The organism is Ligilactobacillus pobuzihii E100301 = KCTC 13174 (genome assembly GCF_000349725.1).
Classification (GTDB): Bacteria; Bacillota; Bacilli; order Lactobacillales; family Lactobacillaceae; genus Ligilactobacillus; species Ligilactobacillus pobuzihii.
Genome location: NZ_KB714701.1, coordinates 1 through 51051, shown reverse-complemented (window position 1 = coordinate 51051; position 51051 = coordinate 1). Strand labels below are relative to the sequence as shown.

Annotated in this window: 52 protein-coding genes, 1 tRNA gene and 1 other RNA gene; 45 read left to right on the top strand and 9 right to left on the bottom strand. The window is 37.5% G+C overall.

Translation table 11 applies throughout. From position 1 onward, the window contains the following. From LACPOB_RS12025 to whiA, 4 genes are all read left to right on the top strand, one after another. A partial coding sequence (locus LACPOB_RS12025) for an L-serine ammonia-lyase, iron-sulfur-dependent, subunit alpha (protein WP_040533091.1) occupies positions 1-377 on the top strand: 377 nt, incomplete at its 5' end. An 82-nt stretch (positions 378-459) separates the two neighbouring features. Continuing rightward, positions 460-1344: an RNase adapter RapZ gene (gene rapZ, locus LACPOB_RS0109435; RefSeq protein WP_017868600.1), complete on the top strand. Its 885-nt coding sequence runs from the start codon at positions 460-462 to the stop codon at positions 1342-1344. Next, complete coding sequence (mgfK, locus tag LACPOB_RS0109430; protein WP_017868599.1) at positions 1341-2360, top strand: gluconeogenesis morphogenetic factor MgfK; 1020 nt, start codon at positions 1341-1343, stop codon at positions 2358-2360. The genes rapZ and mgfK overlap by 4 nt, the downstream gene beginning before the upstream one ends. A 100-nt stretch (positions 2361-2460) precedes the next feature. Continuing rightward, positions 2461-3414, top strand: a complete 954-nt coding sequence (whiA, locus tag LACPOB_RS0109425; RefSeq protein ID WP_017868598.1) for a DNA-binding protein WhiA — start codon at positions 2461-2463, stop codon at positions 3412-3414. 55 nt (positions 3415-3469) lie between these two features. On the opposite strand, the gene clpP is transcribed toward whiA, so the two are convergent. Further along, positions 3470-4063: an ATP-dependent Clp endopeptidase proteolytic subunit ClpP gene (gene clpP / locus LACPOB_RS0109420; protein ID WP_017868597.1), complete on the bottom strand. Its 594-nt coding sequence runs from the start codon at positions 4061-4063 to the stop codon at positions 3470-3472. Between the two features lie 357 nt (positions 4064-4420). Then, positions 4421-4492 (bottom strand) — tRNA-Arg (locus LACPOB_RS0109415). 84 nt (positions 4493-4576) lie between these two features. On the opposite strand from LACPOB_RS0109415, the gene rpoN reads away from it, so the two are divergent. From rpoN to smpB, 8 genes are all read left to right on the top strand, one after another. Beyond that, positions 4577-5908, top strand: coding sequence for an RNA polymerase factor sigma-54 (rpoN, locus tag LACPOB_RS0109410; protein WP_017868596.1), 1332 nt, complete (start codon positions 4577-4579; stop codon positions 5906-5908). 288 nt (positions 5909-6196) lie between these two features. Continuing rightward, positions 6197-7225, top strand: a complete 1029-nt coding sequence (locus LACPOB_RS0109405) for a sugar-binding transcriptional regulator (RefSeq protein WP_017868595.1) — start codon at positions 6197-6199, stop codon at positions 7223-7225. Between the two features lie 61 nt (positions 7226-7286). After that, positions 7287-8300: a type I glyceraldehyde-3-phosphate dehydrogenase gene (gap, locus tag LACPOB_RS0109400; RefSeq protein WP_017868594.1), complete on the top strand. Its 1014-nt coding sequence runs from the start codon at positions 7287-7289 to the stop codon at positions 8298-8300. A gap of 172 nt (positions 8301-8472) precedes the next feature. After that, positions 8473-9666, top strand: a complete 1194-nt coding sequence (locus tag LACPOB_RS0109395; protein ID WP_017868593.1) for a phosphoglycerate kinase — start codon at positions 8473-8475, stop codon at positions 9664-9666. Between the two features lie 81 nt (positions 9667-9747). After that, positions 9748-10503 (top strand): triose-phosphate isomerase, encoded by a 756-nt coding sequence (gene tpiA, locus LACPOB_RS0109390; protein WP_017868592.1) that lies wholly within the window; start codon positions 9748-9750, stop codon positions 10501-10503. Between the two features lie 221 nt (positions 10504-10724). Then, positions 10725-10961: a preprotein translocase subunit SecG gene (gene secG, locus LACPOB_RS0109385; RefSeq protein WP_017868591.1), complete on the top strand. Its 237-nt coding sequence runs from the start codon at positions 10725-10727 to the stop codon at positions 10959-10961. Positions 10962-11048: 87 nt separating this feature from the next. Further along, positions 11049-13460 (top strand): ribonuclease R, encoded by a 2412-nt coding sequence (rnr, locus tag LACPOB_RS0109380; protein ID WP_017868590.1) that lies wholly within the window; start codon positions 11049-11051, stop codon positions 13458-13460. 68 nt (positions 13461-13528) lie between these two features. After that, positions 13529-13993, top strand: a complete 465-nt coding sequence (gene smpB / locus LACPOB_RS0109375) for an SsrA-binding protein SmpB (RefSeq protein WP_017868589.1) — start codon at positions 13529-13531, stop codon at positions 13991-13993. A gap of 244 nt (positions 13994-14237) precedes the next feature. Here the strand turns inward: smpB and LACPOB_RS0109370 are convergent, their stop codons facing one another. After that, the gene (locus LACPOB_RS0109370; protein ID WP_017868588.1) at positions 14238-14771 is read right to left on the bottom strand and encodes an LURP-one-related/scramblase family protein; all 534 of its coding nucleotides are present in this window, start codon (positions 14769-14771) and stop codon (positions 14238-14240) included. Positions 14772-14817: 46 nt separating this feature from the next. Next, entirely contained in the window at positions 14818-15693 is an 876-nt protein-coding gene (locus tag LACPOB_RS0109365; protein ID WP_017868587.1) for a Cof-type HAD-IIB family hydrolase, read from the bottom strand. 194 nt (positions 15694-15887) lie between these two features. Here LACPOB_RS0109365 and LACPOB_RS0109360 point away from each other — a divergent pair, with 194 nt between their 5' ends. From LACPOB_RS0109360 to tsaE, 3 genes are all read left to right on the top strand, one after another. Continuing rightward, positions 15888-16577 (top strand): uracil-DNA glycosylase, encoded by a 690-nt coding sequence (locus LACPOB_RS0109360; protein ID WP_017868586.1) that lies wholly within the window; start codon positions 15888-15890, stop codon positions 16575-16577. A 98-nt stretch (positions 16578-16675) separates the two neighbouring features. Continuing rightward, a complete protein-coding gene (pta, locus tag LACPOB_RS0109355) occupies positions 16676-17665 on the top strand; it encodes a phosphate acetyltransferase (protein WP_017868585.1) in 990 nt (329 codons plus the stop codon). Between the two features lie 27 nt (positions 17666-17692). After that, positions 17693-18157, top strand: coding sequence for a tRNA (adenosine(37)-N6)-threonylcarbamoyltransferase complex ATPase subunit type 1 TsaE (gene tsaE, locus LACPOB_RS0109350; protein WP_017868584.1), 465 nt, complete (start codon positions 17693-17695; stop codon positions 18155-18157). Between the two features lie 108 nt (positions 18158-18265). On the opposite strand, the gene LACPOB_RS0109345 is transcribed toward tsaE, so the two are convergent. Further along, entirely contained in the window at positions 18266-18799 is a 534-nt protein-coding gene (locus LACPOB_RS0109345; protein ID WP_017868583.1) for a 3'-5' exonuclease, read from the bottom strand. A 188-nt stretch (positions 18800-18987) separates the two neighbouring features. Here LACPOB_RS0109345 and murB point away from each other — a divergent pair, with 188 nt between their 5' ends. Beyond that, positions 18988-19896: a UDP-N-acetylmuramate dehydrogenase gene (gene murB, locus LACPOB_RS0109340; protein ID WP_017868582.1), complete on the top strand. Its 909-nt coding sequence runs from the start codon at positions 18988-18990 to the stop codon at positions 19894-19896. A gap of 267 nt (positions 19897-20163) precedes the next feature. On the opposite strand, the gene LACPOB_RS0109330 is transcribed toward murB, so the two are convergent. Then, a complete protein-coding gene (locus tag LACPOB_RS0109330) occupies positions 20164-20865 on the bottom strand; it encodes a DUF1361 domain-containing protein (protein WP_017868580.1) in 702 nt (233 codons plus the stop codon). A 213-nt stretch (positions 20866-21078) separates the two neighbouring features. Here LACPOB_RS0109330 and cdaA point away from each other — a divergent pair, with 213 nt between their 5' ends. From cdaA to fba, 11 genes are all read left to right on the top strand, one after another. Then, a complete protein-coding gene (cdaA, locus tag LACPOB_RS0109325) occupies positions 21079-21921 on the top strand; it encodes a diadenylate cyclase CdaA (RefSeq protein WP_017868579.1) in 843 nt (280 codons plus the stop codon). Beyond that, positions 21918-23147 (top strand): CdaR family protein, encoded by a 1230-nt coding sequence (locus LACPOB_RS0109320; protein ID WP_017868578.1) that lies wholly within the window; start codon positions 21918-21920, stop codon positions 23145-23147. The genes cdaA and LACPOB_RS0109320 overlap by 4 nt, the downstream gene beginning before the upstream one ends. A 42-nt stretch (positions 23148-23189) precedes the next feature. After that, positions 23190-24545, top strand: coding sequence for a phosphoglucosamine mutase (gene glmM, locus LACPOB_RS0109315; protein ID WP_017868577.1), 1356 nt, complete (start codon positions 23190-23192; stop codon positions 24543-24545). An 835-nt stretch (positions 24546-25380) separates the two neighbouring features. Beyond that, positions 25381-25686 (top strand): hypothetical protein, encoded by a 306-nt coding sequence (locus tag LACPOB_RS0109305; RefSeq protein ID WP_017868575.1) that lies wholly within the window; start codon positions 25381-25383, stop codon positions 25684-25686. Positions 25687-25839: 153 nt separating this feature from the next. After that, positions 25840-26703 carry a phosphate ABC transporter substrate-binding protein gene (locus LACPOB_RS0109300; protein WP_017868574.1) on the top strand — a complete coding sequence of 288 codons (864 nt, stop codon included), beginning with the start codon at positions 25840-25842 and terminating at the stop codon, positions 26701-26703. 17 nt (positions 26704-26720) lie between these two features. After that, positions 26721-27638 (top strand): phosphate ABC transporter permease subunit PstC, encoded by a 918-nt coding sequence (gene pstC, locus LACPOB_RS0109295; protein WP_017868573.1) that lies wholly within the window; start codon positions 26721-26723, stop codon positions 27636-27638. A 5-nt stretch (positions 27639-27643) separates the two neighbouring features. Further along, complete coding sequence (pstA, locus tag LACPOB_RS0109290; protein ID WP_371861879.1) at positions 27644-28528, top strand: phosphate ABC transporter permease PstA; 885 nt, start codon at positions 27644-27646, stop codon at positions 28526-28528. Positions 28529-28648: 120 nt separating this feature from the next. Then, positions 28649-29419 (top strand): phosphate ABC transporter ATP-binding protein PstB, encoded by a 771-nt coding sequence (gene pstB, locus LACPOB_RS0109285; protein ID WP_220095348.1) that lies wholly within the window; start codon positions 28649-28651, stop codon positions 29417-29419. A 14-nt stretch (positions 29420-29433) separates the two neighbouring features. Further along, entirely contained in the window at positions 29434-30189 is a 756-nt protein-coding gene (gene pstB / locus LACPOB_RS0109280; RefSeq protein ID WP_017868570.1) for a phosphate ABC transporter ATP-binding protein PstB, read from the top strand. 14 nt (positions 30190-30203) lie between these two features. After that, positions 30204-30869: a phosphate signaling complex protein PhoU gene (gene phoU, locus LACPOB_RS0109275; protein WP_017868569.1), complete on the top strand. Its 666-nt coding sequence runs from the start codon at positions 30204-30206 to the stop codon at positions 30867-30869. Between the two features lie 158 nt (positions 30870-31027). Further along, entirely contained in the window at positions 31028-31891 is an 864-nt protein-coding gene (gene fba, locus LACPOB_RS0109270) for a class II fructose-1,6-bisphosphate aldolase (RefSeq protein ID WP_017868568.1), read from the top strand. A 266-nt stretch (positions 31892-32157) separates the two neighbouring features. On the opposite strand, the gene LACPOB_RS0109265 is transcribed toward fba, so the two are convergent. Beyond that, positions 32158-32667 carry a DUF1836 domain-containing protein gene (locus tag LACPOB_RS0109265; RefSeq protein WP_017868567.1) on the bottom strand — a complete coding sequence of 170 codons (510 nt, stop codon included), beginning with the start codon at positions 32665-32667 and terminating at the stop codon, positions 32158-32160. 140 nt (positions 32668-32807) lie between these two features. Between LACPOB_RS0109265 and trhA the strand changes: the two genes are divergently transcribed. The 11 genes from trhA (at position 32808) to LACPOB_RS0109215 (ending at position 42662) form a co-directional block, all read left to right on the top strand. After that, positions 32808-33437, top strand: coding sequence for a PAQR family membrane homeostasis protein TrhA (gene trhA, locus LACPOB_RS0109260; RefSeq protein ID WP_017868566.1), 630 nt, complete (start codon positions 32808-32810; stop codon positions 33435-33437). 96 nt (positions 33438-33533) lie between these two features. Continuing rightward, on the top strand, positions 33534-33875 hold the full coding sequence (locus LACPOB_RS0109255; protein WP_017868565.1) for an ArsR/SmtB family transcription factor: 342 nt from the start codon (positions 33534-33536) through the stop codon (positions 33873-33875). A 125-nt stretch (positions 33876-34000) separates the two neighbouring features. Continuing rightward, entirely contained in the window at positions 34001-34690 is a 690-nt protein-coding gene (locus tag LACPOB_RS0109250; RefSeq protein WP_026142816.1) for a ribonuclease H family protein, read from the top strand. Between the two features lie 18 nt (positions 34691-34708). Further along, positions 34709-35404: an NAD(P)H-dependent oxidoreductase gene (locus tag LACPOB_RS0109245; RefSeq protein ID WP_017868563.1), complete on the top strand. Its 696-nt coding sequence runs from the start codon at positions 34709-34711 to the stop codon at positions 35402-35404. Continuing rightward, positions 35401-35580, top strand: a complete 180-nt coding sequence (locus tag LACPOB_RS0109240; protein ID WP_017868562.1) for a hypothetical protein — start codon at positions 35401-35403, stop codon at positions 35578-35580. The genes LACPOB_RS0109245 and LACPOB_RS0109240 overlap by 4 nt, the downstream gene beginning before the upstream one ends. A 64-nt stretch (positions 35581-35644) precedes the next feature. After that, positions 35645-36014: a transfer-messenger RNA gene (ssrA, locus tag LACPOB_RS12520) on the top strand. 319 nt (positions 36015-36333) lie between these two features. Then, positions 36334-38541 (top strand): LTA synthase family protein, encoded by a 2208-nt coding sequence (locus tag LACPOB_RS0109235; protein WP_017868561.1) that lies wholly within the window; start codon positions 36334-36336, stop codon positions 38539-38541. Positions 38542-38664: 123 nt separating this feature from the next. Further along, entirely contained in the window at positions 38665-40014 is a 1350-nt protein-coding gene (locus tag LACPOB_RS0109230) for a glucose-6-phosphate isomerase (protein ID WP_017868560.1), read from the top strand. 156 nt (positions 40015-40170) lie between these two features. Continuing rightward, the gene (cbpB, locus tag LACPOB_RS0109225) at positions 40171-40650 is read left to right on the top strand and encodes a cyclic-di-AMP-binding protein CbpB (RefSeq protein WP_017868559.1); all 480 of its coding nucleotides are present in this window, start codon (positions 40171-40173) and stop codon (positions 40648-40650) included. A 62-nt stretch (positions 40651-40712) separates the two neighbouring features. Continuing rightward, positions 40713-41420, top strand: coding sequence for a 2,3,4,5-tetrahydropyridine-2,6-dicarboxylate N-acetyltransferase (dapD, locus tag LACPOB_RS0109220; protein WP_017868558.1), 708 nt, complete (start codon positions 40713-40715; stop codon positions 41418-41420). A gap of 105 nt (positions 41421-41525) precedes the next feature. Then, positions 41526-42662, top strand: a complete 1137-nt coding sequence (locus LACPOB_RS0109215) for an N-acetyldiaminopimelate deacetylase (protein WP_017868557.1) — start codon at positions 41526-41528, stop codon at positions 42660-42662. A gap of 115 nt (positions 42663-42777) precedes the next feature. On the opposite strand, the gene LACPOB_RS0109210 is transcribed toward LACPOB_RS0109215, so the two are convergent. After that, positions 42778-43674, bottom strand: a complete 897-nt coding sequence (locus tag LACPOB_RS0109210) for a mechanosensitive ion channel family protein (RefSeq protein ID WP_017868556.1) — start codon at positions 43672-43674, stop codon at positions 42778-42780. A 424-nt stretch (positions 43675-44098) separates the two neighbouring features. On the opposite strand from LACPOB_RS0109210, the gene LACPOB_RS0109205 reads away from it, so the two are divergent. Next, positions 44099-44533 carry a DUF948 domain-containing protein gene (locus tag LACPOB_RS0109205; protein ID WP_017868555.1) on the top strand — a complete coding sequence of 145 codons (435 nt, stop codon included), beginning with the start codon at positions 44099-44101 and terminating at the stop codon, positions 44531-44533. Between the two features lie 2 nt (positions 44534-44535). Next, complete coding sequence (locus LACPOB_RS0109200; RefSeq protein WP_017868554.1) at positions 44536-44931, top strand: hypothetical protein; 396 nt, start codon at positions 44536-44538, stop codon at positions 44929-44931. Between the two features lie 171 nt (positions 44932-45102). Here the strand turns inward: LACPOB_RS0109200 and LACPOB_RS0109190 are convergent, their stop codons facing one another. Next, a complete protein-coding gene (locus tag LACPOB_RS0109190; RefSeq protein WP_017868552.1) occupies positions 45103-46206 on the bottom strand; it encodes a M24 family metallopeptidase in 1104 nt (367 codons plus the stop codon). A gap of 212 nt (positions 46207-46418) precedes the next feature. On the opposite strand from LACPOB_RS0109190, the gene ccpA reads away from it, so the two are divergent. From ccpA to LACPOB_RS0109165, 5 genes are all read left to right on the top strand, one after another. Beyond that, positions 46419-47429 carry a catabolite control protein A gene (gene ccpA, locus LACPOB_RS0109185; RefSeq protein ID WP_017868551.1) on the top strand — a complete coding sequence of 337 codons (1011 nt, stop codon included), beginning with the start codon at positions 46419-46421 and terminating at the stop codon, positions 47427-47429. A 160-nt stretch (positions 47430-47589) separates the two neighbouring features. Continuing rightward, positions 47590-48309 (top strand): YebC/PmpR family DNA-binding transcriptional regulator, encoded by a 720-nt coding sequence (locus LACPOB_RS0109180; RefSeq protein ID WP_017868550.1) that lies wholly within the window; start codon positions 47590-47592, stop codon positions 48307-48309. 177 nt (positions 48310-48486) lie between these two features. Next, a complete protein-coding gene (gene comGA, locus LACPOB_RS0109175; RefSeq protein ID WP_017868549.1) occupies positions 48487-49467 on the top strand; it encodes a competence type IV pilus ATPase ComGA in 981 nt (326 codons plus the stop codon). Next, positions 49385-50485 carry a competence type IV pilus assembly protein ComGB gene (gene comGB / locus LACPOB_RS0109170; RefSeq protein WP_146983670.1) on the top strand — a complete coding sequence of 367 codons (1101 nt, stop codon included), beginning with the start codon at positions 49385-49387 and terminating at the stop codon, positions 50483-50485. Before comGA ends, comGB begins: the two co-directional genes overlap by 83 nt. Continuing rightward, complete coding sequence (locus LACPOB_RS0109165; protein ID WP_017868547.1) at positions 50482-50787, top strand: prepilin-type N-terminal cleavage/methylation domain-containing protein; 306 nt, start codon at positions 50482-50484, stop codon at positions 50785-50787. Before comGB ends, LACPOB_RS0109165 begins: the two co-directional genes overlap by 4 nt. Positions 50788-51051: the final 264 nt, after the last annotated feature.

The following is a 51051-nucleotide window of genomic DNA, read 5'->3' as shown; positions in this document are numbered from 1 at the left end:
CGGAAGTCGGTAGTGCATCGGCAATGGCAGCTGCCGGTGCAGTTGCTGTTAGCGGTGGTAGTCCACAACAGTCTGCCCAAGCATTTGCGTTTGCGCTGAGTAATTTATTGGGATTAGTGTGCGACCCAGTTGCTGGTTTAGTCGAGATCCCGTGCGTTTCACGAAATGTTGTCGGGGCGGCCAATGCGTTGTCAGCTGCCGACATGGCTTTAGCGGGTTTAGTAAGTAAGATCCCCGCAGATGAAGTGATCTTGGCCATGAAAGATATTGGTCAAAGAATGCCGCGTGAGTTACGTGAAACCGGTCTAGGTGGCTTAGCTGCTACAACAACAGGTAATAATATAAAGGTTAAGATCTTTGGTAAAGATATACAATAGTTTAAGAAGTAGTTATTTTTAATGAAACGCCCGGCTTGTTGTGATATCCTTAATAGGAATGTTTGAAATTGGAGGATCAATTATGAGTGAACAATTTGAACTGGTAATTTTAACAGGAATGAGCGGTGCGGGTAAGACTGTTGCAATGCAAAGCTTTGAAGATTTAGGGTATTTTTGTATTGATAATATGCCCCCGACTTTGATCCCGAAGTTTTATGAATTATTACAAGATACAGGGAAGATCCAGAAGGTTGCTTTGGGCATCGATTTACGTTCGCGATCTTTTTATGATCAAATTATTCAGATATTGAATAATGTAGAAGATCAGCAAGCCGTTAATGTTAAAATTGTTTTTCTGGATGCTTCAGATGAAGAATTAGTCTCACGTTATAAAGAAACTAGACGGGCACATCCATTAGCTCGTGCTGGAAGACTATTAGATGGGATCGCTAAAGAAAGAGAACTGCTAGCTGAAATAAAAAACCAAGCACAATTAGTGATCGATACGACTAAGTTATCACCGCGGCAATTACGCGAAGAAATCTTTCATACCTTCGAAAGTGGTAAAGAAACCCCATTTCATATTGAGGTGATGTCATTTGGTTTTAAATACGGTTTGCCGATCGATGCTGATATTGTAATGGATGTTCGTTTCTTGCCAAATCCTTATTATGTTCCAGAATTAAAAGATAAAACTGGCTTAGATCAACCAGTCGAAGATTATGTTATGAAATCAAGTGGAGCACAAAATTTCTACGAGCAGTTTGCTAGTTTGTTAGAATCGATCTTGCCAGGTTATGTTAATGAAGGTAAATCAAGCGTTGTGATCGCAATTGGCTGTACTGGTGGTCAACATCGTTCAGTTGCATTAACTAACTTGATCGGCCAAAGGTTAAAAAAACAATATCCAGTGCGTATCTCACACCGCGACATAAAAAAGCAGAAGGAGACAGTTAACCGATCATGAGTAATTATAATAGAATTGGACAACGTCCTAAGATAGTCGTGATCGGTGGGGGGACTGGCTTACCAGTCATCTTACGCGGTTTACGTAAAAGAAATGCTGATATCACAGCCGTTGTGACGGTAGCTGATGATGGTGGTTCATCTGGAGTGATCAGAGATTTTATTAATGTCGTTCCACCTGGTGACATTCGGAATGTTTTAGTTGCTTTGTCGGACATGCCGAAAATTTACAAAGATATTTTTCAGTATCGTTTTGATACGAAAGACCAGTTTTTCTCTGGTCATTCAATTGGAAATTTAATTATTGCGGCTTTATCTGAGATGAATGATGATGATATTTTTTATGCGGTACAGAAGTTGTCTAAGTTAATGCAAATTGATGGTAAGGTTTATCCGGCCGCAAGTGTGCCCTTGGTTTTAAATGCAGAGTTTAGTGATGAAACACACTTGACAGGAGAATCTGAGATCACAGCTGCCGAAAAAAATATTAAAAAAGTTTGGGTCACAAGTAACGATGGAACAAAGCCTAAAGCACGTCCTGAAGTGATCAATGCCATCATGGAAGCTGATCAGATCGTCTTAGGTCCTGGTAGTTTATTTACCAGTATTTTGCCTAACTTGATAATCGAAAATGTGGGGCAAGCGGTTTGTCAAACACAAGCAGAAGTCGTTTATATTTGTAATATTATGACGCAAAAAGGTGAAACTGAAAAATTCACCGATGCTGATCACGTGCGTGTTTTGAATCATCATTTGGGTAAAGATTTTGTCGATACAGTCTTAGTTAATACCGAAGCAGTCCCACAAAACTATATGGACCATCAAAAGTATAACGAAATTTTGGATCAGGTAAAATATGATTTTAACGGATTACGTGAACAAGGATGTCGTGTGATCTCAGATGATTTCTTAGAACTCAGAGATCATGGAGTATTTCATAATGAAAGAAAAGTTGTCGATGAGCTGATTCGTTTAACTGGACGACCAAATTCATGGGAAATAAATGGATATAATTAAATAAAATAGATGAGGGAAAAGCGACGTGGTGGTCTTAACTGCTTGATTTTCACTTAGCTTGTGTGACGATTGTCACCTCATACAAAAGGAGGGCGGTATAATGTCTTACGCTAGTGATGTCAAAAAGGAATTAACTACGTTAGAAGTTGATCATCTGGCCAACGGAAAAGCTGAATTAATGGCTTTGATCCGAATGAATGGTGCACTAAACCTGCTCGATCATCAATTTGTGTTAAGTATACAAACTGAGAATCCAGCCACAGCTCGGCGTATCTATTGGTTGTTAGAAAAATTTTACGGAATTAAAAGTGAATTGATGGTTAGGCGTAAAATGAAGTTAAAGAAAAATAATCTCTATATTGTACGTTTACGCTCAGGAAGTAGTCATGTGTTGCAAGATTTGGACATTATCGATGGTTTACAAATCAAGCAAACAGTTAATAATAACTTTCTTTCAACAGATGGTCCTGTACGTTCTTACTTACGAGGAGCATTCTTAGCAACAGGTTCCGTTAATAATCCAGAAACGAGTCGGTATCATCTGGAAATTTATTCGCTATACGAAGAACACAATAATAGTATTTGCGAAATGATGAATCATTATCATTTAAATGCACGTAAAACTGAACGACGTAGTGGTTACATTACTTATTTGAAAGAGGGCGAAAAGATTGCAGATTTTTTGTCCTTGATCGGAGCAACAAGTTCAATGTTGAAATTTGAGGATATTCGTATCATGCGTGATATGCGTAATTCAGTCAATCGGATCGTTAACTGCGAAAATGCTAATTTAAATAAAGTAGCCGATGCGGCTACGAAGCAAATTGAAAATATTAAGCTGATCGATGACATTGTTGGTTTAAACAAATTACCAGTTAAGCTTCAGCAAGTCGCAATCACTAGAGTTACTCACCCGGAAGTTAGTCTTAAAGAGTTAGGTGATCTAGTTGAGGGTGGGCCGATCTCGAAATCGGGTGTTAACCATCGTTTAAGAAAAATAAATGAATATGCTGATAAAGTTAAAAATGGAACATTTGATGCACAAAATGTATAAAAAAAGCGAGATCCTAAAAATTGGGATCTCGCTTTTTTATTATTGAAAGCTAAATTTATTCAGCTTTCTTTTTGTTCTTCATAATACCATCGATCAAACCATAATCGACTGCTTCTTGTGCAGTCATAAAATTATCACGTTCAGTATCTTTATTGATCTTTTCAAGATCTTGACCTGTACGTTCTGACAAAATCTTATTGATCAAATTACGTGTCTTCAAAATGTGTTCAGCAGCGATCTGAATCTCAGTTGATTGTCCCTGAGCACCGCCAAGAGGTTGATGAATTAAAATTTCAGAGTTTGGCAATGCAAAACGTTTGCCATCTGCACCAGCGGTTGACAGGATGGATGCCATTGAAGCAGCCATACCCAAGACAATCGTTTGAACATCAGAGTTCACAAAGTTCATTGTGTCATAAATCGCTAAACCGGCTGAAACGGAACCACCGGGAGAGTTGATGTACATGTAGATATCTTTTTCAGAATCCTGTGCATCTAAGAATAGTAATTGTGCGATCACGGCGTTTGCCATGTCATCTGTAACTTCACCTGAAACCATAATGATCCGGTCTTTTAAAAGACGAGAATAAATATCATAAGCGCGTTCTCCTTGTGGAGACTGTTCAATAACTGTAGGTACTAAATTCATAGTAATAAATACCTCCTGTTTCTTAAATAATTTCATAGAATTCTCTTCCATGACTTTGATTTATAGTTTACTCTATAGGTCAAAAAAGGTCAAACTTTAAGCATATAATTTTGGTATGAAATGATCTTAGTAAAATACTTTAGTAAGTCCTTAACAAACAGTAGAAACCAAATCGACAACTAAGGTATAATAAGAGTTGTAATGTATGCAAAATCTCACTGCCATGTTGTGACGTATTTGACTCGCTCGTGACTCACTTTTATTAAAAACCAGTGTATTTCAGTGAAAAGGGTAAAAGAAAAAAGCCTTTGAAATCAAGGCTTTTAACACTCAATGTTATATTATGTATAGTATATATGCGCCAGCAGGGAGTCGAACCCTGATTACAAGAACCGGAATCTTGTGTGCGATCCATTACACTACCGGCGCGTACTTAACTATATTAACTTAAATGTTCTTAAATTACAAGATAAATTTATAAAATGACTGAAGTAATGATAGGGAGGAAAAATTATGTCTTTGCGACAAAATTTAGGTCAACAGCAAACACAGGTTCAAAAATTAGCAATGACACAAAGAATGCAGCAATCAATTAGAATGTTGAAGTTTAATACAGATGAATTGCAAAATTATTTAAAACAACAAGAATTAGAAAATCCGTTTATTATTGTAAATCCGCGGCAAGACAAAAATGAGAGTGCAAATGTTGTCAGCGCTAGTCAGGTAGCTAATAGTAATACTGATTGGACTGAATTTACTTCTTCACGTCAAGGCCAGTCTCTTTTCGATTATTTATTGGACCAGGTCCACCTAACGATGCGGAAAACAGCATTACGAGGCTGGGTGATTTTTTTAGTAGACCATTTAGATTCAAATGGCTATTTAGATTTGGATTTAGATCAATTATTGGAAAGTGATTTGATTGATAAAACAACTTTGATCGACGCACTAACACTTTTACAAAATTTAGATCCACCAGGTGTGGGTGCTAGAAATTTACAAGAATGTTTGATCTTACAAGCACGTGATGATAAAGATGCTCCGTTATATACTACAGATGTATTGCAAGATGATTTTGAAAATTTTATTGAGCGTAAGTGGAAACCGATCTCGCATGAATATGAAATTAGTTTAGGACAAGTGCAGAAAATTTTAGATTACGTCCAGACTTTATCACCAGCTCCGGGTTCAGAATATAGTCAAGAAGAAGTGGGCTATATCCAGCCTGACTTAATTTTACAAAATGATCAGGAAAAAGAACTTGATGTTAAAACGACTAAACAAACAATGCCTAAAGTTGTTTTTCGGGATAAATATTTTCAGGAAATGTTAAATAATAAAGATCCGCAGGTCAAAGAATACGCAGAAGATAAGAAAAAGGAATTTGCTGCGATTTATCGCGATATAGAACAAAGAGGTTCAACTTTATTACGCGTAGGGCGTGAAATAGTTAAACGTCAGAAGAAATTTTTATTAGATTCAAGTAAACCATTGGTTCCCTTACTTTTACGTGACGTTGCTAATGTCTTGAAACTGCATGAGTCAACGATCAGTCGGACAGTGAATGGAAAATATTTACAAACACCACATGGGGTTTATGAATTAAAATTCTTCTTTTCGCAGGCAGTTAACTATAGTACGGAAGGCACGATCCTGACTGCGAATGATGTTAAAGCACGCATTAAAGCTGAAATAATGGCAGAAAACAAGCTAAAGCCACTTTCTGACCAAAAAATAAGTAAATTACTAGCAAGTGAGGGACTTGAATTGTCCCGTAGAACGGTTGCAAAGTATCGTGATCAATTAAATATTCCAAGTTCATCGCAAAGAAAAAAATATTCTTGAAAAACAAAAGTTCATAAATTTCACAGGCTGTAACATCTTTTCACAATAATAATTCGCATTTTCACAAATATATAAAGAATGTAGACTTTAATTGACTTTAAAAGCAAAAAATTAATGAAAAGCCGTCACAAGTGTTGAAAAAGTTAGTGAGTAAAACTTGCAATGGTCCTGTATTGTTGTTATAATTCACTTGTAAATAAGAAAGCAGCAAAGTGAATTTCACCTTTGACTGTCATGCTTATTTAAATAGATTGTTGGACATTATCAGTCCCAAGGGAGAGACGATCGATGCACCGTGAACTAGAGTGGATTCAAACTGTCGTTCCCGATATGATCAATGTCTTAAGTCGTCGCTATCTGATCTTGAAAAACATCAAGACCGATCGTCCAGTTGGGCGTAGGAGCTTAGCTACTCAACTACAATTGAGTGAGCGAGTTTTACGTACTGAAACTGATTTTCTGAAAAAGCAAGGTCTGATCGATTCGAGTAAGTCAGGCATGACTTTGACGGAAAGAGGAGTGTTGGTCGTTCGAGGCTTAAGTGGTTTTATGGATCAGATGCTTACTCGACAAGCAACGGAAGAAAAATTAACCTCTTTATTTGGAGGTAAACGTTGCTTAGTTGTATCTGGTGATAGTGATGAAGATGAAACAGCGAATTATGCGATGGGACAGACTGTAAATGAAATTTTACAGGCTTTGTTACCTGAAGGACATAACATTATCGCTGTAATGGGTGGCACGACTATGGCCGCGGTTGCCCAGTCATTAAGTTCAGAACTGTCTACTAGTAGAGATTTAATGTTTGTTCCGGCCCGTGGTGGTATTGGAGAACGGGTAGATGTTCAGGCTAATAATATTTGTGCCCAGATGGCAAATCGTACTAAAGGTGAACATCGAGCACTTTATGTTCCTGAGCATGTCAGCGAGAAAACTTATGATCCGCTACTTCGCGAACCTGCTGTTCAAGAAGTGATCAGTATGATCAAGCAAAGTAATGCGGTGATCCATAGCATCGGACAAGCAATACCGATGGCACAAAGACGTTCAATGCGTCAAAGTGCAATTGATTTGCTTAAGAAAAAAGGTGCTGTCGGGGAAGCATTTGGATATTTCTTCAATGAAAATGGAGAGATAATTCAAAAGCTTTCACGAATTGGATTGCAACTAGAGGATCTCGTGTCGATGAAGTGTGTTGTTGCCGTGGCTGGCGGAACTTCTAAAGGCCACGCGATCGCAGCATACATGAAACTTGCTCCTAGTCAGACATATTTGATCACTGATCAGGGAGCTGCTAACGTGATTTTAAAAGGGTAGTGTTTAGCCGCATTACTTTTTAAAATAAATTTTTTATTTCCTAAAGGAGGAAAATTTTAGTATGACTACTAAAGTAGGTATTAATGGCTTTGGCCGTATCGGCCGTTTGGCATTTCGTCGTATTGCTGCAACATCAAAGGACTTGGAAGTTGTTGCAATTAATGATTTAACTTCACCAGCAATGCTCGCTCATTTGTTGAAGTACGATACAGCTCATGGTCAATTTGACGCTGAAGTTTCTGCAACAGATGACGCACTTGTAATTGATGGCAAGAAGATTCCTGTATACGCAGAAGCAGACGCACACAACATTCCTTGGGTTAAGAATGACGGCGTAGAATTAGTACTTGAATCAACAGGTTTCTATACTTCTACAGAAAAAGCATCTGCTCACTTGGATGCAGGCGCAAAACGTGTTCTTGTTTCAGCTCCAGCTGGCGACATGAAGACAATTGTTTACGGTGTTAACGATGACATTATGTCAGCTGATGACAAGATGGTTTCAGCTGCTTCATGTACAACAAACTGCTTGGCACCTCTTGCAAAAGCTGTTAACGATGCATTTGGTATCAAAGCAGGTACAATGACAACTGTTCATGCTTACACAGCTACACAGATGGTACAAGATGGCCCTGACAAGAAGGGTAACGTTCGTAATGCTCGTGCTGCTGCACAAAACACAATTCCTCATTCAACTGGTGCTGCTAAAGCTCTTGGCTTAGTTGTTCCTGAATTGAACGGTAAATTGGATGGCCATGCACAACGTGTTCCAGTTATCACAGGTTCATTGACAGAATTGGTTACAACTTTGAATAAAGAAGTTACAGCTGATGAAGTTAACGAAGCTTTGGCTAAAGTTACAGAAAACAACGAATCATTTGGTTACAATGGCGATGGCATTGTTTCATCTGATATTATCGGTACAACATTTGGTTCAGTATTTGACCCAACACAAACACAGGTTGTTGGTAGTGGTGATGGCCAAGTTGTTAAGACTGTTGCTTGGTATGATAACGAATCAGGCTTTACAGCTCAAATGATCCGTACACTTGAGAAATTTGCTAGCATGCTTTAATATTCGAATTTAATTCGAATATTACGCCTGTGTGGCGCTAATTAAGGCGGGGGGAGGCAAAACTCTCTCCGCTTTTTCTTTGAAATAAGCAAAGAGTTTCAGAAGCCTTATATTGTGCAATTTTGATATTTGCTTTTCTGAGCTCTGGAAATAAATCAATGGAGGGTTTTCAATGGCTAAATTAACAGTTTCAGATCTTAATGATCTTAAAGGGAAAAAAGTCTTGATCCGTGTTGACTTTAATGTTCCTTTGAAAGACGGTAAAATCGGTGATGACAACCGGATGGTAGCTGCACTTCCAACTATTAAATATGTTACGGAACATGGTGGTAAGGCGATCTTGTTCTCACATCTTGGCCGTGTTAAAAAGGAAGAAGACAAGAAAGAATTGACATTGCGTCCAGTTGCTCAGCATTTAGCTGAATTACTCGACAAACCTGTTACATTCGTTCCTGTAACACGTGGACCTCAATTAGAAGAAGCAATCGATAAATTATCTGACGGTGATGTATTGTTAGTTGAAAATACTCGTTTTGAAGACTTAGATGGTAAAAAAGAATCAGGTAACGATCCTGAACTTGGCAAATATTGGGCCTCACTTGGTGACGTTTATATCAATGATGCTTTTGGTACAGCTCACCGTTCACATGCTTCAAACGTTGGTATTGCAAGTAACATGGACCAAGCCGCTGCAGGTTTCTTGCTAGAAAAAGAAATCAAATTCTTGGGTAATGCTGTAGACGATCCAAAACACCCATTTGTTGCTATTCTTGGTGGTGCTAAGGTTTCTGACAAGATCGGTGTTATCGACCACTTATTATCTAAAGCCGACAAAGTTATTATCGGTGGTGGTATGACTTATACGTTCTATGCTGCTAAAGGTATTAAGATCGGTAATTCTCTTGTTGAAGAAGACAAAATTGACCTTGCTAAACAAATTATTGACAAAGCAGGCGACAAATTAGTCTTGCCAATTGATAATGTTGTTGCACCAGAATTCAAGAATGATGCTCCTAGTGAAGTTGCTGAAGGGGACATCCCTGAGGGTCAGATGGCCTTGGATATTGGACCTAAGTCAATTGAATTGTTCAAGGACACCTTAAAAGATGCTCAGACAGTTGTTTGGAACGGACCAATGGGTGTGTTCGAAATGAGTAACTTTGCTAAAGGGACTCTTGAAGTTGGTAAATTCTTAGGTACTTTGACAGACGCATCAACGATCGTTGGTGGTGGTGATTCAACTGCTGCTGTCAAGGAACTTGGTGTTGGCGACAAGCTTTCACATATTTCTACAGGTGGCGGTGCATCTCTTGAGTATCTTGAGGGTAAAGAATTACCTGGAATTGCTGCTGTTTCCAATAAATAAGTTAGTGAAATAAAAAATTTATTATAATTGCGAGTACTTGATTTGCCCGCAATTATTTTTTTGAAGGAGAGGTATAATTTTATGCGTACACCAATTATTGCAGGTAACTGGAAATTAAACATGAACCCAGAACAAACTGCTGAATTTGTTAAGGATGTGAAAGATCAATTACCAACTGATGGTAGTGTTGAAGCTGTTATAGGTGCGCCTGCCGTTGACTTGCCTGCTTTGCTTGAAAATGCAAAGGGTTCAAGCCTTAAAGTTGCTGCTGAAAACAGTTACTTTGAAGATGAAGGTGCCTTTACTGGTGAAACATCACCTAAGGTCTTGGCTGAAATGGGTGTTGATTATGTGATCATCGGTCACTCAGAACGCCGTGAATACTTCCATGAAACAGATGAAGACATCAACAAAAAAGCTCATGCGATCTTCAGAAATGGTATCACACCTATCATTTGCTGTGGTGAAACACTTGAAACTCGTGAAGCTGGTAAGTATCAAGAATGGGTCGAAGGACAAGTAACAGCTGCTTTGAAAGGTTTAACAGCCGATCAAGTTTCTTCACTTGTTATTGCTTATGAACCAATTTGGGCTATTGGTACTGGTAAAACAGCTAGTTCCGATCAAGCTGAAGAAGTTTGTGCAATTGTACGTGCAACAGTTGCTAAATTGTATGACCAAACGGTTGCAGACAAAGTTCGTATCCAATATGGTGGTTCTGTAAAGCCTGCAAATGTTAAAGAATTAATGTCTAAAGACAACATCGATGGTGGTTTAGTTGGTGGTGCTTCATTAGTTCCAGAATCATACTTGCAATTAGTAAACTTTAACAAATAATGATTAAGCTCTCTTAGAAAGACTCGTGCTTAAGATGACATGGATAACGGTGATGTGATCGTTGATCTTCATTTTGAGCACGCTCTTTTTATACATATTTTTGGTAGATGCTCCGCTTATTTTTAGTATTGAACAAGCAGGTCTGCTGGTTGTTTTATCAATCATTTTGTGCTAAATTATAATAGATGTAGGTTACCTAGATAGGTAAGGAGGAAATTTATTTGTACAATACATTATTGACCCTATTGCTGATCGTTTCAGTATTAATTGTCATTGCGGTACTGATGCAACCAGCAAAAAATGATAATGCTGCCTCAGCATTGTCTGGTGGGGCGTCAGACCTATTTAGTAAACAAAAGCCACGTGGTTTTGAAGCTTTTATGCAGAGAGTTACAGCTGTTTTAGGGGTGCTGTTTTTCGTTTTAGCACTGGCTTTGGTATATATTTCTTCACATTAACTTTGAAGTAAAACCTCCTGCACAGTTTAAAACAGGAGGGTTTTTTGTTTGTTAAAAAGTCAAAATTGTTATGATACGGGGATTTAGATGAATAAAGAAAAAATTATAGAAAAATTAACGGAGTTTTTTAAAGCAGAACCAACGAGAAAATTTTCGGTAGAAGATATGGTTCAAAAATTGGGCATGGAAAGTGCGGGGCAGTTTAAATTTGTGGTTCAGGCATTGACACAGATGGAACATGACAAAAAGGTAGTTCTTGATAATGAGGGCAACTTTTCGTTAGTTCAAGATACAGAAACAGAAAAATTAGCTGGGATTTTTCATGCGAATGATCGTGGTTACGGTTTTGTAACAGTTGATCCCGAAGAGCCTGATTATTTTATTAACCCAACTGCTACTTTGTCTGCTTTAAATGGTGATGAAGTTAGGATCGAAAAAATTGGTGATGGTGATCCTTCAATTAATAAACGACCAGAGGGAAAAATCGTCGGGATCTTAAATCATTCCTTAACACAAGTTGTGGGAGAGTTTAAGAGTGCGGAAGATGAAAATTTACCAGCAGGGATTATTGGTACAGTTCACTTAAAGGACAAGAAATTATCTAATTTTCGTTTCTTAGTTGAAGATAAAGGACTTCATCCAGTTCCTGGTGAAGTGATCTTGGCCGATATTTCTGCTTATCCTGGTCCAGCTTTACCTAACTTATTAAAAGGTGTTGCAGTCAAAATTTTGGGGAATGTTAATGATCCTGGTATGGATATATTACAGGTGGTTTATGAGCATGATATTCCACATGAATTCCCAGACGATGTGATGGCACAGGCTGAAAGTATTCCTGACCATGTCACTGAGACGGAGAAAGAAGGCCGTGTAGATCTTACTGACCAACCTTTAGTCACAATTGATAGTATTGAGTCAAAAGATTTGGACGATGCAGTCAATGTTTGGAAACTTGATAACGGTAATTATCACTTAGGGGTTCATATTGCTGATGTTTCGCATTACGTTGTTCCGGGCACACCATTAGACCGCGAAGCATTTGAACGCGGAACTTCTGTATATTTGACAGATCGTGTGATCCCAATGTTGCCGCCTAAATTATCCAATGGCATCTGTTCGCTTAATCCACACGTTGAAAGATGTGCAATGTCATGTGAAATGGAGATCGACCCAGAAGGAAATGTAGTTAACCATCGCATCTTCCCAAGTTTGATAAAGTCAACAGAGCGTATGACTTACATTGCGATCAACAAAATAGTTGAGTCTGATGATCAAAAAACGAAGGAACGTTATGCGGAATTAGTTCCAATGTTTGAAGATATGGCTGAACTACACAAGATCTTGCTTAAGATGCGTAAACGTCGGGGAGCGATTGAATTTGATGACACTGAGGCAAAAATCATTGTTGATGAGCAAGGCCATCCAACTGATATTCAATTAAGGGAACGCGGTACTAGTGAAAGAATGGTCGAATCCTTTATGTTAGCTGCTAATGAAACAGTTGCAGCACATTTTCATAAATTGAAAGTGCCATTTGTTTACCGGATCCATGAAAGTCCTAAGCCAGAAAAGGTTGAATCATTTTTTGAAACTTTAGGCATACTTGGAATTGAAGTTCCTGGGAAAAAGACAGATATTAAGCCTAAAATGATGCAAACTATTTTGAAAAAAGTTGCAGGTAAGCCCGAAGAATCAATGGTTTCAACAATGTTGTTACGTTCAATGCAACAGGCTAAGTATTCTCCACAACCGTTGGGACATTTTGGTATCGCAGCAACTGATTATACTCACTTTACTTCACCGATCCGTCGCTACCCTGACTTAATGGTACATCGATTGATCCATTTCTATTTAGAAAATGGCACTGGTGAAGATGCTCAAGAAAAGTATGTTGATCAATTAGACGAAATTACAACACACAGCTCTGATGCAGAAAGACGAGGGATCTCTGCTGAACGTGATACTGACTCTATGAAAAAAGCAGAATTTATGTCCGATAGAGTAGGTGAAGAGTTCGATGCTGTTGTTAGTTCTGTAACCAAGTTTGGTATGTTTATCTCATTACCAAATACGGTCGAAGGATTAATTCATATTAGCCAGATCCGTGATGATTATTATGAATATTTGGAAAAACAAATGGCTTTAGTTGGGCGACGGACCAAGCAAACGTATCGGATCGGTCAACCTGTTAAGGTCAAATTGATCAACGTTAATGTGGAGCAAAAAGAAATTGACTTTACGTTAGCTGATCCTGGTCATGCCCCTAAAACAGACTTACTTGATGGCGTAGAATTGCCTGATCGTCGTCCTAAGCGAAATAATGATCATCGTTTCGACCATAAGAGATCCCAACGTAAGGGAAATAATAACCATCGTCCTAATAACAAGAACCGTCACAGTTATAATGGATCACGGACAGCCAATTATAATCATAAGTCACGCCAAGGTGCTTCGCGTCAGAATTTCAGGGGAAATAAGCAACGGAACAAAAATAGATAATTATTTTGTGCAGGCTACAAATTTCTAGGTATATTATTGTGGTTTGTATAATACGGAGGTTGATTTGAATGGTAAAACAAAAACAACATTCACGTCCCTTAGCTCAGAATCGTAAAGCCAGCCATGATTATTATATTTTAGATACGGTTGAGGCTGGTCTGTCATTGACAGGGACTGAAATCAAATCTGTTCGTGCCGCACGGATCAATTTAAAAGATGGATTTGCGCAAATTAGAAATAATGAGGCATGGTTGATGAATGTGCATATTTCGCCTTATGATCAGGGAAATCAATTTAACCATGACCCACTGCGTAATCGTAAACTCTTATTGCATAAAAAAGAAATCAAACGTTTAGAGCAAGAGACTTCTAAAAAAGGTGTTACTCTTGTGCCATTGAAGGTTTATTTAAAACATGGTTTTGCAAAGGTCCTTTTAGGGATCGCACAAGGAAAACGTGATTATGATAAGCGAGAATCGATTAAGCGACGTGATCAGGAACGTGAAATTCGTCGAACACTTAAAAATTATTAAAGTCGATCAACTTAAATACAAAATGGAGCTGGGACATAACTAGCTGTGCGCTTCTAAAAGGGCCGTCGATCTATCCCAATGGGGGTAGATCGATGGCCCTTAAACGTGTTCAAAAAGATTGAAGCCTTACTGTAACAACGATTGCATTATTCTGGTTCTCCATTTTGTTACGCCCCAAGTAATGAAATCGCAGTTACAACTTGATTTCAAAAAATCTTTTGTCTCACTCTTTTGTTTATTTACGTTAGTCTAAAGTCGGTCGCGTTCTCTTTTGAAAGTTTAATTCACTTTCTTTATGGCGAACTTTTTTGCTATTCGAAGCCCAGTAATCTAGGATCGCTGCTATACACAAACAGAGAGCCTCGTCTTGTTCATGACGAAAATCAAATTTAATGTAGTCTTGAGCATGCTTTTTTACATTACCAGTTCGCATGATCCATGCATGACCGGAATAAATTTTATAGCGGAAATTATTTAGGTTGCCAATTAAAAACCAGTTCAAGCCCTTTACAAAAAGCATTTCTGTACTGACACCATAATATCTCCGCAATGTACCAACTTTTTGTTGTCGTGAATACAGTTCAAATTTTGGAAATAGGCCTAGTGAACTTTGTTTGATCTCTGCTAATAGTGTACCTGAGACTGCATAGACAGATAATGCATCGTGTACTAGCCCAAAGCGACCAGTAATAAAATAGACAATATTATCATTGTCGTCTTTTATCGTTGTCACGCCTTTTTTTGTAAAGCCGATACGTTGTGCAAATAACGTTCGCATTTTTAGTTCACTTCCTACTCTGTGTTGTTCCTACGAAAGAGTTATATTATATCTTGCTAAGCTCTTGAAGCTGTTCTTCAATTGCTTTGCCTGCGCCATTATCCGTATTTCTGCTGGTTAAATGGTTTGCGGCCAGTTTGATTTCTTTAGTAGCATTTCCCATTGCATAGCTGATCCCAGCGATTTTAATCATTGATAGGTCATTGTTGTTATCTCCCATTGTCATGACATTGTCCATCGGGATATTTAGACTATCTGCGTATGATTGTAGTGCTAAGCCCTTTTGTGCTTTAATGTGATTGATCTCTATATTATTTGATCCTGACGAAGTAATAACTAGGGATTTGTTTTTTGCAAGTTCTTCTCGTACTTCTTTTAACTCTTCTGGACCGCTGGAACTGAATACCACGATTTTAAAAATTTGAATGTGTGGATCAGAAATTAGGCCATAATAATCATCCACGTAGTTTATATTCATTAATTCCATACGTGCTGATGCTAAACTTACTGCTAATTTGTATGGTGTTGTAGCATCAATGCTCTCAAGGAGATTAGCGAAATTTTCGATCCGTGCAGCCTTATCATCAGAGCAAACACCTTCAGTGGTAATAACTTCAAAATAGAGGCCTGCTTTTTTTAATAGAAAAATAATTTTTTGAGCGAGTTGATCTGAAAGTGGGGTAGAACTGATAGTTTTGCCGTCTTGGTCCATGACCAAAGCACCATTCATCGTGATCAATGGGCATGAAACCCCAGCTTGATCAAGTAGGGGTTTGACTTCTTTAAAAGCACGTCCGGTTGAGACAATAAAATTGATACCTTTTTCTTGAGCATGTTTGATAGCGGACACATTGTAGTCTGAGATCACCATTTGTTCGTTGAGCATCGTTCCGTCCATGTCAGAAGCAATTAATTGTAACATATCATTATAACCTCACTTTTTTATTCTTCTTTCATTCTAGCATGAATGATACGGTTCGTCAGATGCTTTTATTTACGTTATAATGTCCACTGTGGCAGTAAGTCAAATAGGATTTTAAAATAATTAGGTTCATATTTTTGCTGTCTCTTAGATTAAAGCGTTTTATTATGATAAGATAATTAGGAGGTGTTTTTATGAAAACGTTGATCAATAATGATTGGCAAGATATTTTAGGTCCAGAGTTTGAAAAAACGTATTATCATGAATTACATAATTTCCTCAAAGAGGAGTACTCACATTATACGATTCATCCTGATATGTATCATATTTTTCAGGCGTTTGAATGGACATCTTTTTCTGACGTGAAAGTTGTGATCTTAGGTCAAGACCCATATCATGGGCCAAAACAAGCCCACGGGTGTAGTTTTTCAGTATTGCCTGGCGTTGCGATCCCCCCCTCATTGAGGAATATTTATCAAGAATTGCAAAGTGATTTAGGGGTAAAACCGGTTAGTCACGGCTATTTAGAAAAATGGGCTAAGCAGGGTGTTTTACTTTTGAATTCTGTACTAACTGTTCGGGACGGTAAAGCATATTCTCACCAGGGCCAAGGCTGGGAAAGACTGACTGATGTTGCGATTGAAAAACTTTCCGCTAGAGAAAAACCAGTGATTTTTATCTTGTGGGGTAAGGCTGCGCAAAATAAAATAAAATTGATCGATCAGAGTCGCAATGTGATCATTCAATCACCGCATCCAAGCCCTTTGTCAGCACATCGTGGTTTTTTTGGCTCACGGCCATTTTCCAAGACCAATGCAGCACTTGAGGCTATGGGGGAACAACCAATTGATTGGCAGCTTCCGGAAAAAGTCGATCATAGGTAGTACTATGTTTTATAATCAATAACAGGTCAAGCCTTAATGTAAAAAATAAAAATTTTTGACATTAAAGCTTACCTGACAAAATAGGGAGGAGATCTGAAATGGATCTATTTACAAATTTAAAAGGAAAAATTAAGGGAAAAGATAAAGCGATAGTTTTTCCAGAAGGCGAAGATGGACGTGTTTTGGGTGCAGCTTTACGCTTAGCACAAGAAGGACTTTTACGTCCGGTCGTTTTAGGAAATGAGGATAAAATTAAAGACTTAGCACATGAACTAGGTAAGGACGTCCTAGCTAATGTGACGTTGATCGATCCTGAAAAATATCCACAAGCAGATTTTGATAATATGGTCAATAAGTTCGTTGAACGTCGTAAGGGTAAAAATACTCCAGAACAAGCACGTGAATGGTTGAAAGATGTTAACTACTTTGGTACTATGTTAGTCTACATGAATAAGGCGGATGGTTTAGTTTCTGGTGCAGTTCATGCAACTAGTGACACTGTTCGCCCAGCTTTACAGATCATCAAGACTAAGCCTGGTTTGTCTAAGACTAGTGGCGCATTTATTATGACACGTGATGATGGTGCTGAAACATATGTCTTTTCAGATTGTGCGATCAACATCGATCCAACTGCAGATGATTTAGCTGAAATCGCTGTGACAAGTGCAGACACAGCACGCTTATTTGATATTGACCCGAAAGTAGCTATGTTAAGCTTTTCAACTAAAGGGTCTGCAAAGGGCGAACAAGTTGATAAAGTGGTTAAAGCTACGGAAATTGCGCACAAGATGGCACCATCTTTGCCGATCGATGGCGAATTACAGTTTGATGCATCGTTTGTACCAACGGTTGCTAAACAAAAGGCACCTGGTTCTAATGTAGCTGGGCACGCAACGGTCTTTGTATTCCCAGAATTACAAGCTGGTAATATTGGTTATAAAATTGCTCAACGCTTTGGTGGTTTTGAAGCAATCGGACCTGTTTTACAAGGCTTGAATGAACCTGTTTCAGATTTGTCACGTGGCTGTAATGAACAAGATGTATATAACGTTGCGATCATGACCGCGGCGCAAGCTGTGATGGGCTAAGAATCTAACATAGGAAGATGAATAAAAATGGACTTTATTTCTCATGATGCACAAGAAACTCAAGAGATTGCTTTGCAAGTATCAAAATACTTGCAAGCAGGTGATGTGATTTTATTGCAAGGAGAGCTTGGTGCGGGCAAGACGACATTTACCAAGGGTTTAGCATTAGGTTTGGGAATCAAAAGTAATGTCAAGAGCCCGACTTTTACGCTGATCAGAGAATATACAAATGGTCGTTTACCGCTTTATCATATGGATGTTTATCGTCTAGAAGATGGCGGCGCTTCTGACTTGGGATTAGAGGAATATTTTGATGGTGACGGTGTTTGTGTAGTTGAATGGCCACAGTTTGCCGCAGAAGACTTGCCAAAAGAATATCTTGTCGTTACGTTTTCTAAGAATGCCGATCGATATGATGAACGCACCTTGTCTTTTGAAGCCCATGGTTCTAGATATTCTGATTTGTTAGATAGTTTATCCAAAAAACAATAATAAAAAAACAGTAATTGAATTCAAATACTTCGACATCGTTGTTTTCATATGAAGATAACAGATGCTTTAAGTAAATGAACTTAACTACTGTTTTTTAATTTTAAGATCTTAGTATGCTTTAACCAGAGGTTTTAAGACATCGGTCCCGAATTGCTGTGCTTCGGATAAGAGAATCTGTGCACAAGCTTGGCTGTCAGCTAAGGCATTATGGTGATGTCTTAGTGAGATAGAAAGAAAATCACAGACCGTATTCAACTTGTAATTTGGTAGACCAGCCAAAAGTTTACGACTTGTTTTTAAAGTATCAAGTACCAAGAAATTAGGCACAGCCAGTTGATAAGAAGCTAAAGTTTTTCGTAATACACTAACGTCAAATGATGCATTGTGTGCCACTACTAATTTTTGTGGTCCAAAAAATGGTGAAATATGGGGCCATAGTTGGGCAAAAGTTGGCGAATTGGCAACATTGCGTGCCGTGATACCGTGCACACGAATGTTATTAGGCGAAAAATCAGTTTGCGGATTGATCAAAGAATACATTTCGTCAACAACTTGGTTATTGCGGACAACAGTCAGAGCTAGTGAGCAAGCACTATGACGTTTCGGATTAGCTGTTTCAAAATCTAAGGCAATAAAATCCATAAAAGGTTCTCCTTTAAATAAAATTACTTAATATGCCGATCATTATCAGAATTAGTTGGCCGACCGCGACAATTGCATGTAAGTGCCTAACTTTTGTGAATAGTTAGAAAAATATGCGGCAATGCCCCTATTATAGCAGAAAAATGTTAAAATTAACGGTAGCATATTCAGTAAGTGAGGAAAAATAAATGTCTGTAATAAATAAAATAAGTCAAAAGGATCTTCAAGAAATAAAACTTCTAAAAAATGAACCATTATCTCATTATAGTAACACCTGTACAGGTGGTCCAGCTGACTTTTTAGCTTTTCCTAAAGAGATATCCGAGTTAAAAACTTTGTGTTTATGGGCACAACAAGAAAACTTACCATTAACGATTTTAGGAAATGCAAGTAACTTGATCGTTAAAGACGGCGGGATCCGTGGATTAGTCGTTATTTTAACAAAAATGGATCAAGTTGTGGTGGAAAATAATCAAGTTGTTGCACAAGCTGGAGCAGCGATGATCAAAACTACACAGGTTGCATGTCAAGCAGGGTTAAGTGGGCTTGAGTTTGCTGCAGGAGTCCCAGGTAGTGTTGGCGGAGCAGTTTTCATGAATGCAGGCGCTTATGGCGGCGAAATTAAAGACCAAGTTAGTGAGGTAACTGTGGTCGATTATGAAGGAAATGAAAAACGTTACAATAATGAAGAATTAGCGTTTAGTTATCGACACAGTCGGATTCAGGAAGAAAATTCGATCGTAGTTGCGGCAACATTTGAATTGAAACCATTAGAAAAACATCTGATCAGAGAGCAGATGGATCAGTTAAACTTTTTACGTGCCTCTAAACAACCGCTGGAGTATCCTTCTTGCGGTAGTGTTTTTAAACGGCCCCAAGGGTATTACACTGGCAAATTGATACATGATGCTGGTTTACAAGGCTATAGTATAGGTGGTGCTCAGATTTCTACCAAGCACGCTGGCTTTATTGTAAATAAGGGGAATGCCACAGCAACCAATTATTTAGATCTGATCCACCATGTTCAAGCCGTGATCAAAAAACAATTTGGAGTAAATTTGGAAACAGAAGTTCGAATTTTAGGCGAAGGTCAATAGAGACCGGAGACTTTTATTTTTTGAGAATAATTGAATTTGGAAATAAAAAAGGGAGTGATACAAAAGAATTTTTGAAGCTGATTTGTAACGGTGATTGCTTTATTCCGGTTCTTCGTTTTGCTGCGACCCAAAATAGAGCAATCGTTGTTACAAGTTATGCTTCAGTCTTTTGGGATACGTTTAAGGGCCGCTGATCTAACCCATTGGGATAGATCGACGGCCCTTTTAGAAGCACACAGTTAGTTATGTCCCAGCTTTTCTTTGAAGTTATTGCTCGTTGGTTTTACCAGTACCTTGTACTTTTTGGTGTTCAAAGCTTGAGTTTGCTTTTAAATAACAGCGTAAAGTGATCCAGACGACCATTTGGATGATGGTCATGAAAATGACAAAAATCAACATGCGCGGATTCCACATTTCGACCAGATCATTAATGACTCCATCAGGGTTAAAGAAGAGGTAAGCTGTGTGTAAACGCAAAAAACGACCAATATAAACACCGACAGAAGATGCAAGGATGAAGATGAAGACGATTATGTTTCTGATCCAAAGCGAATTTAGCTTAAGCTTGTCCATGATTTGGTTGGAAACATATTCCAAGCTCCATGTACCTAAGATAGTGCATGATAAAGCACTCACTACTAAATTAGTAAATGTCAGCCACATGTGCAAGTTAAACGACATTAATCCGGTCGTTTCATTATATGGGTCGATATGTGACAAATGGAATAAGTCAGTGAGTAAATAAGGAGCATTTGGATAAAACAATAACCACAATATAATCAATAAAACAAAGATAAATGTCGGCTTTTTGTGATCGATATGCATTGCGGCTTCAATTGGAAGATAGCCTAAAAATGTGTTCAGCAATAAAAAACTAAAATATCCACCTTGACGAAAAACAGTCAAGTAGATATAAATCAAATAGGCTAAAAAAGAAAGCCTGATCAACCATTTACTTTTTTGTGTCATATTTTCACCTTATTTCTAAAAGCTTCCTAATAGAAGTTATTCTACCAGCTATTGGGTAAGAAAGTGAAAAAATATGAAAATAAAAAATAAAAAGTTAAGAAATATTTAGTATTGCACAAAGTGAAATGTGGCAAGATTTTGCTTTTATTCGATAGTGGAGGTGGGCTGTGCTATAATAAGTAGGTAAATTTTTTTCAAAGGAGGGAGTTCTGAGTGTCCTTTGACTGGAGTAATTTAATTACATGGCGTAACTTAACTGATTTATTGGACATTTTAGTTGTCTGGTATGTTTTTTATAAACTAATGATGTTGGTTCGTGGTACTAAGGCCGTTCAGTTATTTAAGGGAGTTGTGATCATTGTTTTGATCAAAGTCCTCAGTGCTTGGCTTGGTTTGCACACTGTTTCGTGGATCATGGACCAAATTATTAATTGGGGAGTTATTGGGATCATAGTTGTCTTTCAGCCAGAGATCCGTCGTGGTCTGGAGCATCTTGGACGAGGATCTATTTTTGGGTCTAATCGCTCACAAAATGAAGACGAAAAGAAACTAGTTGCTGCTTTAGATAAGGCAATTCAGTACATGTCTAAACGTCGGATCGGTGCTTTGATCTCGATTCAAATGAACACAGGCTTAGAGGATTATATTGAAACAGGGATCAATTTGGATGCTGAAGTGACTGGCGAGTTATTGATCAACATCTTTATTCCAAATACCCCGTTACATGATGGTGCTGTAATAATTCGTAATAATAAAGTTGCAGTTGCGGCTGCTTACTTGCCATTGTCTGAAAGTAACTTGATCCCGAAGGAATTAGGAACACGCCACCGAGCAGCGGTCGGCATCAGTGAAGTTACTGATGCTTTAACGATTGTAGTTTCAGAAGAAACTGGTGGGGTTACGATCACTAAGAACAGTGAATTGATACGAGATCTATCACGGGAAGATTATTTGAAGTTCCTGAAAAATGAACTGATACCTAAAGAAGATGACAAAAAGGGCAACCCCATTGCCCAGTTCTTTGAAGGCTTGTTCAAGGGGGGAGCTAAACATTGAAAATAGCTCAAATTTTTAACTCTAAAATTGCGTATAGTTTGATTGCTTTATTATTAACCGTCTTTTTGTTTGTATACGTAAATTCTGAACATTTAAGTGGTAATGATGATCAATCACAGATCAGTACTTCGTTGATGAAAAATACCAGAGCTAGTGTCAAAAAAGTACCTAAGCTAAATTATGATACTGACAAGTACTATGTTTCAGGTATTCCTCAGAATGTAAAGGTTTCTTTGAACGGTCCGAGTGCGTTGGTCAAGGCTGCTGAAAATACGGAGAATTTTGAGGTGACCGCTGATCTCAATGGTTTAAAACCAGGAACACATACGGTTAAATTAAAAACGTCAGGTTTGAGCTCGGAGATCAGTGCACGAACTGAACCTGAAAAAATTAAGATCAAAATTAGTAAAAAAGGACAAGCTTCTTTCCCGGTTCAGGTCCGTTATGATTCAAGCAAGATTGCGAAAGGCTATGCAGCTGGTGTTGCAAATGCAAGTCGGCAGACGGTAAAAGTTACCGGAGCACAATCTGATATAAAGAAAGTCGAAAGTATTGTAGCGGACGTAAGTTTAAGTGATGATTCTAAGAAATCAGTTTCTAAAAATGTCTTATTACGTGCGATTGATTCGGATGGGAAACAGCTGGATGTGACTATTTCTCCTTCAACTACCAAGGTAAAGGTGCCTATTTATTTAGCGTCATCACATAAAAAAGTGTCGGTTAATTTAGTTTCTAGAGGCTCTGGAGTTGATGGAAAGAAGTATTCTTTTTCGACCGATACTAAAACAGTAACGTTGACTGGTACTAAGGAGGCACTGAAGAAGATCGATAAGCTTGACGTTCCTGTAGATCTGTCGGGGATCAATTCTGATGAGGACCGAACCATCTCACTAGTTTCAGATCGTTCAGGGATCACTTCAGTTTCTCCTGAATCACTACAGGTTCATATTAGTGTTAAAAACAATGATGGCAATAGCGATAGTGGCAAGGACAATTCAGTTTCGTCATCAGCTAATGTTACAACAAGTGGTGGCAATACCGGCACTGAACAACCAGCAGGAGATTCTTCAACTGATCAAAATGAATCGGATAATACTGCAAGTCAGCAAACAGAAAGTTCTGATGGAAGTAGTAGTTTCAGTGAGGACTCAAGCGAGGAAAGCGATTCTGCTAGCTTTAGTACACAGAGTAGTTCTGAATCACAGAAAACAAATAACGCAGCATAAAATAATGAATCGATATTATGATGAAGTGTAAGGAGAATAACAATGAAATATTTTGGTACAGATGGTGTTAGAGGAATAGCAAATGAGAGTTTAAGTCCCGAACTTGCATTCAAGCTGGGTCGTTGTGGAGGTTACATTTTAACTAAACACAAAAAGGATCCTAGTAAACCGGCACGTGTATTGGTCGCTAGAGATACCCGCATTTCAGGGGAAATGCTCCAAGAAGCTTTGATCGCTGGTTTGCTTTCTGTGGGGATCGAAGTCTTTCCTTTAGGCGTTATCACTACACCAGGAGTGGCTTATTTAGTGAGATTACAGGATGCTGATGCAGGGGTCATGATCTCTGCATCACATAACCCGGTTGAAGATAATGGAATCAAATTTTTTGGGGGAGATGGCTATAAGCTATCAGATGCCAAAGAAGAAGAAATTGAAGAGCTATTAGTCAAAGACAGTGATGCACTACCACGTCCTTCAGCTGAAGGTTTAGGAATGATAAGCGAATATCACGAGGGCGCTTTGAAATATATTCAGTTCTTAGAACAAACTATCCCAGATGATCTAGATGGTATGCACATAGCAATTGATGGCGCAAATGGGGCTACGAGTGCGATCGTTTCAAACTTATTCGCTGATTTAGGTGCTGATTTTGAAACAATGGCCACTAACCCAGATGGTTTGAATATCAATGATAATGTTGGTTCGACTCATCCTGCAGCCCTTAGTAAATTTGTAGTTGAACAAGGAGCACAGGTTGGTGTGGCTTTTGATGGTGATGGAGATCGTTGTATTGCGGTTGACGAAAATGGAGAGATCGTAGACGGAGATAAGATCATGTATATTTGTGGTAAATATATGGATGAACGTGGTCGATTGAAGAAAGATACGATCGTTACAACTGTTATGAGTAACCTTGGCTTGTATAAAGCAATGGAAAAGAATGGTTTAGTTTCTGTGAAAACTAAAGTTGGTGACCGTTATGTGGTTGAAGAAATGCTCAAAAACGGTTATAACGTTGGTGGTGAACAATCAGGACATGTTGTATTCCTGGACTTTAATACTACTGGTGATGGTATGCTAACTGCTTTACAATTGTTGAATGTAATGAAACAAACTGGCAAGAAATTGTCTGAATTAGCTGCTGAAGTACAAACATATCCACAAGAATTAGTGAACGTGCGTGTTCAAGACAAGCAAGAAGCTTTAAACAACCAGAAGATCAAAGAAAAAATTGAAGAAGTTGAAGGTAAGATGGCTGGGGAAGGACGTGTTCTTGTACGTCCCAGTGGAACAGAAAACTTGTTACGTGTGATGGCTGAAGCAGCTACACCAGAATTAGTTCATGATTATGTAATGGAAATCGTTGAAGTAGTCAAAGCCGAAGTCGGCGTTAAATAAGTACTCAAAAAATAAGAAAAAGTGCAACAAAAAATGTTTTGAAGCTGATTTGGAACGACGATCACGTTATTTTGGGTAGTAGCAAAACAAAGAACCAGAATAAGCAGCGTTGTTAAAGTAAAGATTTAACTCTTTTGGAATATGTAGTAAAAGGGCCGTCGATTTAAGATAGATCGACGGCCCTTTTAGAATCGCAGGCTAGTTATGTCCCAGCTTCTTTTTGTGGTTGACTTAGCGGTAAATCAAATTAAAGGTATAATTTAAAACCCGACAAGCAAGATAAAAAATGCTGGTAAGTAGCATATGATAGAGAAGTAGGCCGAATATAATTAAAAGGAATGTCCAAGCGTGAAAAATGGCAAAAATAGTTGAAAAACCAGCCATTAACGAGGAAAAGTGAAATAGTTTGATTATAAAATAACCAAGAATGAAGAGCAGTGCAATTTTTTGGCTAACTTGAAACTGTTTTTTGTTGATCATTTAATTTCCCTCTTTGTGATTTTATTTAAAGAAAGTTTTGGTTATCTTTAGTGATGATGTCACTGACAATAATATAATTTTATTATATTATGATTCGTCTTAAAATTTCAAAGAAAAGGTTACCGATCCATAAAAAAGAGAGGATCATTTTAAAGTACATAAAAATATTTTTTATCTCTGTTGACAACGTTTTCATCATAGGATATACTTTATAGGTAAGGTATTTAGTAATTTACCTTCTAATCAATTCTCTTTCTCTCTTATGCCGCCACCGACAGATAATCTGCCGGTGGTTTTTTGACATTCCAGACTACTACTGTATATAATTTAACTTGAGAGAAAGGATGTTTATAGATTGAGTGAGGAAGTCTTAACATTGATCGAAGAAATTACCAGAAACGATGGTTCAAAGTATTATGAAATCTCAAATATGGTGCAAAATGGACGTGCTGAATTGGCGGCAACGCGAGGTTTCATTAAAGGAGTTAGGATCGTTCAGTTAAATATCCCTCGTTCTTCGAGTGTCATAAAGTATGAAAAATATATCAACGATAACTTTACCATGCCTACGGAAGATATGGATCATTTTGAAGAGTGGACTAAAACTCCAGAAATGGAAGAGGTTATCCGGTCGATTTTACATGAAAATCATGTTGCCTAAACTTTTCCACTTTATTATTTGCGTTTATCAGCTTTCAAGTTTAATTGAAGGCTTTTTTTTATACAAAAATTAAATCTTTACACGTTCTTTACATAAAGAAGGAATGTCCTTTACACAGGACTCGTAGAATAATCGTGAAAGGAAAGAATAGCTATGAAAAAATATAATTTACTTTGGGCGTTTGTAGCCATGTTCTTCATTCTAATGGGGTGTTCCAGTAATACAAAGGATGCTCCAAAATCAATTCAAATCGTTGGTTCTAGTGCAATGCAACCAATTGTTGAAATGGGGGCACATCAATATCAAAAGAAACATCCTGAACAAAAAATCACTGTACAAGGGGGAGGTTCAGGGACTGGCTTAAGTCAGGTTCAAAGTGGGGCAGTTGATGTAGGTAATTCTGATATTTTTGCTTCACAACAAAAGGGGATCGATGCTAATAAAATAGTAGATCATCAACTAGCAGTAATTGGTGTGGCACCGATCGTCAATAAGGATGCTGGTGTGAAAAACGTGACGATGGAACAATTACAAAAAATATACGCTGGTGAATATACTAACTGGCGTGAAGTCGGTGGTAAGGATATGGAGATCGTTGTGATCGATCGGGCTCATGGAAGTGGAACACGTGCCATTTTTGATGATGAAGTTATGGCAGATACTAAGAAAATGAAAGCTCAAGAGCAAGATTCTAATGGGTCTGTTCAACATATGGTATCTGAGACGCCAGGGGCATTGAGCTATGTTTCATTCCCATATTTAAAAGACACCTTTGTTGCATTGAAAATCGATGGTGTAACACCAACTCCAAAGAACGTTACAACAAATAAATGGAAACTTTGGGGATATGAGCACATGTATACAAGCAAGAACGCATCTAAAGAAACAAATGCTTTTATAAAATATTTACTTAAATCAGACCAGGTCCAAGAAAAACTGCTGTCTCGTTTGGATTATATTTCAATCAGAGACATGGAGGTGACAAAGGATAAAGACGGTTTGGTTTCACCGAAGTAATATAAGGAGTGTCAGATATGGATCCGATCAAGAAAAAAATACAAAATAAATCAAAAGAAACTAGACAAGAATTGATTGGTAAAATCTTGAGTTATTCTTCGATTTTGTTGATCGTGTTGGTGGTTTTATCAATTTTTATCTTCGTCGCTTCTAAAGGGATCGCAACCTTTACACAAAACAATGCGAGTTTAAAAGATTTCTTTTTCTCAACTGATTGGTCACCAACTGCTGTTGGAAAAGATGGGCGTCCTTTAGTGGGGGCTTTACCAATGATCACAGGCTCTTTTGGGGTTACTTTATTGGCTGTTTTATTTGCAACACCTTTTGCTATCGGTACTGCACTATATATGACAGAGATCGCTAGTAAAAAAGGTCGGAATTTTTTACAGATCGTTACCGAATTACTAGTAGGTATCCCGTCAGTTGTTTATGGCTTTATTGGTCTGAATGTAGTCGTTCCATTTGTTAGAGAGCATTTCGGCGGGTCAGGCTATGGGATATTATCCGGTGCCTTCGTTTTATTCGTAATGGTTTTACCAACAGTGACTTCTTTGACAGTTGATAGTCTCCGTGCTGTACCGTCACACTATAAGTCAGCCTCGCTTGCTTTAGGAGCAACAGAATGGCAAACGATTTATAAAGTGACTTTACGGGCAGCTTTACCGGGGATACTAACTGCAGTAATTTTTGGTATGGCCCGTGCATTTGGGGAAGCATTGGCTGTTCAAATGGTGATCGGTAATGCAACGTTGATGCCAAAAGGATTACTATCGGCTTCATCAACATTGACCAGTGTACTTACGATGGGGATCGGAAATACAGTAATGGGCACAGTTGGAAATAACGCTTTGTGGTCTTTGGCTTTAGTCTTGCTGGTTATGTCGCTGGTTTTCAACTTGCTAGTCAAATGGATCGGTAGAAAGGGGCGCTTTTAATGAATATGAAAACAGTTAATAAGGTAGCTCTAACTACTATTAAAATTATTGCAGGTTTAGTTGTTGTAATTTTAGCCTTTTTGATCGGACGTATTTTAATTCAAGGATTGCCACATATTTCTTGGCATTTCTTAACATCACCGTCGCAAGAATTTATCGCAGGTGGTGGTATTTCTTACCAACTTTTTAATTCGTTTTATTTATTGATTTTAACGCTTTTGATCTCATTTCCAATTTCTTTAGGCGCGGGAATCTTTTTATCTGAGTATGCTCCTAAAAATTGGTTTACTGAAATAATTCGAATGGCAATTGAGATTTTAAGCTCTTTGCCGTCAGTAGTTGTTGGTTTATTCGGATTTTTACTATTTGTGGTCCAATTCAAGATGGGATTTTCTATTATCGCTGGTGCGATCGCGTTGACTTTTTTTAACCTCCCTTTATTAACGAGAAACGTTGAACAAGCTTTGGAGAGTGTTTCTGATTTACAACGTGAAGCTGGATTAGCTTTAGGACTTTCTAAATGGAAGACCGTTATTAAAGTTATTATTCCAGAAGCTTTACCTGGCATCGTGACGGGTATCGTCTTAGGTGCGGGCCGTGTCTTTGGTGAAGCCGCCGCTTTGATTTATACAGCAGGTCAAAGTGCCTCAACCATTGATTTCACAAATTGGAATCCATTTAACGCAGCTAGTCCATTAAATTGGTCACGTCCAGCTGAAACTTTAGCTGTGCATATCTGGAAAATTAATTCAGAAGGTATTATGCCGGATGCCGCAGCAGTTTCTGCAGGTACTTCAGCAGTTTTAATCATAGTTGTTTTGATTTTTAACTTGTCAGCACGTTACTTAGGAAATAAATTGTATCGTAAGTATACTGCAGCAGGAAAATAGATGAACAAATAAATTACTAAATTATCCTTTATTTTTCACTTAGTGATTTTGAAATTTGTTCTAGTAGATGGAGGGGTATACTTGGATGTAGGAAAATATGATTTAAATGATACTGCGATCATGCAGTTTGATCCACAAGAACGTGAGATGGCTTTAACCACTAATGACTTGCAAGTTTATTATGGCGATAACCATGCGTTTTACGATGGTTCGTTGCAATTTGAAAGATATAAGATCACTGCTTTGATCGGCGCTTCAGGATCGGGAAAATCGACGTTTTTACGTTCATTGAACCGAATGAATGATGGTATCGCGCGGGTGTCAGGAAATGTTTGGTATCGCGGCTTAGACATCAATTCATCAAAAATTAATGTTTACGAGATGAGAAAACATATTGGGATGGTTTTCCAAAGACCGAATCCATTTTCAAAATCGATTTGGGAAAATATTACCTTTGCGGTGAAAGAAAATGGTGTTAAAGACAAGCATAAGCTGGCAGAAATAGTTGAAACTAGTCTAAAAAGTGCAGCTTTATGGGACGAAGTTAAAGATCACTTAAACTCGAGTGCTGTAGCCTTATCAGGTGGACAACAACAACGGCTTTGTATTGCGCGTGCAATCGCTATGCAGCCGGATATTTTATTGATGGATGAACCAGCAAGTGCCCTTGACCCGATCTCAACTTTAAAAATTGAAGAAACGATGATGGAACTAAAAAAACATTATACGATCATTATCGTGACTCATAACATGCAACAGGCTTCCCGGGTCAGTGATTATACGGCTTTCTTTCATCTGGGTCATGTTATTGAATATGATAAAACTAAGAATATTTTTACGTTTCCACAAAAGAAAGCAACTGAGGACTATGTGTCTGGTAATTTTGGTTAAGAGGGGGTCATAAAGTGGGCGATTATATTTCTACACGAAATGTTCACTTGTACTATGGTGAAAATGAAGCATTGAAGGGTATTGATCTTGGTTTCCCCGATAATGGGATCCATGCTTTGATCGGGCCTTCTGGTTGTGGTAAATCCACATATTTACGTTGTCTAAACAGAATGAATGATTTGATCCCGGATGTTAAGATCACTGGTAATATTGAAATTGGCGGTTCCAATATTTATAGTCCTAAAACAGACACAGTTGAACTTAGACGGCAAGTTGGTATGGTTTTTCAACAGCCTAATCCCTTTCCTTTTTCAATTTACGATAATGTTTCATATGGGCTTAAGTTAAGTGGAAAAAAAGATAAAGAATTCATCGATGAACGAGTGGAAACAAGTTTGAAACAAGCTGCAGTCTGGGATGAAGTAAAAGATGATTTAAGTAAAAGTGCGTTATCCTTGTCTGGTGGACAGCAACAGCGGATTTGTATTGCACGGGTTTTAGCAGTGAAGCCATCTGTGATATTATTAGATGAACCCACGAGTGCACTTGACCCGGTTTCAAGTAATCTAATTGAAGAAATGTTGTTAACTTTAAGGGAAAAGTATGCATGTGTGATGGTTACACATAACTTGCAACAGGCTTCGCGGATCTCAGATACGACTTCGTTTTTCTTAACTGGGCAGTTAATTGAGACCGGCCGTACGAAAGATATTTTTGTTGAGCCACAACAAAAAGAAACTGATGATTATTTAAGTGGTAGATTTGGATAAAAGGAGCGAAATTTATGAGTAGACTACTTGATCAGCAAATCAAAAAACTAAAACTTAGTTTTGTGACCATGGGTCTTAATGTTTCAACTGCATTGGGTGATGCGGTCGATGCTTGGCAAAACAGTGACGCACAGTTAGGACAAACTGTGATCGATGGTGATGAAAACATTAATGAACAAGAGGTACATTTGGAAGGTAAATCGGCTCAAATAATTGCCTTACAACAGCCGGTGGCAGGAGATCTACGTAAAATAGTGGCGATTTTAAAGGCTAGTTCTGATTTAGAGAGATTGGCGGATCATGCGGTCCATATTGCAAGGAAAGCCACTCGGGAAAAAGAAGGTCCAAGTGATCCTGAGTTAAATGATCTATTGTTAAAGATGGCAAAAAACGACCAGCAAATGTTGGACAGTATTATTCAAGCTTATTCTGATTTGGACAACGAATCTGCGGTGGAAATTTCTGAAAAAGATCACCAGACTGATGAATATTTGCAGCAAGTCAATAAAATTATTATTAAAAGGATCAATGACGACCCCAGATTTGCGATCGAAGCGATGGATTATATGAAATTAGGGAATCATTTTGAGCGAATCGGAGACTATGTGACAAACATTGCAGAGTGGATCGTGTATACAGAGCGTGGACGTATTACTGAATTGGGAAGAAACGACTATTGACCTTGTGAAATTGCAAAGAATTGGATAGTTTCCATAAAGTTATGTAAATAACGTGAAAAAAAGTACAAAAGGAGTTCGCTTTTTACTAAAAATGTGGTAAAATTATTTTGTACTCAAGATGAGTAATTTTAAAGGTAAACTTTATAGGAGGCTATTTTATGTCATTCGTTAATGGTAATAAAATCTTTGCAGACGCTCGTAAGGGACATTATGCTGTAGGTGCTTTCAACACTAACAACCTTGAATGGACGCGTGCTATTTTAAAAGGTGCTCAGGAGAAAAATGTGCCAGTTTTGATCCAATCATCAATGGGCGCTGCTAAATACATGGGCGACTACGAATTGGTTAGAAATTTAGTTGAACAAGAAATGCGTGTAATGGGCATCACAGTTCCTGTTATTATGCACTTGGATCATGGTAACTACGAAGCTGCTAAAGAAGCTATTGCTGCTGGTTATACTTCAGTTATGTTTGATGGACATGACTTACCATTTGATGAAAACTATGCTAAAACTAAGGAAATTGTTGAATTAGCACATTCTAAGAACATTTCGGTTGAAGCTGAAGTTGGTTCGATCGGTGGCGAAGAAGATGGAATTATCGGTGAAGGCGAATTGGCTGACGTTGAAGAAGCAAAGAAAATTGCTGATTTAGGCGTTGATTACCTTGCTTGTGGTATCGGTAATATTCATGGTCAATATCCAGAAAACTGGAAAGGCTTGAACTTTGATCGTTTGCAAGAATTAGCTGACGTTATCAAAACACCATTGGTATTGCATGGTGGTTCCGGTATCCCTCAAGATCAAGTTAAGAAAGCTATTAGCATGGGTGTTGCTAAACTTAACATCAACACTGAATGTCAATTGGCATTTGCTGCGGCAACACGTAAATACATCCAAGCAGGTAAAGACCAAGAAGGTAAGGGCTTTGACCCACGTAAACTTCTTGCACCTGGTACAGATGCAATTACTGATACAGTTGAAGAAATGATCGGCTGGATGGGTACACCATCAATTAAATAATAAAGTAAGAAAAAACACTTTCTATTTTTAGAAGGTGTTTTTTTGTCTATATTATTTGGGGCTGGGACAAAACTAGCTGTGCGGTTGTAAAAGAGCCATCGATCTATCCCATTAAATGGGTTAAATCGATGGCTCTTAAACGTGTTCCAAAAGATTGAAGCCTTACTGTAAAAACGATTGCGTTATCCTGGTTCTTCGCTTCGCTACGGCCCAAAATAACGCAATCATCGTTACAAATCGGTTTCAAATCATCTTTTGTCTCACTATCATTTTTTTGAGTCTTTGGTGGATAGAGAAGTATGTTTAGCGATTTCCTTTTGCCCCAGCATTTGATAAATCGAGGCACGGATCGTATATTCTTCGACTTTATTCAAAACTGGTTCAGTCTGTGCTACTTCTTTAACGTCAGGGATGCTTTGTCCATCGATCAAACGCAAGTCATAATTAAATAAGCTCGCGAAATGGTCATAAGCAGCTTGTGTATCTCTCGTTTCAAATATTTGTAGAATAATTTGTTTGACTATTTCCAAAGAATACACGGATTTAAACAGTGAAACTATGATCAGCTCTGCCAAATGTCTGCGTTGGTATTTCTTTTTGACTGGACGTGAGATCAGGCCTTTTTTAACGTAACTATTGACCATTGATGCGGTGATCACGTTAGTTGATATCTCAGATAAATAGCGATTTCCTAGACTAACAAGTTGGTCCATGTACAGATCGATGTCGGGGAATTCTTGCCAGTACGGTAATTCTAGTTTTTTAGTCGATTCCATTTTTAGCACCTCAGTTTTAGATAGTCTTCTAAATTATCATAACTTTATTTTAACATTTATTATCTAGATTTAAAGTCTAGATACAGTTGAAAACAAATACACTTATGCTATACTATTAAGTATAAAGGGAGCTGAAAGCTATGGATAAGAAGAGCCAAATTATTAACGAAGTTTGGAGTGCAATTACACATGGAGTCGGTATTTTATTAAGTGGATTTGCCATGGTATCTTTAATTATTAAAGGAGTAACTTCTGGAAATCATCTAGCTCTTTTTGCCTACGTGGTTTATGGTGTTACCTTAATAAGTTTGTACTTATTTTCAACTTTGTTTCACTGTTTCTATTTTACGAAGGCTAATCGAGTCTTCCAAATATTTGATCATTGTGGGATCTATCTGCTGATCGCAGGTACATATACTCCGTATTGCCTATTAGTGATCGGCGGTAAATTTGGTTTGAGTATGCTGACTGTTATTTGGTTATCTTCTATATTTGGGACAACTTATCATATTTTGTCAAAAAAACGCAAACAAAATATTGAAACATTGGTTTATGTATTAATGGGTTGGACATGTGTTCTAGGCGCTAAGCAACTTTTAGTTGGTCTAGGAGGCATTGGAGTGACCTTATTATTTTGTGGTGGTTTGGCTTTTACTTTTGGTGCCTTACTTTATAGTATTAAAGGGTTAAAATACACCCATGTTTTTTGGCATCTGACAGTAATGTTAGGCACATTTTTAATGTTTTTGTCGATTTATTTCTATATTTAGGTTACGTAGCGGCAATGTAAACGTTTGCTTAAAATGCTCATTCATGATATTCTATATACGAAGTTACAGTTTGTCCATGAAAGGAGTGTAAAGTTAATGCCAACAGCTCAATTAACAGCATCACAAAGCAGAGCTATTGAAAATTTTATTGATGATTTTGAAGTCGTTAATGCACTTGCAGATCGTAATAGGCAAAAAATCATTGTTTTGTTGTGCAACCATTTATCTGAAGGTTTAACCGTGACAGATATAACAGAAGAAATGTCAATTACGCAACCGGCAGTTTCTCATCATTTGAAAATTTTACGCGAAGCAGGTCTGGTTGCCTTTCGTAAAAATGGTTTACAAAGCTTATATTACTTGACCCTTTCTGAACCGTTAACTCAGTTAGAAGATGTGATCCATGACTTGCGGATCGAAGTGGGGGACAGTAAGTGACTACAATTATTTAAAGCCGTTCATTTCTGTATTAAACAGTTAATTGAACGGTTTTTTCTTTATTTTCATTTCTAGATAGTTTAGAATTAATTGATCAAGTTCACATATGATTGGAGTTGAAGGTTATCTCTACTAAGTTTTATGCGGTCGCCAAAGGTAAAAAAATCGGAATATTTACGAGTTGGCCAGAATGTCAACGTCAGGTCAGTGGTTATGCGGGGGCAAAATACAAGAGCTTTAAAACACAGGCAGAAGCACTGCGGTGGTTGCAAGATGGTGGTAAAACGTCATCAAAGAAAACACAGGTTCCTAAAAAAGAAGTTACTAAAATAAATCCACACGTAATCAAATTATGGACTGATGGTGGTTCGCGTAATCATGGAAATAAAAAAGGGCAACATGTTAAACAAGATGATCGTGCCGCGTGGGCTTTTTGTGCGGTTAAAGATGGCAAAAAATATACAGCTACAAATGGAGAGTATGGCAGTACCAATAACAAAATGGAAATTATGGCTTTACTAAAAGCATTGAAGTTTATCGGACGTCAGGGCTGGCAAAATGAACAAATAGTTGCGACATTAGATTCTAAGTATGTGCTGGATGCCATTACCAAACATTGGATCACTGGTTGGAAAAAAAGAGGTTGGAAAACTGCTAGTCAAACACCAGTTGCTAATAAAGAACTATGGCAAGAAATCAGTAAATTATTGCCATATTTCACACACTTAGAGTTTCAGTGGACTAAAGGACATGCTAAAAATGCAGGCAATATATTGGTTGATCAGTTATTAAATGATACGATGGATAAAATGTAAAAGAGGAGGATCGAGGTCGTGAAAACATTGATTTTAGTTGCACATCCGAAAGAGGCTGATTCTGGGACACAGGCTTTTTTAAAACAGGCAGTAGCAGGAACAGAAGATAATATAAAACGGCGTGTTTTGTCTAATGATATAACCCCAGGTTTTGTTCCACGATCAGAGATGAAAGATGTTTTGGCCGCTGAGAGAATAATTTTTCAGTTCCCCTTATATTGGTATAGCGCTCCTGCTGTATTGCATCAGTGGTTTGCTGATTGTTTGATCACGCCTTATAAAGAAAAATTGCATAATAAAGAATTAGGGTTAGTAGTGTCAACTGGGCGTCCTGAACGAGAATTTGCTTTAGGTAAAAAGCAAAAATATTCACTTAGTGAACTATTGCGTCCATTTGTAGCTTTAGCCGATAATTTGGATATGCAAATGATGCCATATTTTTTGATTTCGCAATTTGAATATCAAACGGACAAAGAACATCAAAAGCTATTGATCGACTATTTGAAGTACTTAGAATTACCGAAAGATTACTCTTTTAGTGATCAAGAAAAATGGTTTATGGAACGTTTGGGACGATTAGCTTCTACTAAAAATGATAACGAGCGTCAATTGTTAAATCTGATCAGTCAGCAAATTAGTGATCGTAGCGAGCGTTTGGATGAGATCAAAGATGAAATTTCAATGATCAAAAGTGTTGAGGAAGGTGACGTATGAGTAGTGATAGTGAATGGATACTTTCACGTTGTGATGAGTTACTTGCTTCTTTTACTCAATATGAAGAACGAGCTTTTTTGCAGCAAGTGAAACAATTAGTGCTAAAGCAAGACCAGCGTTTGTCACAGACAGAAGGAGAATTAGACGGGCGGATCTGGAATCCAGGTAAATGGTAAAATTTAGCCAGACTTTAAATTTTACCTGCTGACAATGCTATGCTATACTTAGTATGTAAGTTATGGGGATGTTTTGGATTCGACAGGTATAGGTCGAGCTTAAATTGCGTTTGGTAGGTTGCGACTACCATAAAACGCTCAGTTAAAATATAACTGCAAAAAATAACAATAACTCTTACGCTTTAGCTGCCTAGTCAGCTTTAACGTAGATCCGGCCGGTATCGCCTATGTACCGATCTCCGGGTCCTATAATAAGTAGGCTACGTCTTATGTTTCCACCTGTAATGTAAGAAAGAGATGATCAGGTTGGCTGTTAGTGCTTTGCCCTGACATGCGGCGTGACTAAGAGCGAGATTTAAATAGCATGAATATGAACGTAGATGTTTAAGCGGCGATATGCTTGGACGCGGGTTCGACCCCCGCCATCTCCACTTCAGAGAAGTTTCGAAAAATTCGAAGCTTCTTTTTTTTAGAGAGCGAGATAAAAGTCGTTTTGAAGCCGGTATGTAATGGCGTAAATGGCATTACATTGAGGATTCAGACTTTTGAAACGCGTTTATGCTATAAAAATTACAAGCGACAATTTGATTATTTTTAGCAAAAGAAGAGACTGGAATATTGTTTTGTCCCAGCCTCTTTTTTTTAAGCCTTAAATCTTTGCTAATTTCAGTAGGTAAAATTGACGGTAAGTTGAAAAATAGTATAGACTATTAGGGTATATATCTTGAGATTTTGAAAGGATTTCGATCTGATTTGAATTTAAAAAGAATTCGTGAGTTTATCAATACGAGGATCGGTTTTTTGTGTTTACTGATCGCATTGTTTTGGATCAAAACTATCCTGGTTTATTTGATTGACTTTCATTTAGGGGTCAAAGGTGTTTATCAATACTTAGTTATGTTGATCAATCCTTTTGCTACTACACTTTTATTATTTAGTATCGGTTTATATATCAAGCGAACTTTGCCCGCATATATCACGATGATGTTGATATATATTGCCAATACTGCTTTACTTCTTTTTAGCGTTATCTATTATCGTGAATTTACTGATTTTATGACAATGAACGTTATTTTTGGCTATTCGGCTGTTTCACAGGGCTTGAGCGGAAGTTCATTTGCACTTGTCAAACCGCAAGACATTATTATTGTGGGCGATGTGATTTTGGTTTTGATAGGATTGCTGACTAAGTTTATCAAACTTGACAAGCGACCACTCAAAAAAAGATCTGCCGTTGCGGTTACTTCATTTGCCATTTTTTCACTGATGTTTAATATTGTGTTAGGTGAGATCGACCGGCCGCAATTATTGACGCGAACTTTTGACCGTAATTATTTGGTCAAATATTTGGGTATCGATACTTTTACAGTCTATGATGGTTTAAAAACTGCCAAGAATAACCAAGCTAGAAGCCGAGCTGATGGGGCTGACCTCAATAAAATCCTGCAGTATACTTCAAAACATCATGCTAAACCAGATCCGAAAATGTTTGGTGCAGCTAAAAATAAGAATATTATCGTGATCCATTTAGAAAGTTTTCAACAATTTTTGATCAATTATAAATTAGACGGAAAAGAAGTAACACCGTTCTTAAATGATTTATATAACAGCAAAGATATGTATAGCTTTGAAAACTTTTTTCACCAGGTTGGTCAGGGAAAAACTTCAGATGCAGAAAATATGTTAGAAACTAGTACATACGGTCTGCCTCAAGGATCGCTTTTTTCTGCTTTGGGTACAGATAATACTTTCCAAGCAGCTCCATCTATTTTAAATCAAGAGGGTGGTTATTCTTCAGCAGTGTTCCATGGAAATAATGGTTCATTTTGGAATCGCAACAGTGTTTATCCGAATATGGGTTACCAAAACTTCTTTGATGCTAGCTACTTTAACCAGGATTCTAACAATTTGAGCGAATATGGCTTAAAGGATAAGTTGTTATTTCATGATTCAGTTAAGTATTTAGAACGAATGCAACAGCCATTTTATGCTAAATTTATTACGGTTTCTAACCATTTTCCGTATAATTTAGATAAAGAAAATACAGATTTCCCAGCTGCTGATACGTCAGATAATTCAATCAATAATTATTTCGTCACTGCACATTATTTGGATCAAGCGGTTAAAGAATTCTTTGATTATTTGAAAAAATCAGGCTTATATGATAATTCTATGATCGTTTTGTATGGTGATCATTACGGGATCTCTGATACTCGCAATGTTAAGTTGGCTCAATTATTAGGCAAATCTTCTTCAACCTGGAGCGATTATGATAATGCACAATTACAGCGTGTACCATTTATGATCCATGTTCCTGGTAAACACGATGGTGGGGTTCAAAAGCAATTTGGTGGTGAGATCGATGTCTTACCGACACTTTTACATCTAGCAGGTATAGATACCAGCAAGTATGTACAATTTGGAACAGATCTATTTTCGCCTGAACATGATCAAACGGTTGCTTTTAGGAACGACAATTTTGTTACGCCAAAACATACTGTGGTCGGAAATACTATTTATGAAAATGGTACGGGGGCTGTTGTAACACATCCTTCTGCAGATGAAAAAAAGAAAGTAAAAGAAGAGTCAGCACGAGTTACACGTCAATTAGGTTTATCTGATTCACTTAATAATAAAAATTTGTTGCGTTTTTATGTACCAAATGGCTTTAAACCAGTTGACCCAAAGCAATACGATTATCAGAACGATTTTGACAAATTGATCCAAACTGAAAAGAAAATGCGTGATCGTTCCAATAGTCTGTGGTCGAAAAACGATGATAAAACTACTATTAACGATTATGATTCTGATGCGCCAGAATTAGAAAAGACGGATGACAATGATGCTAATGTTTCGAGTGCTAAGAAAAGGATTCAAAAAAATCGTGAGAAGTCAGCTCAAGAAAACAAGAATTCAAGTAATAGTTCTTCAGCTGTTAGCAAAATTAAGTCTTCTGAATGATGAGGTAATTTAATTTAAGTGCTTGCAAGGAAAAATCACGGTTTATCGGTTTTTTACTTTAAAATATGTGTAAGTGATGTATAATGAAAAAGTAAACAATATCAAAAGTAAGGAGATTTCAAAATGGCTCATATTTCATTTGACAGCTCTAATTTAGAAAAATTTGTTCATGAAAATGAATTGGGGGAAATGCAGGCTTTAGTGTCTGCTGCTGACAAAGAATTACGTGATGGAACAGGTGCGGGTAATGATTTTAGAGGTTTCCTAGACCTACCTCAGGATTTTGATAAAGATGAATTTGAACGTATCAAAAAAGCCGCTCAAAAGATTCAATCTGATTCAGAGGTTTTAGTTGTGATCGGGATCGGTGGCTCGTATTTAGGTGCACGTGCAGCAATCGAATTTTTACACGACTCGTTCTTTAATTTACTTCCTGTTGAAACTAGAAATGCTCCACAGATCTTTTTCGCTGGTAATTCTATCTCAGGCTCTTATTTAAAACAATTAGTTGCTCTGATCGGTGACCGAGACTTTTCTGTCAATGTAATTTCCAAGTCGGGAACAACCACTGAACCTTCAATTGCGTTCCGCGTCTTTAAGGAAAAATTGATCAAGAAATACGGTGTGCAGGGTGCAACAGAACGAATCTATGCTACTACAGATCGTGAACGTGGTGCTTTGAAGACAGAAGCTGATGCAGCCGGTTACGAATCATTTGTCATTCCTGATGATGTTGGTGGACGTTTTTCTGTTCTAACACCAGTTGGCCTATTACCAATTGCAGCATCTGGTGCAGATATTGATAAATTAATGCAAGGTGCAGCTGATGCTCGTAAGGAGTATTCCGATGCTGATTTAACTAAAAATGAAGCATATCAGTATGCGGCTTTGCGTAATATTTTATACCGTAAAGGCTACACAACTGAGATCCTTGAAAACTATGAGCCATCATTGCAGTATTTCTCAGAATGGTGGAAACAGTTAATGGGTGAATCTGAAGGCAAAGACGAAAAGGGTATCTATCCTTCTTCAGCCAACTTTTCAACTGATTTGCATTCCCTTGGACAATATATCCAAGAAGGTCGGCGTAATTTGATGGAAACAGTTATCAGAGTCGATCAACCACAAACAGACACTAAGATTCCGGCAGATGAAGAAAATCTGGATGGTTTGGAATATCTTAGCGGTAAAACAATGAATTATGTGAACGGCAAGGCTATGCAAGGTGTGGTATTAGCCCATACTGATGGTAACGTGCCAAACATGATCGTTGATATTCCTGATCAAACAGAATATACCTTGGGTTATATGATTTACTTCTTTGAAGCTGCAGTTGCTGTTTCTGGTTATTTGAATGGTATCAATCCGTTTAATCAGCCTGGTGTCGAAGCGTACAAGCAGAATATGTTTGCTTTATTAGGTCGTCCTGGCTATGAAGAATTAACAAAGAAATTAAATGACCGTTTGAAATAAACAGTTAAGTCTAGCTCCAATTTTGCGAAATAGCAAATTGGAGCTTTTTTTATGATCTTTTTTGAAGTTTTACTCAAGTTAGTTGGTTATTTGTTGTAATTTGAGCTGAGTTTAATAGAATATATATAGCGGTCGTAATTCAAGGAGGTAATTTGAATGATAGCGAAAGCTGTTGAACAACTAATGGAGCAGCGTAAAGATAAACTTATGATACCCGCAGAGTTAGTTGCTAATGTGCTAGAAAATAATAATTTAGAACATGCATTTCTAGTTTTGACTAAAGTTCGATACGCTAAAATCCCCGTTTTAGACAGCAAGCAGCATTTTAAGGGGCTGTTGTCACTTTCAATGATCACTGAAACAATGCTTGGTTTAAATGGGATCGACCCTAGTAAACTCTCTAATTTGACGGTGGCTGATGTGATGGAAAAAGACGTTTTTACCATCCAAGCTCCCTTTAAACTAGAAGATACCTTGCATATACTAGTTGACGAAAACTTTGTTGTTGTTGTCGATGAAAATGGTATATTTATGGGAATTATTACACGGCGTGAATTATTAAAGAGTGTTAATCATATGGCTCATGAGATCGGTAATGAATATGAGATCACCCCGATAGTTGAAAAAACTAAGTAAATATGGCAAGATCTTTTTAATTTCAAGTATGAAAAAGTATTTTTACAGTTGGAGGAATGAGAATGGCTAAATTAGACGCGCAAGAAATTATTGCAACAATTGCGAATTCTGAAAAAAAGACACCAGTGAAAGTTTTTATAAAAGGTGATTTGCAGGGGCTAAAAGTTCCGGAACAAATTGATGCATATTTAGGAGACGAATCTGGTGTCATTTTTGGAGATTGGGAAGATGTTGCAGCATTTATTAAATCAACTGCAAAAATTACTCAAAATCACGTTGAAACAGTGGGTAGAAACACTGGAGTTCCACTAGCTGACCCTAAAAAATACAATGCACGTATTGAACCAGGTGCGATCATTCGTGATCAAGTCCGGATCGGTGATAATGCTGTTATCATGATGGGTGCAATAATTAATATTGGTGCAGAGATCGGTGCTGATACTATGATCGATATGGGTGCTGTTTTAGGCGGACGAGCATTAGTTGGACAAAATTGTCATATTGGTGCAGGAACTGTTTTGGCAGGGGTAGTTGAGCCGGCCTCAGCTAAACCAGTAACTATCGAAGATAATGTTTTGATCGGTGCCAATGTAGTTGTACTTGAGGGTGTGACTGTAGGCAAAGGTGCTGTAGTTGGTGCTGGATCAGTGGTTACTAAGGATGTGGCTGCAGGAAGTGTCGTTACAGGGACACCAGCAAAGAAAGTTAAAGATGTAGCTGATGTCAATGGGTCCAAAGTTGAGTTGGTCGATGACCTAAGACAGCTCTAAAATAATAATAGTTAATAGTCGAATTTTAAAGCTTAAAATTCGGCTATTTTTGTGAATTTTTGTTAGTATTAATGATAATTATTTATAATAAAAAGGATGGTCAAGATGCAAAATTTGAACTTACTCCAAATTTATCAGGATTTACATCAAATTCCAGAAATTGGCATGGAAGAATATGAAACTCAACAAAAATTATTATCGATTATTTCACAAATGCCTCAAGATTTTTTGGAAGTTAGAACGTGGAAAACAGCGATCTTAGTCCATGTTGTTGGCCAAGATACTAGTCATACTATTGGCTATCGGACAGATATTGATGCTTTGCCTGTGACGGAAAAAACAGGACTTTCTTTTGCTTCTAAACATCCTGGCAAAATGCACGCCTGTGGTCACGATTTACATATGACGGTTGCTTTAGGGATTTTAGCAAAGTTTGCCGCAAAAAAGCCAGCTGTTTCACTCACTTTTATTTTTCAGCCAGCTGAGGAAAATGCAAGTGGCGGCAAGCAACTTTACGAAAGTGGTGTTTTAGGAAGTTGGTTACCTGATGAGATCTATGCTTTGCATGATAATCCTGACTTGTCAGCCGGAGCAATCGGTTGTCGACAAGGTACTCTGTTTGCTGGGACGTGTGAGATACATATTAAATTTAGCGGTAAAAGCGGGCATGCGGCTTTTCCACACCAAGCTAATGATATGGTCGTATGTGGGGCAGAGTTTGTTTCACAGCTCCAAACAATTGTTAGCCGTCGGATCGATCCAGTCAAGGCTGGAGTTGTAACGATCGGTCACCTAGAAGCTGGAACAACTGGGAATGTCATTGCTGGGCAGTGCCAGGTGGATGGGACTATTCGCGCATTGACTCAAGAGGTTAACGTTGCGATCCAACAAGAAGTTCGCCGGATTGCTGAAGGCATCGCTCAGTCATTTGCCTGTCAAGTGGATATTGATCTCCATCAGGGTGGATATTTCCCAGTGGAAAATAATGAAAATACAACAGCCGAAATAATAAAGTATTTTAAATCAAGCTCGTTGCCATACATCGAGACAGCACCTGCAATGACTGGCGAAGATTTTGGCTTTTGGCTATCTAAGATACCTGGCACAATGTGTTGGTTAGGAGTCGATTCTCCTTATTCCCTACATTCTGACCAAATGGCACCTGATACTGCAGCCATTGGAGCTGGTGTACGTGGTTTTAGCGGTTTTTTAGATCGGCGTGCTGCACAATTAGCCAATTAAGGGTGAGACAAAAAACGTTTGGAATACATTAAGGCCGTCGATTTAACCCATTATTGGGGTAGATCGACGACCCTTTTCGAATCACACGGCTAGTTATGTTCCAGCTTCTTTTTTATTATTCTAAATTTAAGGTTGGTGCCGGGATCTCGAAACCAGCATCACTTAGTGCTTCAAGGTAAGCAGATAAGAAATCACGCTGGATCGTCCCTTGTGCACCATTTTTAGTGTAAATAGTTACTCGTAAAACCAACGTGCCGTTTCCAGGATCAACTGTTCCAAGGATCTGCGGAGGAATAGTTATTTCATCATATTGCGGGGTCAATTTATCATTGATCTGCTCAATGATTTTTTCCATTTGTTTGATATCTTTATTCGGGTCGATCCGGATGTCTATCAGCGCACGCATATCATTCCTGGAAAAGTTGCTGACGATCGTAATACTACGATTAGGGATAAAATGTAAGGTGCCGTCATCTCCTAAGATCTGTGTAGTTCTAAGCCCAATAGAATGGATGGTCCCTGAAACTTCGCCGAGTTTTACGTACTCACCAACTGAAAATTGTTCTTCGAGCAAAATGAAAAAACCTGTAACAATATCAGTAACAAAGCCCTGTGCACCAAGTCCGAGGGCGACACTCATTATTCCAGCTCCGGTGATCAGTGTACCTACAGGAACACCAAGAATAGAAAGTATCGCATAAATATAAAAGAATAATACAGCATAATGGAAAATATTCTGCGATAAAGTAAAGATCGTGGCCTTCCGGTTTTCTGCAAAGTGGCTATTATCAGGTTTTTTATGGGATTCAAAACCGCGTCTGATCAATTTTTTACCAACAAAATTTAAAATTAGGAAAAGTAATGAAACTAAAATTAAAGACCCTAACGTTTGCAGGATCGAACTGATTGCTTTGTCCCAATCAAAATTTTCAATATAACGTTCAAAAACGTTAAGTTTAAAAAATTTTGTCCCCTTTGCCGCTAATAAAAAATTTCTTTGAGCAAAGTACAATTAATTCACTTCCTTTTATAACTTATACTTTTATGATATCAAAAAAATTAAGGTGATTACATTAATTTGAAATTAAGATGTTTAATGAGATCACTTTTCGCTATTTCTTAACGCTTTTCGGATATATTTGAAACTGTCTTTAACTAGAAAAAGAGTTTGAAAACAACACCATTTTATAAATGATGTCTTTAGCAAGTAGTGAATATAAAATAGTAATTAGCGAGTTTAAATTGACTTTTGCTGGGCCTGAGCAAAAGATTTTGTTTGAAGTTTTATTGCTGTAATGATATTCTTTAAACAATAAGAATCATTTAAAAAATAGTCTGAAATTGATTTTAGTTTTGACAGGCTGAGTGTTTGGTGTAGTTTGTTTGGCAAAAACTGATTATTTGATGACTTATTTTTATTTTAGGAGGAAATGAGTATGAGTATAACTTTTGGACAAATTGCGGGATTTATCGCAGCAATTGCTTTTTTGATTTTGGTGATCTATCTTTGCCGTGTATTGATTCGTTTAGTGCAAACACTAAATGAAGTCAATCAGACGGTCGAAACTTTGACTAAGGATGCGGATTCGATGTTAGATCAAGTCAATGATCTTTTGGATAAGACTAATGATTTAGTTGAAGATGTTAATGGCAAGGTTAAAACGATCGATCCATTATTTACTGCTATAGCTGATCTGAGTGAAAGTGTTTCTGATTTGAACACAGCAGGTCAAGGCGCAGTTAGAAAAGTAGCAACTTCAACACGTACGATAGGTAATGTTTCTAAGTTTTCTTCTATAGCTACTTTTGGTAAGAAAATTTTTGATAAAGTAAAAAACAGAAAGGGTAAAACTTCTAAGGAGGAAATCTAATTATGAAAAAAAATTTTCTGATTGGATTTGGCGTTGGGATGTCTGCGTTGGCTTGTGCTTACATATACTGGCATCAGTTGACTGCTTCAAAACAAGATCAATTGGCCGTGAAATTAGATGATAAGTTTGCAACTGGTCGTGATAAAGCAGCAGATATTGAAGCAAAGGCAGTTGATTTTGCGGGTACAAATGTACAAGCAGCTTTGTCTTCTTTAAAAGATTCAACGTCCAAACTAAAGGGCCATTTAAATTCAGCTCGGCAAAATTTTGATGATGAATCTGAAGTCATGCAAGATGATATTGTGATCGACCACCGTTCTGCTTTTAGCAAAGTTAAGCAAAATGCTGAGCAGGAAGGTTTCCGTCCCACAGAAAAATTTTATCCACACAATAATTAGTGGTTTATCTGATAGTAAAAGAGGCTCCCTAAGTAGGAGGGCCTCTTTTTGTTCAAGAAAATGAGATGTTTTGAAGCACGTTTAAGGGCCGCTGATCTAACCCCAAAAATGGGGGATAGATCAACGGCCCTTTTAGAATCGCTAGTTATGTCCTAGCACCATTAAAAGGTCCTATTTAATTGGTAATACTTGCAATTTTTTAGAAGTATGTGTGAATGGTTCAGCGCCATTTTCAGTGATGTGTACACAGTCTTCAATACGTACACCGACATCACCAGGAATATAAATACCTGGTTCAATAGAGAAGCACATGCCAGGTTGTAACTCAAGGTCATTACCGGCCATGATCGATGGGAATTCGTGTTCACTTTGTCCCATACCATGTCCAAGACGATGGTTGAAGTATTCACCATAACCAGCCTTTTCAATGATATCGCGTGCGATCTTATCAAGCTGTGCTGCCGTAATACCCGGTTTTGCAGCTGCTTGAGCTGTCAGTTGAGCCTCTAAACATACTTGATAAACATCTTCGGCATGTTGACTAACTTCACCAAAGGCAACTGTTCTGGTAGCATCTGAGATATAGCCGTTATAAATAACACCTAAATCAAATAAACAAAGTTGGTTTGGTTGAATATTAGTTTTGCGTGGAGCTCCATGAGCTTCAGCAGCATTAGCACCGCTCTGGATCAATGTATCAAAACTCATGTGCATGATTCCTTGTAACTTCAATTGATATTCAATTTCAGCCACGATATCTTGTTCCGTTTGGCCTTTAGATAAGGCATTAAAGCCGATTTCAAATGCTTTATCTGCCCATTGACCAGCAATTTCCAAATCTTTGATCTCTTCTGGTGTTTTAAAAAGTTTTAGCTGTTCTACAAAAGGAGTCACATTCCCGGTAAATTCAGCATTTGGAAATTGTTTCTTTAAAGAAGCAAATTTTTCGACAGTTAAATTGTTTTTTTCAATTGCCCATTTTTGCGGAGTACCTGCAATATCAACAATGTGATCGCGGATCTTCGCGAAAGCATCTTCATGGTCCAAATAACCAAAGACCGGGTATTTCCAGCCTGTTTCTTTAACCGCTTCAACTTCTAAAGCTGGCGCAAAAATGAAGGGATCCTTGTCTGGAAAAATGAAAAGTGCAAGGACGCGTTCGACCGGGTCACTTGAAAATCCGGTAAAATACTGGATGTCCATAAAATCGCTAATGTAGGCAATATCATAATTATTGTCTGCTAACCATTTTTGAACGGAAGTAATATGAGACATAAAATCGCTCCTTTAATTAAAATTAACAGTGTTATTATAACACAAACGTTTTTTTACTTTGTGAAAAAATTTATTGAAAAAACAATGAAAACATTTAACGTTTTTTTCTTGAAACGCTTGCATTATAGGTGAAAGTCTGCTAAATTAAATACTGTTAATTGAAAGTTAAATGAAAATTCAAAGAAATAAAGAGTAAGAAAGGGTAATATTTTATGGATTCAAGAGAAGAGAAGACAGTTACTATTTCTACTGTTGCTAAAGAAGCAGGCGTTTCAATGGCAACAGTTTCTCGTGTAGTGAATGGCAATCCAAATGTTAAACCAGCTACACGGAAAAAGGTTTTAGAAGTGATCGACCGTTTGGATTATCGTCCAAATGCGGTTGCTCAGGGGTTGGCAAGTAAGAAAACTACGACAGTCGGAGTTATTATCCCCGATGTAACTAATGTTTATTTTTCATCCCTTGCACGTGGTATCGATGATGTTGCTACGATGTACAAATATAATATTATTTTAGCCAACTCTGATGGTAATCATCAAAAAGAGATCCAAGTTTTGAACACTTTACTGGCTAAACAAGTTGATGGCATTATTTTCATGGGTCATAATTTGACAGATGAATTACGTGCACAATTTAAACGTGCTAAAACGCCGATTGTTTTGGCTGGGTCAGTCGATCAAAAAGATGAAGTAGAAAGTGTTCATATTAACTACGTTGAAGCAGTTGAAAGTGCGGTCACTAATTTGATCAACCATGGCAATAAACGGATTGCTTTTATTTCTGGCCCATTATCTGACCCGATCAACGGCGAATACCGCTTGAAGGGTTATAAGAATGTACTTGCTAAAAATGGTATCGATTATGATCCAAACTTAGTTTTTGAAACTGACTACCGTTATCGTTCAGGTGAGGTTTTATGGCCAGCACTTGCATCAGCCCATGCAACAGCAGCTTTTGTGGCGGATGATGAATTAGCCGCCGGTGTCTTGAACGGCGCCCGTGACGCTGGAGCTAAGATTCCAGAAGAATTTGAAGTGATCACAAGTAATAATTCGAAATTAACTGAAATCGTACGTCCACAGCTTTCTTCCATTACTCAGCCACTTTATGATATTGGTGCTGTTTCGATGCGTTTCTTAACTAAAATGATGAATAAAGAAGAATCTACTCAAAAAACAATTGAACTGCCATACGGCTTTATCAAGCGTGGTTCAAGTAAATAAGCTTAGGGGCGTTTGACCTGAATTGAAATAGCAAGCTGTTTCATGGGGGCGAACGTCTTTATGTTTTATGCAAAAAGGTTTGCGTTACCACTAATGATTTGGTAATATTTACTATGGCTATTGTCACAAAGAAATCAAATTTCGGAAAGAGGTATATGAAATGTCAGGACATTCAAAATGGCATAACATCCAGGGCCGTAAAAACGCCCAAGATGCAAAGCGTGGGAAAATTTTCCAAAAAATATCACGAGAACTTTATATGGCTGCAAAGAGTGGCGGTCCTGACCCAGACTCAAACCCACAATTGCGCCTAATGATGGATAAAGCTCGTAGTGCTAACATGCCTAAAGATAACGTTAAGCGTGCGATCGACAAGGCAAGTGGCGCTGATGGTGCTAACTATGAAGAAATAACGTATGAAGGCTATGGACCAGCTGGTGTTGCTTTTTTAGTACACACATTAACTGATAATCGTAATCGTACTGCTTCTGCAGTTCGTGCTGACTTTAGCCATAATGGTGGAAGTTTGGGTGAATCTGGTTCAGTTAGCTTTATGTTTGATCGTAAGGGTTATATTGCTATTGCACGTGAAGATCTGGACGCTGATGAAGATCAAATGTTTGAAGATGTGATCGATGCTGGTGCAGATGATTTGCAAACAGATGATGACGTTTTCGAAATTTATACTGATCCAAAGGCGTTCCCTGAAGTTCGCGATGCATTACAACAAAAATACGAATTGGATACAGCTGAACTTACAATGGTTCCAAAGACAAGAGTTGAAGTTCCTGATGAAAAGATGGAAAAAGTTCAGCGTTTGATCGATCATTTGGAAGATGAAGAAGACGTTTCTGAAGTCTACACATCTGCTGAATTTTAATTAAAATAAGAATTGTTACGTAGTTTACACGTAGTTCTATTAAGCCATGATTTTGCATTTTGTAAAATCATGGCTTTTTCTTTGTTTATTTTTATTTTCCTTAAGACATTTGCATAAATATATTTTAATAGACGTAAAACAAATTTTTTTGCGTATATATTTATGAGGAGGTTAGAAATGAATCAATCAATAATAGAACTATTTGAAGAAGCAATTAGGCGTCATGTTAGCGATATATATTTGCTACCACGACAAAAAGACTATGTGATCAGTTTTTATCAGGCAACTAAATTCAAACTATATAAAAAAGTAACTACTGATCAAGCACGACAGATCATTAATTTTTTAAAATTTAAGTCCGATATGAGTATTAGTGAACGTCGTCGACCACAATTAGGATCTTGGAGCTACTCCTATCAAAATACTAAAATTTTTTGCCGTTTTTCTTCAGTTGGCACTTTTTTAGATCAAGAATCTTTAGTGATCAGGTTGATTTATCATAATATTTCTGCATCTGATGGTTATTTTTTTCAAAAACAATTTCAGCAAATATCAGCTGCATGTAAAAAAAGGGGGTTGGTTTTATTTTCTGGCCCCATGGGGTCTGGTAAAACAACGTCTATGTACACATTTGCCCAGCAGTTAACAGATAAGTTAGTGATGACGATCGAAGACCCTGTCGAAATTTATGAACCACGATTTTTACAGCTGCAAGTTAACGATAAAGCTGATATGTCATATGAAAAATTATTGGTAGCAGCTTTAAGACTACATCCTGATGTTTTTTTGATCGGAGAGATCAGGAACGAGCAAACTGCAGCAATTGCAATAAAAGCAGCTTTAAGTGGACATTTAGTTTTAAGTACGGTTCATGCGCAAAATGTCTATGGTGTTTTTTTACGTTTGCTAAATTTGGGAGTTTCACAATATGACTTAGAGCAAACCGTTCAACTGGTTTCATACCAACGATTGATCGAAACTACGAGTCAAGGTCCAAAAGTTTTGTTTGATATTTTACCTTTAGATGGTTTGTCTTGGAATGAAATAAGGCAAAAAAAGCGAGGTGAAATGACAGATGAATGGAACAAGAAATTGGTTCAGTGTGTTAAGGAAAGAAAAATTACTGTACAAACGCAAGAAAAATATTCATGTGGCTAATAGAAAGCTGAGCTTAAAGGAACAAGCAAAATTTTTCGCTTTCTTGTCTAGTATGTTGCAAGCGGGTTTTTCCTTACAGAAAAGTTTGAACAATATTAGTATATTAGGTCAAAAAAATACCAAGAAAATCCAAAAAATACAACAAGGTTTGAATAGTGGGAAAACTTTTAGCCAAACAATTAGACCTTGGGTCTCTCAAACTGTCTACTTTCAAATAAAAATCTCAGAGCAACATGGTAACTTAGATTTGAGTATTCAAGAACTAGGTAATTTTTTATATGGTGCTAGTGAACAAGTTCAAAAATTACGCGGATTGTTGCTCTATCCTTTTATTTTGTTGTTTTTATTGACCGGTATGTGTATTTCTATCAAAATTTGGTTAATGCCACAACTTAAAGCTTTTTCTACGTCTGTTGATCCAGTCTCGTCTCAAAAAATGACGTTCGATCCAGGGCAGTTTTTTAAACTGTTGGGAATGATAGTCATAGTGGTTTTGGTGGTTTATTTATTAAGAGTTTTTTCTTGGTGGCTAAAACAAGGAAGTTTAACGCGTCATGTTTGGTACGCACAATTACCGATCTTCGGAAAAATATATCGTTTGTATAGTGCTTATTTAACTTCGTTCGAATTGTCTTTATTATTTCGATGTGGACTGGATATTCAAGAGATCTGTAGTTATTTGCAAGAATTTGAAGAAAGTTCATTATATTATCAACTAGGTTACGAACTGGAGTGTTTTTTGAACGAAGGGCAAGAACTAAACATGTTTATTCGGCGGTATTCGTTTATCCCCCATGAACTACTATTATTTTTGAATAGTGGAGATAGCCAAGTTGAGATGAGCGAAGAGTTAGCGTTTTTTTCTAAAAGTTCATATCATAACCTATTACGAGAATCTGAGCATATATTGACCTGGATCCAGCCTATCTTATTTTTGATAATAGCTGCAGTAATAATTGGGACTTATTTAGCAATTTTACTTCCGATTTATTCAAGTATTGGAGGAATATATAAATGAAAAAGAGAAAAAAAGGCGGATTTACTCTAGTAGAAATGGCAATTGTGCTCTTTATAATCAGTTTGTTGATTTTGATCGTGGTACCCAATGTAGGTAAACAAAGAGGCAGAGCCGTCAGTATCAATGATCGTGCTTTGCAAACTGAATTGAACTCACAAGTTGAATTATATAGGGATGAACATAATTTAAAAGATTCAAGTTCGATCACGCTTAGCGAATTAAAAAAGGACGGGTATTTAAATAATGCTCAGATCAAACAGATTCAAAAAGAGGGCTTGAAGATAGGTAAAGGCAATGATTAGTCATCAGCAGAAAGTCACATCAGCTTTTACATTAATTGAAGCGATAGTGACATTATTTTTGATCTCGCTGTTTTGTTTATTTCAATTTGTACCGAGTGATTATAGTAAAGATAAAATGTCTGAAAAACAATTTTGGCAAAATTTTAGGCAAAATTGGAATAATTTAAGCATACAGCACTTTACAAATTTTAACTATTTTTCCGAGTTTTTGAACCCACGTCCAGTATGAACTGCAAAATGATCTCAGAATTTTGGTGCTTTTGG

What these genes read in the sequence shown, in the direction of transcription:
- rapZ (WP_017868600.1), top strand. Translation starts at nt 460, where the DNA reads ATGAGTGAACAATTTGAACTGGTAATTTTAACAGGAATGAGCGGTGCG.
- mgfK (WP_017868599.1), top strand. Translation starts at nt 1,341, where the DNA reads ATGAGTAATTATAATAGAATTGGACAACGTCCTAAGATAGTCGTGATC.
- whiA (WP_017868598.1), top strand. Translation starts at nt 2,461, where the DNA reads ATGTCTTACGCTAGTGATGTCAAAAAGGAATTAACTACGTTAGAAGTT.
- clpP (WP_017868597.1), bottom strand. Translation starts at nt 4,063, where the DNA reads ATGAATTTAGTACCTACAGTTATTGAACAGTCTCCACAAGGAGAACGC.
- rpoN (WP_017868596.1), top strand. Translation starts at nt 4,577, where the DNA reads ATGTCTTTGCGACAAAATTTAGGTCAACAGCAAACACAGGTTCAAAAA.
- LACPOB_RS0109405 (WP_017868595.1), top strand. Translation starts at nt 6,197, where the DNA reads ATGCACCGTGAACTAGAGTGGATTCAAACTGTCGTTCCCGATATGATC.
- gap (WP_017868594.1), top strand. Translation starts at nt 7,287, where the DNA reads ATGACTACTAAAGTAGGTATTAATGGCTTTGGCCGTATCGGCCGTTTG.
- LACPOB_RS0109395 (WP_017868593.1), top strand. Translation starts at nt 8,473, where the DNA reads ATGGCTAAATTAACAGTTTCAGATCTTAATGATCTTAAAGGGAAAAAA.
- tpiA (WP_017868592.1), top strand. Translation starts at nt 9,748, where the DNA reads ATGCGTACACCAATTATTGCAGGTAACTGGAAATTAAACATGAACCCA.
- rnr (WP_017868590.1), top strand. Translation starts at nt 11,049, where the DNA reads ATGAATAAAGAAAAAATTATAGAAAAATTAACGGAGTTTTTTAAAGCA.
- smpB (WP_017868589.1), top strand. Translation starts at nt 13,529, where the DNA reads ATGGTAAAACAAAAACAACATTCACGTCCCTTAGCTCAGAATCGTAAA.
- LACPOB_RS0109370 (WP_017868588.1), bottom strand. Translation starts at nt 14,771, where the DNA reads ATGCGAACGTTATTTGCACAACGTATCGGCTTTACAAAAAAAGGCGTG.
- LACPOB_RS0109365 (WP_017868587.1), bottom strand. Translation starts at nt 15,693, where the DNA reads ATGTTACAATTAATTGCTTCTGACATGGACGGAACGATGCTCAACGAA.
- LACPOB_RS0109360 (WP_017868586.1), top strand. Translation starts at nt 15,888, where the DNA reads ATGAAAACGTTGATCAATAATGATTGGCAAGATATTTTAGGTCCAGAG.
- pta (WP_017868585.1), top strand. Translation starts at nt 16,676, where the DNA reads ATGGATCTATTTACAAATTTAAAAGGAAAAATTAAGGGAAAAGATAAA.
- tsaE (WP_017868584.1), top strand. Translation starts at nt 17,693, where the DNA reads ATGGACTTTATTTCTCATGATGCACAAGAAACTCAAGAGATTGCTTTG.
- LACPOB_RS0109345 (WP_017868583.1), bottom strand. Translation starts at nt 18,799, where the DNA reads ATGGATTTTATTGCCTTAGATTTTGAAACAGCTAATCCGAAACGTCAT.
- murB (WP_017868582.1), top strand. Translation starts at nt 18,988, where the DNA reads ATGTCTGTAATAAATAAAATAAGTCAAAAGGATCTTCAAGAAATAAAA.
- LACPOB_RS0109330 (WP_017868580.1), bottom strand. Translation starts at nt 20,865, where the DNA reads ATGACACAAAAAAGTAAATGGTTGATCAGGCTTTCTTTTTTAGCCTAT.
- glmM (WP_017868577.1), top strand. Translation starts at nt 23,190, where the DNA reads ATGAAATATTTTGGTACAGATGGTGTTAGAGGAATAGCAAATGAGAGT.
- LACPOB_RS0109300 (WP_017868574.1), top strand. Translation starts at nt 25,840, where the DNA reads ATGAAAAAATATAATTTACTTTGGGCGTTTGTAGCCATGTTCTTCATT.
- pstC (WP_017868573.1), top strand. Translation starts at nt 26,721, where the DNA reads ATGGATCCGATCAAGAAAAAAATACAAAATAAATCAAAAGAAACTAGA.
- pstA (WP_371861879.1), top strand. Translation starts at nt 27,644, where the DNA reads ATGAAAACAGTTAATAAGGTAGCTCTAACTACTATTAAAATTATTGCA.
- pstB (WP_220095348.1), top strand. Translation starts at nt 28,649, where the DNA reads ATGCAGTTTGATCCACAAGAACGTGAGATGGCTTTAACCACTAATGAC.
- phoU (WP_017868569.1), top strand. Translation starts at nt 30,204, where the DNA reads ATGAGTAGACTACTTGATCAGCAAATCAAAAAACTAAAACTTAGTTTT.
- fba (WP_017868568.1), top strand. Translation starts at nt 31,028, where the DNA reads ATGTCATTCGTTAATGGTAATAAAATCTTTGCAGACGCTCGTAAGGGA.
- LACPOB_RS0109265 (WP_017868567.1), bottom strand. Translation starts at nt 32,667, where the DNA reads ATGGAATCGACTAAAAAACTAGAATTACCGTACTGGCAAGAATTCCCC.
- trhA (WP_017868566.1), top strand. Translation starts at nt 32,808, where the DNA reads ATGGATAAGAAGAGCCAAATTATTAACGAAGTTTGGAGTGCAATTACA.
- LACPOB_RS0109255 (WP_017868565.1), top strand. Translation starts at nt 33,534, where the DNA reads ATGCCAACAGCTCAATTAACAGCATCACAAAGCAGAGCTATTGAAAAT.
- LACPOB_RS0109240 (WP_017868562.1), top strand. Translation starts at nt 35,401, where the DNA reads ATGAGTAGTGATAGTGAATGGATACTTTCACGTTGTGATGAGTTACTT.
- LACPOB_RS0109230 (WP_017868560.1), top strand. Translation starts at nt 38,665, where the DNA reads ATGGCTCATATTTCATTTGACAGCTCTAATTTAGAAAAATTTGTTCAT.
- cbpB (WP_017868559.1), top strand. Translation starts at nt 40,171, where the DNA reads ATGATAGCGAAAGCTGTTGAACAACTAATGGAGCAGCGTAAAGATAAA.
- dapD (WP_017868558.1), top strand. Translation starts at nt 40,713, where the DNA reads ATGGCTAAATTAGACGCGCAAGAAATTATTGCAACAATTGCGAATTCT.
- LACPOB_RS0109215 (WP_017868557.1), top strand. Translation starts at nt 41,526, where the DNA reads ATGCAAAATTTGAACTTACTCCAAATTTATCAGGATTTACATCAAATT.
- LACPOB_RS0109205 (WP_017868555.1), top strand. Translation starts at nt 44,099, where the DNA reads ATGAGTATAACTTTTGGACAAATTGCGGGATTTATCGCAGCAATTGCT.
- LACPOB_RS0109200 (WP_017868554.1), top strand. Translation starts at nt 44,536, where the DNA reads ATGAAAAAAAATTTTCTGATTGGATTTGGCGTTGGGATGTCTGCGTTG.
- LACPOB_RS0109190 (WP_017868552.1), bottom strand. Translation starts at nt 46,206, where the DNA reads ATGTCTCATATTACTTCCGTTCAAAAATGGTTAGCAGACAATAATTAT.
- ccpA (WP_017868551.1), top strand. Translation starts at nt 46,419, where the DNA reads ATGGATTCAAGAGAAGAGAAGACAGTTACTATTTCTACTGTTGCTAAA.
- LACPOB_RS0109180 (WP_017868550.1), top strand. Translation starts at nt 47,590, where the DNA reads ATGTCAGGACATTCAAAATGGCATAACATCCAGGGCCGTAAAAACGCC.
- comGA (WP_017868549.1), top strand. Translation starts at nt 48,487, where the DNA reads ATGAATCAATCAATAATAGAACTATTTGAAGAAGCAATTAGGCGTCAT.
- comGB (WP_146983670.1), top strand. Translation starts at nt 49,385, where the DNA reads ATGAATGGAACAAGAAATTGGTTCAGTGTGTTAAGGAAAGAAAAATTA.
- LACPOB_RS0109165 (WP_017868547.1), top strand. Translation starts at nt 50,482, where the DNA reads ATGAAAAAGAGAAAAAAAGGCGGATTTACTCTAGTAGAAATGGCAATT.